Source organism: Marinobacter sp., assembly GCF_041595835.1.
In the GTDB taxonomy this organism is placed as follows: domain Bacteria; phylum Pseudomonadota; class Gammaproteobacteria; order Pseudomonadales; family Oleiphilaceae; genus Marinobacter.
Map to the genome: position 1 here is coordinate 230,687 of NZ_JBFHJO010000001.1, position 52,743 is coordinate 283,429.

Sequence of the window (52,743 nt, forward strand, 5' to 3'; positions counted from 1 at the left end):
CGATTTTGACTGGCAGAGTGGCATCGCTAGAGGCGAGTACCGCGACAAGGCGTTTGAAGTAGAGCTTGAGGAAGGAACCCTGGACCCTCTGGGTTACCAACTTCAACTCCATCAGGACCTGAAAGCCGGCAAGCGCGACATCACCTACCGGGTGCTCAACAAGGGCAATTACGACACCGACCACTTTGCGGTCATCGCTGAAGAAATTCTGAGCGACAAAGGTCGTACAATGAAAACCTTAAAAGCCGAAAAGGTCCGGGGTGAAGGTGCAAAACGCCAAACCCTGATGTGGTTTGACCCAGAGCTGGACTACCTTCTGGCGCGTTTGCTGCAGGTAGAGCCTGATGGCAGCGAATACGAGTTACGCCTAAGGGATGCCCTGGTTCAAGACTGAACCCTGGCTCTGTATTCTGCCCAGACTGATTTCACTTCATCGGCGATAATCCGAAGGCCTTCCGCTACCTGAGCGTCATCCTGTGAGTATGTTACCCGCAGGCACTCGTGGCGATGCTTCCACTCTTCGTCCGGCAATCCGGGGAAGAAATAGTGCCCAGACACCACCAGTACACCACGCTCTTTCAATCGCTGGTACAGCTCAAGACTTGAAACAGGAAGGTCAGGGAACCAAAGCCACAAGAACATTGCCCCTTCTGGCTTGTGGACATACCAACGGCAATTGTCATCGCCCATCGCCACCCGGAAAGCCTCAACAGCCCCCTCCATCTTCGCCTTATAGAATGGACAAATCACCTCTCGACTCAGAGACAGGATCTCACCAGAACGCACCAATGGCTCAGCCAGCATGGCACCAAAACTACCGGTAGCCAGATTCATAATGGCATTAATGCCAGATAATGCTTTGATAATCGGCGCAGAGGCAATCACTATGCCGGTGCGCGCTGCAGGCAATCCAAGCTTGGACAAGCTCAGGCACAGAACAATCTGCTCGTTCCAGGTCGGTTTTGCATCGACAAACAACAGGCTCGGGAACGGAGTACCATAAGCTCCATCGACAATCAGCGGAATATTATGCTGCCGAGCCAGATCCTCAAGGCGAGCCAACTCTTCATCGGTAATGACATTACCAGTTGGGTTAGTAGGCCGGGAAACACAGATCGCACCAGTTTCGCCGGTTACTTCTACTGCATCAAAATCTACACGATACTTGAATTCATGGGCATCGGTGAACGAGATATCTGGCTGTACAGCATGGAACAAGCCGGGTTCGATGCCGGCATCGGCATATCCGATATATTCCGGTGCCAGCGGTAGCAAAATATGTTTACGCTGACCATTACCGTAATCCCCACCAAACATATTGAACAGCATGAAGAAGGCAGCCTGACTACCATTGGTCAGGGCAATATTGTCAGGCGTCAGCCCCCAACCGTATTCTGCGTTAAGCAAATCCGCCAGCGAGGCAATAAACTGTTTTTCGCCCTGAGGGGGATCGTATATTCCCACCAGGCGGCGAACCTGCGCCTCATCTGACGCCATCTCCGCCAATATTTCTTGCACTCTCTGCTGGACCTGAGGAATGTGGCCGGGATTCCCTCCACCCATCATAATCATCCCCTCCCCGGATGCCATGGCATTACCCAAGTCATCCATCAAAGAGGTGATGCCAGCGTCGGCAGTAAACTTACGACCAAAAGCAGAGAGTTTCATGGCTCTTATCCGTTCAAAAGCGATTAAGCGAAGTTACGACAATTTTAGTGCGGACAAAGATGATCAGGTATCGAGAGAAATACCGAGATTGCTGACGCCGTCATTAGCGGCATCGTGACGCAACGCCTCAACGAAGTCTTCCCGGGGGGTGCGTTGGCGCTTGAGAGCGAGCACAGTATCCCGCTGAAATATTTTGTCTTCCTTAAGCAGGGGGTGATGCTCAAACAAACGAATCAGTTCGTCGTCATCCATCCCCTCACCTTCAGACATTTCCACAAAATCCATAACGGTTTTTGTGGCCAAATGAGAGGCCTCCGTTGCCCGATGCTTGCTGGGATTCAGACGGTTGAGCAACGCTTGTTCCAACAACTGGCAGAAATCGAACGCCGGATATACGCCGTAGGCATCATAATCCTCAACATTGGGACTTAAGATTTCAAGCTTACTGAGCAACTGAGGAATAGCCGCCTCACTGGTTTCCATCTGGAGCGTGCCCCAGGCCAGATCAAGCAATTGGCGCATTTTTCCGCCACTTTTCATGCCAACGGCATCAGCAAACAAGGCATAGTTTGGGAATGCACGCTCGGCCAAGGCCAACAGATAGGCGCATTCGCGCCAGCCCTGTAGCTGTGAGACGGCTTTTAAAAACTGGTTGGCGTTCATGTCCTGGGCAGGGTCACGCCTGTCTGGCCAAGGTATTTACCGCCACGGTCTTTGTAGCTGGTTTCGCAGATTTCATCTGACTCAAAGAACAGCATCTGGGCGACACCTTCGTTGGCATAGATTTTTGCTGGCAGGTTGGTGGTGTTGGAGAACTCCAAGGTAACCTGACCTTCCCACTCTGGCTCCAGTGGGGTTACGTTCACGATGATACCGCAGCGGGCGTAAGTACTTTTGCCAAGGCAGATAGTAAGTACGCTTCTTGGAATCCGGAAGTATTCAACAGTACGCGCAAGAGCGAAACTGTTCGGCGGTATGACGCAGACGTCGCTGGTGACGTTGACAAAACTGTTTTCGTCGAAGTTTTTCGGGTCAACAGTGGCGCTGTGTACATTAGTGAAAATTTTAAATTCGTTGCTGCAGCGTACATCGTAACCGTAGCTTGAAGTGCCGTATGAGATAACGCGGCCTTTTTCGTTTTCACGAACTTGCCCGGCTTCGAAGGGTTCGATCATGCCGTGCTCTTCAGACATCCGGCGGATCCACTTATCGGACTTAATGCTCATGTGAGAATTCTCGTTTCCAGCTGGGAAAAATTGGGGCGTAGTTTACCCCTTCCCTTGCGTTCTGTCGAAGGCTTGGCCTTTGTTGCCACCTGGCATTTTTTATCCAAGCGATCTCGGTTATGGGCATTTTTCTTCGACCCAAGGTTAACCCTATGGCCCGGAGACAGAAACACTGGCAATCGTACCACCCAGATTTCGTTCCCGTGTGGACAACTCTGCCCCGATTCTCCGTGCAATATCCCGATAGCGCCGCGCAACCTCAGAATCCGGCTCGGCAACCACCGTCGGAGAACCGCTGTCAGTTTGCTCACGGATAGTCATATGCAGAGGCAACTGGCCCAGCAAGACAGTGTCATACTCTTCCGCAATGCGCTCACCGCCGCCGCAGCCAAACAGGGGCTCCTCGTGACCGCAATTGCTGCAGATATGGACACTCATGTTTTCGACAACACCGATGACCGGGATATCCACTTTGCGAAACATTTCGATGCCTTTCTTACCGTCCAGCAAAGCAATGTCTTGCGGAGTGGTTACGATCACTGCGCCGGTTACCGGAACCTTCTGACCGAGCGTGAGCTGAATATCTCCTGTGCCCGGAGGCATGTCGACCACAAGATAATCCAGTTCGTCCCAGAGAGTTTGTTGCAGCAACTGCATAACAGCACCGCTGACCATAGGGCCACGCCAGGCCATAGGGGTTTTATCCGTGGTCACAAAAGCCATGGAATTGGCTTGCAAACCGTGCGCCTGGATGGGCACGAAATATTTATTTTCTCGCACATCCGGGCGCTGACCTTCAGGGACGCCAAGCATCATACCAATACTCGGACCATATATATCGGCGTCCAGAATACCGACTCTTGCACCTTCGGCCTGCAGAGCCAGAGCGAGATTGACAGCTGTGGTGGACTTACCTACGCCACCCTTGCCGGAAGCGACAGCAATAATGTTTTTCACGCCGGGAACAGGAGCAATTTCTTTATTGATTTTGCAGGCGTGAATTTTCTGGGCCACGTGGACTTCTGCGCTTTCTACGCCTTCAACAAATTCTATAGCGTTGGCGACAATTTGTTTAAGACCGCCTGCGATGCCTTTGGCAGGGTATGGAAGCTCGACCATCAATGTCACGTTCCCCTGCTCATCAGCACTCAGGGATTTCACGGCACTCAGCTCGTAAAGGTCTTTATTTAGGTATGGATCTCGGTATTCGCGGACGGCTGCTTCGAGCGACTGTTGGGGAATCTGGGTCATCGGGGTCTCCGGAATAAGCTAATCACCCTGAATGCAGGTGAAAATTGATGGCTTGGAAGGTATCATCTGTGGCCGTTTCTGACCATATGGGGTCTTCACCTGGAACAATCAATTCTGATTGCTACCAAAACCCCGTTTGTCTTTCCAACCCGTATCAACATAAGGTTCGGACATCACCATGACGCAAGCGAGCAATCAACAGCGCGACATTCTGGTAACCAGCGCTCTGCCCTACGCCAACGGGCCCATTCATCTTGGGCACCTGCTGGAATACATTCAGACCGATATCTGGGCGCGCTACCAGAAAATGCGTGGCCAAAACTGCTATTACGTTTGCGCCGACGATGCCCACGGCACCGCTATCATGCTGCGGGCTGAGCGCGAAGGCATTACGCCAGAACAGTTGATTGACCGGATTCGCCAGGAACACCAGCAAGACTTCGCTGATTTCCATATCCGTTTCGACAACTATTACTCGACCCACTCAGAAGAAAACCAGTATTTTTCCGAGTATATTTATCGGCAGATTCAGTCGAACGGGAACATTTCCACACGCAAAATCACCCAGTTTTTCGATCCGGAAAAGGAAATGTTTCTGGCAGACCGTTTCATCAAGGGTACTTGTCCGAAATGTAAAGCTGAGGATCAGTACGGTGACAACTGTGAAGTCTGTGGAGCCACTTACACGCCGGCTGAACTTATCAATCCCCGATCTGCAGTTTCTGGTGCTACGCCGGTAGAGAAAGAATCCGAACATTATTTCTTTAAGCTTCCCGAGTTTCAGGATTTCCTGAGCAAGTGGACCCGCAGTGGTACTTTGCAGCCCCAGGTCGCTAACAAGCTGGCAGAGTGGCTGGATGCGGGTTTGCAGGAATGGGATATCAGCCGTGATGCGCCTTATTTCGGCTTTGAGATTCCGGATGCACCAGGCAAGTATTTCTACGTATGGCTGGACGCACCAATCGGTTATCTCGCCAGCTTCAAGAATCTGTGTAACCGCGAAAATATCGATTTCGAGCACTTCTGGAAAAAGGATTCCACGGCAGAGGTGTATCACTTCATCGGCAAGGACATCATCAATTTCCATGCGCTGTTCTGGCCGTCCATGCTACACGACGCTGGTTTCCGCACACCAACGGCGGTCTGGGCCCACGGTTTTGTGACGGTAAATGGCAAGAAGATGTCCAAGTCCCGAGGCACCTTCATCATGGCTCGCACCTATCTGGATCATCTGAATCCGGAATACCTGCGTTACTACTTCGCCGCAAAACTGACCGGTGGTGTAGATGATATGGACCTGAACCTGGAGGACTTTGCCGCCCGGGTGAACTCCGATCTGGTGGGCAAGGTGGTAAATATTGCAAGCCGCAGCGCTGGCTTTATCACCAAACGCTTTGACGGCAAGTTGGGCAAGGTCACCGAGCAGGAAAAACTGAAAGAGTTCATCGATGCCGGCGAGCAAATTGCAGAGTTCTATGAAACCCGTGAATTTGGCCGCGCTATGCGTCGGATCATGGAGTTGGCGGACATTGCCAACCAGTACGTAAACGATGAACAGCCCTGGGTAATTGCCAAACAGGAAGGGCAGGATGACAAACTGCAAGCTATTTGCACCAACGCCCTGAACATGTTCCGCCTGCTAATGACTTATCTGGCACCGGTACTACCGAAGACAGCCGATGCGACGCAATCGTTCCTGAATTTTCGTCTGGACTGGAACAACCGCGCGGCCCTGCTGGAAAATCACGGTATCGATAAGTTCAAACCGCTGATGAACCGGGTCGACATGGCTCAGATCGAGAAGATGGTAGATGCATCCAAAGAAGAAATGCCCGCCGCCACAGGTCAGTCAGCCCCGGCTACAGATCTGGAGCCCATTGCGGATGAAATCGAGTTCAACGACTTCGCCAGAGTGGATCTTCGGGTAGTCAAAATCGTAAAAGCCGAGCAGGTAGACGGTGCAGATAAACTACTTCGCCTCACCCTTGATGTAGGGCATGGCGAACGCAATGTGTTTGCTGGTATTAAGTCTGCTTACAAACCAGAAGATCTGGAAGGCCGTATGACAGTAATGGTCGCCAACCTGAAAGCCAGAAAAATGAAGTTCGGCATGTCCGAAGGTATGGTGCTGGCTGCCGGCCCAGGTGGCAAAGATATCTTTATCCTGTCCCCAGACTCCGGCGCTACGCCGGGCATGCGGGTGATGTGAGCAGCTACAGGCAGAGACACTCCAAATGACAGAGTATTTGCTGATATTGGTCAGCACCATTCTGGTAAACAACTTTGTGTTGGTTCAGTTCCTTGGACTGTGCCCCTTCATGGGGGTTTCCGGAAAACTGGAAACCGCCATGGGCATGTCTCTGGCCACCACCTTTGTACTGACCCTGGCATCGGTGTGCAGCTACCTTGCATACACCTACCTGCTAGAGCCTCTGGACCTGGCATTCTTACGCACCATCACCTTTATCCTGGTGATCGCCGTCGTGGTTCAGTTCACTGAAATGGTGGTACGTAAAACCAGCCCCTTGCTGTACCGGGTGCTTGGTATTTTCCTGCCGCTGATCACCACCAATTGCGCGGTGCTCGGTGTTGCTCTGCTTAACATCAACAAAAACAACAACTTCGTTGAGTCCGTACTGTATGGCTTTGGGGCCGCTGCCGGTTTCTCGCTGGTGCTTGTACTGTTTGCCGCAATGCGTGAACGGATTGCAGTGTCAGATGTGCCCGTAGCCTTCCGGGGTGCCTCAATTGGCCTGATCACCGCAGGTCTCATGGCCTTGGCATTCCTGGGCTTTACCGGCCTGGTAGCGGTCTGACGGAGCTTTAACTATGTGGACAAGTTTCCTGATTGCCGTAGTTGTCCTGCTTGTGCTCTCCCTTATTTTTGGTGGGCTACTTGGTTTTGCCTCAGAACGGTTCAAAGTTGAAGGCAATCCGTTGGTTGACCAGATTGATTCCCTGCTCCCGCAAACTCAATGCGGACAATGCGGGCACCCTGGCTGCCGCCCTTATGCAGAAGCCATTGCTAATGGTGAAGCCATCAACAAATGCCCCCCCGGTGGCGAAAGTACGATCAAAGCTCTGGCCGACCTGTTGGATGTTGAGCCCCAACCTCTGGACGCCGAACACGGGGCGGAACAAGCCAAACGTGTTGCCGTTATTCGGGAAGACGAATGCATTGGATGTACCAAGTGCATTCAGGCCTGCCCGGTTGATGCAATCCTCGGCGCCGCCAAACACATGCACACTGTGATCGAAAGCGAATGTACCGGCTGTGATCTCTGTGTTGAACCCTGCCCTGTCGACTGCATCGATATGATCACTATCGAACCGGATATCCGCTCCTGGAGCTGGACAGCTCCCTCCAAGCCAGAAATCATTACCACGGACCGCCAGGGAGCTAATACCTAATGAACTTGTGGGATTTTCCCGGCGGCATTCATCCGCCCGAGAATAAAATTCAATCCACCCGCCGCCCAATTCAGTCAGCAGGTATACCTGAGCAGCTGATTTTGCCCTTACAACAACATATTGGCGAACCTGCCGAAGTACTTGTTGAAGTTGGTGACCGGGTCTTGAAAGGCCAGAAAATTGCGGATGTAAAAGCCGGGCTGGGAGTTCCTGTGCATGCATCCACATCCGGTGTCATTGAAGCTATTGAGCAGCGGCCAGTTCCCCACCCGTCCGGAATGTCGGACTGGTGTGTGGTGTTAACGCCCGACGGCGAAGATCAATGGTGTGAGCTCAACCCTATCAGTGATTACCAAAAACTGGAGCGGGAAGCCGTTTTGGGTATGATCCGCGACGCAGGTATCGCGGGCATGGGTGGTGCAGGTTTCCCGACCACCATCAAACTACGCCCACCCAGAGATCGCAAAGTTGAAACTCTGATTCTGAACGGCGCTGAATGCGAGCCCTATATTACTGCCGATGACATGACCATGCGTGAGCATGCGGCCGAGGTTATCAATGGCATGAAAATCATGGCCTGGATTCTTCGCCCCTCCCGTTGCGTAATTGGTATCGAGGACAACAAGCCAGAAGCCATCGCAGCTATGCGCGATGCTGTTCAGAATACTCAGATTGAAATTGCCGTGATTCCGACCAAATATCCATCCGGCGGCGAAAAACAGTTGATTCAGATTCTTACCGGCCAGGAAGTTCCCAGCGGTGGTATTCCCGCCGACATTGGCGTGATGTGCCACAACGTCGGCACCTCTGTGGCCGTGTCCCGGGCAGTATGTGAAGGCAAGCCCCTGATATCCAGGGTCGTGACCATTACGGGGGAGGCAGTTCAGGAGCCGGGCAACTATGAAGCCCTGATCGGCACACCAGTCATTACCCTTTTGACAAAAGCTGGCCTTCAACAAAACAGATTAAACCGGATGGTGCTCGGTGGCCCGATGATGGGTTACACCCTCACTAACACTGCAATACCGGTAGTAAAAACCTCAAACTGCGTGATTGCTGCAACAGCAGAAGAGTTACCGGCACCCGCTCCGGAGCAACCCTGTATCCGGTGCAGCCAGTGTGCCGAAGTCTGCCCGATGGAATTGCTCCCTCAGCAGCTATTCTGGTACTCCAAGGCCGCAGAGTTTGAAAAGGCTGAGCACCTGAACCTGTTCGACTGCATTGAGTGTGGAGCATGCTCCTATGTGTGTCCCAGCTCGATTCCTCTGGTTCAGTATTACCGCTACGCAAAAGGCGAAATCCGCAATCAGCGCGCAGAGCAGTTGAAGTCAGACCGAGCCAGAGAACGTTTTGAAGCGCGGCAAGCTCGGCTTGAGCGTGAGCAACAAGAGAAAGAACTTCGTCGCAAGGAACGAGCAAAGGCAGCAGCTGAAGCCCAAGCCAGGAAGCAGGCTGAAGCCGAGCAAACGGTTGCACAAGGCGAAGCTGTGGATGAGCGAGCCGCCAAGGCTGCCTTGGTACAACAGGCGCTGGAACGTAAAAAAGCCAAAACTACGCCGACGGCTGCGGAATCAGCGCTGGCTGGCCAGGAAAAGCCAGACATCGAAGCTCTGGAAAAACAGCTGATGCAGGCCGAAGCAAAACTTAACACCATGCAGGGCATGCTCGAAGAAGCAAAAGCCCAGCAAGCTGACAACGTGGACAAACTGGAACGGGCTGTCGCCAAGAATCACGACCGGGTACAGCGGGCTCAGCAAGCCCTTGCCGACGCCCGCAAGCAGATGGCCACAGTATCCGAATCTTCGTCGTCCGAGTAACTCATTGCAGGCTGATAGTTCATGGCATTAATTCAACAATCTTCCCCCCATGCCCACAATGCCCGCCCCACATCGCGGCTGATGCTCTGGGTTATTCTGGCAGCCCTTCCCGGCTTGTTGGCTCAGACTCTGTTCTTCGGCTGGGGTAACCTGATTAATGTGATTTGGTGCGTCGCTCTGGCCATAGCCGCCGAGGCAACAGTCCTGAAGCTTCGCAACAAACCTGTCACCTTTTTCCTGAAAGACAATACCGCAGCCGTTACCGGTTTGCTACTGGGACTCTCCCTGCCCCAGTTTGCTCCCTGGTGGGTTTCTGCCGTTGCAGTGATCACCGCCATTGTAGTGGCCAAACAACTCTATGGCGGACTCGGCTCTAACCCTTTCAACCCCGCCATGGTGGGCTATGCTCTGGTACTGGTTTCCTTTCCAGTCGCCATGACTACCAACTGGGCCCAGGCAAGCACCCTCTGGGGCAGCGCTCCGGACTTCGGAGAAACCCTCTCCACCATCTTCTCTGCCAGCCAAACAGCCGTAGACGGCTGGACAATGGCCACACCTTTGGATGAATATAAGCACAAAATTGCCAACTACACCGCTGCCGAAGTACTCCAGCATCCGACCTTTGGTGAGCATGTAGCCCGGGGCTGGGAATGGGTAAGCCTAGCCTTTATGGCAGGAGGCCTGTTACTGATTGGCCTGAAAATTATCACCTGGCACATTCCCGTCGCGTTTCTTACTGCCATTGCCATCATGAGCCTTGCATTCGGCAGCAATGCAGACCAATACGCCCCGATTCAACTCCATCTTCTCGCGGGCGGCACAATGCTGGGTGCGTTTTTTATTGCCACAGACCCTGTTTCTGCCGCGACCAGCCATCTGGGCAAACTGATCTATGGTGCGGGCATCGGCATATTGATCTACCTGATCCGTAGCTGGGGAAATTACCCGGACGCGGTTGCCTTCAGCGTATTGCTGATGAACTTTGCGGTACCGTTCATTGACCACTACACGCCGCCAAGAGCCTACGGCCACCATAAGGCCAGGCGTGGTCTGCCCAGCAAGAATGGAGGTTAATGGATGAACGCAATGATGACTTCTATTCGTCGTAGTGCCATCGGTCTTGGCCTATTCGCCGTAATCACAGGCGGTACCATCGCACTGACCCAAGGCATCACCAAAGACCGCATTAAAGAACAGGCAGAGCGCGCTGAAGCCAGAGCTCTGTTCGATATCATCCCGGAAAGCCAGCACGACAACGACCTGCTAAAAGATGTGGTCACGCTTCCCGCCAGCGCTCGTCAGCCAGCTGCCGGCCCGGTGAAGGTCTGGGTTGCCCGGCGCAACAACCACCCCATCGGCATCATCATGCCGGCTGTAGCCCCGGATGGGTACTCCGGTGAGATTCGATTGCTGGTTGGTATTGATATGGAAGGTGAAGTGCTGGGTGTTCGCGTAACCAGCCACCGGGAAACACCAGGGTTAGGCGACCGCATCGAAACCCGGAAATCAGACTGGGTATACGACTTCAATGGCCGTTCTCTGAACAATCCAAGACCAAACCTGTGGAATGTGAAAAAAAATGGCGGGGTGTTTGATCAATTTACGGGTGCCACAATTACACCGAGAGCCGTGGTTAAGGCTGTCCAGAAATCACTGATTTATTTTCGCCAACATCGCCAGGAAATTCGCGAACGCCTGAACGAACCACCAACACCCAACTCCAAGAATCAACGCCCGGAAGCGATAGCCGGTGAACTCAAACCTGCGGAGCATTCCTGATCATGGCTACCAAGACTTCGTCTGAAATCATTAAAGATGGCCTATGGACCAATAACCCTGCTTTAGTTCAGGTACTTGGCCTTTGTCCCCTTCTAGCTGTAACCAGCACCGTAGTAAACGCCATAGGCCTTGGCATAGCCACTCTGCTGGTATTGGTTGGCTCTAACCTGTCAGTGTCGCTTATCCGGAACTTTGTCAGCGAGTCAGTGCGGCTGCCAGCCTTCGTAATGATTATTGCGTCATTCGTAACCTGCGCTGAGCTACTGATGCAAGCCTTTACCTATGAGCTTTATCAGATTCTCGGGATTTTCATCCCGTTAATCGTCACTAACTGCACCATTTTAGGCCGTGCGGACGCCTTTGCCTCCAAGAATCCGCCTCTACCCGCCGCACTGGACGGCGCAATGATGGGTCTGGGCTTCTTGCTGGTATTGATCGTTCTCGGGGGCATGCGCGAGCTTCTTGGTCAGGGCACACTATTTGCCGACATGCATCTACTGCTCGGACCGATAGCGTCTGACTGGGTGATTCGCCCATTCGAACACTACCCTGATATGCTGTTCATGGTCCTCCCCCCTGGAGCGTTCGTAGGCCTTGGCCTGCTGATCGCCCTGAAAAACGGTATTGATCAGCGCCTGAAAGAACGCAAATTGGCAGCCGGACCAGCTCAAGTCGAAACAGGCAACAAGCGGGTTCGGGTAACCGGCAGCATTTCCTGAACGACATGCCTGACTCTACTCCGGGAATCGCATGAACAAAGAAAAACGTATCGAAATTTTCACACGGCTCAAAAATGAGAACCCTAACCCGACAACAGAGTTAAATTTCAGCTCGCCTTTCGAGCTCCTGATTGCCGTGATCTTGTCTGCGCAGGCAACGGATGTTGGCGTTAATAAGGCGACTGACAAACTCTACCCTGTTGCCAATACCCCTGAAGCCATTTACGCGCTTGGGGTAGACGGTTTAAAGGAATACATAAAGACCATTGGCCTGTTTAATACGAAAGCCGAAAACGTCATAAAAACCTGCAAGATACTGATCGAAAAGCACGACAGTAAAGTGCCAGACAACAGAGAAGCCCTAGAAGCTCTGCCCGGCGTCGGTCGTAAAACTGCCAACGTGGTTCTGAATACAGCGTTTCGCCAGCCAGCTATGGCTGTAGACACACATATTTTTCGGGTATCAAACCGCACCGGCATCGCGCCCGGGAAAACCGTTTTAGAAGTTGAAAAACGTCTGATGCGGTTAGTGCCAAAAGAGTTTTTGATGGACGCTCACCATTGGCTTATTCTTCATGGGCGGTATACTTGTGTTGCCCGGAAGCCAAAATGTGGTTCCTGCATCATTGAAGATCTCTGTGAGTTCAAACACAAGCAGGACTACCAATAAGACCTGACGTTTTCTGCATCCACAAAAAAACCGGCAATAGCCGGTTTTTTTGTGGATTAAGCTAAGTGGTAATCAACCATTACCAAGCATTTTTGCCTTCAGATCTTTCTGGGCAGGCTTATCAGATAACCAGATGCCAAACAGGGCTTTCTTAAATTCGAAGTTACCAACGGTGTCTTTCTGCTCACCGTTTTTCATAACCTGAATACCATTGCCCGGCACGTAGACCAGCTCAAAAATATCACCTTCTTTAATCTCTTCCTGGAAAACCGCCATAAACTGGTCAACATCCGACTGAATAGCTGACAGGTCACCACCGGTAGCAGCCTTAAAGCCATCCAACGTTGCTTCAGTCATGCGCTCACTGGTAATCATTCCGGAAGTAATGTGAAGCGTAATGGCCTGAGGCTCGTCAGCGTTAATAACGGCTTGCCCGTCACTTACCTTGTCTTGCACATAAAGGCCGCCAACATAAAGATCCATAAACCATTTGGACCGAGTTCCAGCACCATTGAGCTGAAGTTCCTGCCCTACAACAGAATAAGTATCAGGAACATCAACACCGCCCACTTCCAGCGCGTGAACCGGTGCAGCCAGAGCACCTGTCAGAAGCAGAGAAGCAAAACCTGCAGTAAGAGCCTTCTTCATAATCCTTTCCTTTCGATCATTATTATTGAATATGTCATTCGTCTCCGGGCCAACATGCAATTCTCACCACGGAAGTACATTCTAACAACGAAGCCCTGCTCGCAATCACCACCTGGTTCTCATTTGATGCCTCATTAAATAAAAAAAAGCCGGTCATATTGCTATGACCGGCGTGTCATCCAAATACGTCAATTCAGCCTAGTTAAACAATAAATTACTCGACAGGCCTTCTTTCTCAAGAATCTCACGCAGTCGTCGAAGAGCTTCAACCTGAATCTGACGCACCCGTTCCCGCGTCAGGCCAATCTCCTGCCCGACTTCTTCCAGAGTGCTGACAGGATATCCCCGCAAACCGAACCGCCGGGACAAAACTTCTTGCTGCTTGTCACTTAACTGATCAATCCAGTTCTCCAGACAAGAGCACATATTATTATCTTGCAACACATCCGCAGGGTCCGAGGCGCCCTCATCTGCAACTGTGTCCAACAATGATTTATCGCTACCAACACCAATGGGCGTATCCATTGATGCCACCCGCTCATTAAGACCCAGCATGCGCTTAATGTCTTTAACAGGCTTATCTACCAGGCGAGCAATATCCTCCGCGGTAGGCTCATGATCAAGCTTTTGTGTCAGTTCACGAGCCGCCCGCAAATACAGGTTAAGCTCTTTCACTACATGGATAGGAAGGCGAATCGTGCGGGTCTGATTCATGATAGCCCGCTCAATCGTCTGTCGGATCCACCAGGTTGCATAGGTAGAAAAACGGAAGCCCCGCTCAGGATCGAACTTTTCTACTGCGCGAATAAGGCCCAGGTTACCTTCTTCAATCAAATCAAGAAGAGTCAGGCCACGGTTCACGTAGCGTCGGGCGATCTTAACCACCAATCGAAGGTTACTTTCAATCATTCGTTTTCGGCCAGACTCTTCGCCTTTACGGGCCAGCCGTGCAAAGTAGACTTCTTCTTCTGGAGTTAGTAACGGTGAGAAACCAATTTCATTAAGATACAGCTGAGTTGCATCCAGCTGTTTCTGACTGGACAGATACTTCCCCTTGTAGGAGAAATCATCTGCTTTACCTGGCGACCGCCTGGCAGCAGCCCCCCCTTCCGGCTTATCTTCAGCTAAAACCGGCTCGTCAATTTCTTCAACTTCTGCTACGCGATCAATAATGACATCTTCTTGCTCTACTGACATTTTGTATCCCGCCTCTCAATAATCCCGTTTGCGCCCGATACTTCTTATTATTGCGGGCTTCATTGATACTGATTTTGTTCAGGACATTTGCGTGTTGGCTGGCAACTCCGTTGCCATTATTTTTCTTGTACTTTTCGATATTCCCTCAAAACGTTCGGATAATCTGGTCAGCGCCTCGGCAAGTACCTGGATGGATCAACCGGATTGCCATTTTTTCTGATTTCAAAATGCAACATCGGTTTATCTGTACCACTACTACCAAGTTCAGCAATTACCTGCCCGGCTTTTATTCCATCTCCTTCTTGTACCAAAATTTTTCGATTATGGGCATATGCACTGAGATAGTGCTCATCATGATTCACTATAATCAGGTTACCGTAACCAAGTAACCCATTTCCTGCGTAAACCACACTCCCATCTGCAGCGGCTCTAACAGCATCCCCGGGTTGCCCAACAATATCAATGCCTTTATTGACTTTTCCCGATGTAGAATATTTAGCAATTACAGTGCCACTATGTGGCCATCGCCATTTAATGTTGGCCACCGTCTGACTTCCTGTTTTTCGTACCGGCTTGGCAGCGGTCGCTTTGGGCACAGACTGAGGAGGCGAAACTTTAACTGAAGAAGCTCTCTGAGCCCCTGTGTTTGTTGCTGGCTTATTCCGAGCAACCGAGGAGGAACTCGCAGTGCTCCGAACTCGCCCTTTCTTGTCTAGCCTCAATACCTGATCAACACGAATATTCCAGGGCGGTTTTAATCCGTTCGCATCACCAAGCTCCCTATAGTCACGGCCATACCGCCAGGCAATGCCGTAAAGAGTCTCACCCTTTTTGACCACGTGAGTTCCCCAATAGACCGGTGGGTTATAACGATCGTCCTGGTAGATTGCACTGGTATTACAGCCGGAGAGAAACAACGAAGAGAGAAGAAAAAAGAGCGGTGATAGCAATGCGGGCAGGTGGAAACAGCGATGCTTCCAGTCATCAACCAGAGGCAGGCCTCTGGCAGGTATCGCTGAAATGATGTGCCCGTTAAATAGAATCACGAATAATTAATTGCCTGATTATAATAAATCCATCTAAGAAACTGGACGTGCTGCATGCACATTCTTATGTTTCAGGGCTAACCTTTTAATATATTGCACGTTTTATCGGCGATTCCAAGTTACTGCTTGCACAAATTTGTTACCTTCAGGAACATAGATTTTGTGTACCAGGTAACACTTTTCATATGACCAACTACTCAACCCTATGTTTTTGACCGTTTTCGCCCAACGATCTCAAGCCCAACAACCAGTATCAATCCCACCATGGCCATCAAAATGGCTAATCCGATCAATGGCTCCTGGCCGTATAGGGCGGCCCAAGCGTCCGGAGTTACCGGCAACTGACTCAAAGGCACCTGTTCACCGTGGCTATTAATACGCCAAGTCAATGTTTCCTGCCAAGGCCACACTTTTACTAAGGCACCAATCATAAAGCCAGTCAGCAAGGCCAGGACCGTATCGTGAAAATACTTGAAAGCCAGCGTGATCAACCGGGCAACAGACAGCAATCCCATCAGGCAACCCACCATAAAGATGCCGAGGTTTACAATTTCACCACCCTTAATGGCTGACAATACGGGGGTATACATTCCAATAATGAGCAACAAAAAGCTTCCGGAAATACCAGGCAGAATCATGGCGCAAATGGCCAGAGCCCCAGCTCCCAGAAAAGCCAGGCCAGAAGGCTCAAGCTCACTGGCTGGTAACGTTGTTACCCACCACGCAAACAAGGCACCGGAAACAAGCGGAACCAACAAGCCTGGGACATAGCGCTGCACCTGTTGTCCAACGTGCCAGACCGACGCAACAATCAAACCAAAAAAGAAGCTCCAGATAAGAATGGGATGCTGGTCCAGAAGCCAGGTAATCAATGAAGCGAGGCTGGCAATACTGGTCAAAATGCCAGCCAAAAGTGTGAGCAAAAACGTACCATCAACCGACCGCCAGAACCCGGTAAAGTCACCGTGAACAAGCTGCCGGAAAAAAGCCACAGGGGCAGCACTAATGGCTTGCAGAAGCCGAAAGTAAATACCTGTAATAAAGGCAATGGTTCCACCAGACACGCCAGGAACGATATCCGCTGCCCCCATTGCCATACCTCTAAAAAAGATAGCCAAGGGATGATGCGTTCGCCCTTCGCCGCTATTCTCGCCCTGAGACATCAACGAACCACCCCGCCAAGCAGCGGTACAAAACGCACCGGTTCAAGTTCACGGCGTTCAAAACTATCGCCCCGGCGAATAATTTCTACTAGCACCTGGTCACGCTCACCAACAGGCGCTATCAGCACGCCGCCATCCGCCAGCTGGCCTAACAGTTCTTTGGGAACCTCTGTCGGGGCAGCTGTAACAATAATCCCGTCAAACGGCCCACGCTCTGGCCACCCCATACCGCCATCTGCGTGCTTAAGCATGACATTTCGAACATTCAGTTGACGCAGTCTTTCCCTTGCCCGCTCCTGCAGGGGCCGGATTCGCTCTACACTGTAGATTTCTTTAAACAGTTGAGAAAGAACCGCGGTCTGGTAACCCGACCCTGTCCCGAGTTCCAGTACCTTTTCTGGCTGGTGGGCCAGCAGAAGCTCTGTCATCCGGGCAACAATGTACGGCTGAGATAGTGTCTGGTTGTATCCGATTGGCAGCGCTGTATCTTCATAGGCCCGATGCGACAAAGCCTCGTCCAGAAAAATATGCCTTGGTATCTGCCCAATAACGTCCAGCACCCGGTCTGACACAATGCCTGCGTCACGCAAACGCTGAACAAGGCGCATACGTGTGCGCCGGGAGGTCATACCAATACCTTCAATCATGTTTCCCGGCCTCTCCCTCTGCCAGGCCACCAAGCCAATCACGTAAACCTGGCAGCGCGGCGTGACGAGTCATGTCGGTGTGCACCGGAGTAATCGATACATACTTTTCACTAACAGCGTGGAAATCGGTTCCCGGCCCGGCATCACCTCCACGTCCTGCGGCACCGATCCAATATCGCTTCTTGCCTCTCGGGCACGTAACGGGGACAACGCCCTCCGCACACTCTCTGTGGCCAAGACGAGTTATGCGGAATCCTGCCAACTCATCCCACGGCACATCAGGTACATTAACGTTAAGAATGGTTCGAGGGCCTAACGTCAAAGTACACTTATTCTGTAGCAGAACCCGCACAACTTTCGCTGCAGTTTCATAGTGGAAGTGCCCCTCATTCACCAGCGAAACGGCAATGGCAGGCATACCAAGATGACGACCTTCTGTCGCTGCCGCCACAGTCCCGGAATAAATAACATCGTCGCCCAGATTGGCATGTGTATTTATACCGGAAATGACACGATCAAACGGCTTGCTGAACAAACCATTAACAGCCAGATGGACACAATCTGTCGGCGTACCATCCACTGAGCGAAATTCGTTAGGATGTCGTTCAACGGTCAAAGGACGCTTCAATGTCAGTGAGTTACTGGCACCACTGTGGTCGCGATCTGGAGCAACCACCCGAAGCTCCCCAAAACCCTGTAACCCTTCATACAGTGCAATCAGGCCAGGTGAATGAACCCCATCATCATTAGACAGTAGAATACGCAAAGTGATCTCCAGCTAGCTCGCTTAATACTTATTATCACGGCTGAGGCTCATGTCCTGCAGCTCGAAAATATCCCCCAGCACGGTGGTTGCGTACTGACCCGGCGGCAGCCAAAACTGCAGTCGTAAAGTGTTTTCGTCCAACCACTCCCACTGCAGTCGTTCGGGCCGGGTGACCAGCGATCGACGCTCAGGCTTCATGCGGGTACTCAAAAACAGCTTTTCAAACTCCGGGTATTTGGCAACCACAGATCTTTCAAAGGTTTCCTGATACTCACTGGCACTTGTCCCCCCATCACCCCAGAGTGGGCCGGTTGGAACGCCCTCATCACCGGGTTCCCCGGGCAAACAACGAAACCAACTCCCGGAAGCGACTCTTTCCGCCAGCACTTCATTAAACAACCAGGAACGTGCCGCTGAAAAGTACAATACGTTTTTCGAGCCACTTCCGCCACGGCGGCCGCCTTTTTTCCGATTCAATTTCGTAGGATCAAGGGCAACAGCGCGCTCAAGATTACCTCCGGCAAGACCAAACCGCTGAGGCCCAAAATAATTCGGAGCTCCCCGATCAGCCAAAAGTGCCAGCGCTTGCTCAAGCGCCGGCCCATCTCCGGTTACTTCATGCAGCACCAAATCGAAGCCATTTTTCAGGTGTTCGCCTCGGCGGAGTTTGCGCGTATGGCGACGATGTGCCAATACTCGCCAGCGTTGAGATATAGATGCTAAAAGCTTTGCGTCTTCAGCCTCGCGACCGGGGCGGTATAAACTGAACCATTGCACAGTCACAGCATGACGATCCTTCAGCCCGCAAAATCCCACCTCAAATACTTTTGTGTCCGCCAACGTCGCCAACTCACGGGCAACGTACTCAGTGTTATCCCCCTTTTTCTCAAGACGAACGCACAAATGCTCTCCCGCCCCTGAGTCCTGGAATTCTGAATCTTCAAATTCTGGCCAAAGCTGCTCAGTAACCCGGAAATCTTCAGAGGCAGCTTTCAACAAGGCCTTACCCGGACGTGAACCCGACGACGTTGGCCAGTCCAGCCGCCATTGCTTATGAAGCGCACCTGACTGATTCACGAGCTCACCGCCTCAAGCAAACAAACCGCCTGACAAGCGATGCCCTCTCCTCGTCCAGTAAAGCCCAGTTTTTCACTGGTCGTTGCTTTAACACTTACACACCCGGGCGGAACACCTAAATCTTCAGCGATATTCTGGCGCATAGACTCTATATGGGGAGCCATTTTGGGAGCCTGGGCAATAATCGTGGTATCCACATTCACCACGGCAAACCCCTCGCCCAGAACTCGTTGCATCACCATCCGAAGCAACTCCCTACTATCCGCACCGGCCCACTGTTCACTGGTATCCGGGAACAGATGACCGATATCGCCCAACGCAACTGCGCCTAGCAAGGCATCCGCCAGCGCATGCAAAAGGACATCGCCATCAGAATGAGCTTTCAGGCCATGGCTGTAGGGAATCTTAACCCCACCTAAAATGACAAAATCGCCTTCACAAAAAGCATGGACATCAAAGCCCTGGCCAATACGCATGCTCATCTCCGAATCAAAACAGGAATGTACAAGAAAGAGGGAACGCCCTACTGCTGACTCAGAATAAACTCGGCCAACCCAAGATCCGACGGAACCGTAATTTTCAGATTATCCGCCCGGCCTTCCACCAAAAGAGGCATATTACCGGAAAACTCCATAGCAGAGGACTCATCCGTCACCGTATGACCATTTTCCAGGCAGGATTCCAAAGCTTGCCTCAGTGCTCCGAACCGAAACATTTGGGGCGTCAAAGCCCGCCAAAGGTAACGTCGATCCACCGTTTGCTCAACAGCCGGCTGCCGCCCCTTACTCGCCGACTTCAAAGTATCCGCCACCGGTGCAGCAAGAAGCCCTCCCACAGGGTGTTCAAAAAGGACATCAATCAAGTTGGAAAGGTCATGAGGATGCAAGCATGGCCTTGCCGCATCGTGCACCAACACCCAGTCGTTCTCATCGGCCTGCTCATCCAACGCATGCAAAGCCGAAAGAACCGAATCCGCCCGCTCCTTACCACCAGTACAGGTCTGAATGCGGCCGTCGCTTGAGGATTCACTGTCTGACCACCATTGATCCTGAGGGTGCAGCGGCACCATACAGCCTTCAAAGGGGCCGCTATCCAACAATCGGGACAGAGTAATATCGAGGATAAAACGGTCAGATATTTTCAGGTATTGCTTGGGACATTCGGCTTTCATTCGCTGACCGATACCAGCCGCAGGAACCACAAGCCATAGATTGGGATTTTTCATAGAAATATATAAACAAAGTCCGGAAAGTATCGGAGGCCAAGAATAGCCTGAGAGAAGTGCATATAAATGTGCTTACAGTGGCCCCTGAAACAATGGCACCCAATACCTGGTGCACCCAAGTTATTTTTCAACAACCAGGAAAAACGTCTCATCGTCACGGATAAGCCCCAAATTCATGCGGGCCCGCTCTTCTACCGCCCCCTGTTCATTACGCAGATTACGAACCTCCGCATAAAGCCGGTCATTTCGAGCTGACAATCCGGCATTTTCAGCCCGCTGAACGGCAATCGCTTCTTCTAAAGACCAGACTTGTGCAAAGCTCCCTTCCCCGACCCACAGGCGCACCTGCAGCAGGAGAATAAGCACAACAAGAATGGCCCAAAGCGTTTTCATGCCAAATTAGCTCAGAAAATAACCGGATTAAAAGTAAACGTCGGAAGTTAAGTATAGACGCTCGTGTAGATTAGCAACAAATCATCGCAAGTTGCTGGGCAAAAAGGCCATCGTTTCCGAATATTCATCCAGAACGCGATGGCCTTATCATTTTGTTACCTTATAGCCACAGCTAAAAGGTATGCCTTTCTGAGAAAACTCAGCCCTGACCTTTGATTTCGCTCAGACCACGGTAAGGTGCTTTCCCATCCAGAGCTTCCTCAATGCGGAGCAACTGATTGTATTTGGCAACCCGGTCAGAACGACACAAAGAACCTGTTTTGATCTGACCAGCACAAGTAGCCACAGCCAAGTCAGCAATAGTGGTATCTTCAGTTTCTCCGGAACGGTGAGAAATAACTGCCGTATAACCTGCGTCCTGAGCCATTTTGATCGCATCCAACGTTTCGGACAAGCTACCAATCTGGTTGAACTTGATAAGAATGGAGTTACCAACACCCTTCTCGATACCTTCTTTGAGAATCTTGGTGTTGGTCACAAACAGATCATCTCCCACCAGCTGAATTTTGCTACCCAGCTTGTCAGTCAGAATCTTCCAGCCATCCCAGTCACTTTCGTCCATACCGTCTTCGATAGAAACGATCGGATAACGCTCGCACAGACCCGCCAGATAATCAGCAAAGCCTTCGGAGTCAAAACTCTTGCCTTCACCAGCCAGTTGATACTGGCCGTCTTTGTAGAATTCAGAAGATGCACAGTCAAGGGCCAGAGTTACATCTTTACCCAACTCGTAACCGGCCTGTTCAACCGCTTCCTTGATAGCCGCCAGAGCCGCCTCGTTGGAAGGCAGGTTTGGAGCAAAGCCACCCTCGTCACCGACTGCAGTATTCAGACCTTGCGCTTTGAGTACCTTCTTCAGGCTGTGGAAAATCTCAGCACCAACACGCAAAGCTTCACCAAAACTTGTTACGGCAACAGGCTGAATCATGAACTCCTGAATATCGACATTGTTATCGGCATGTTCACCACCGTTCAGGATATTCATCATCGGAACCGGCATGGAGAACTTGCCAGACGTACCATTCACATCAGCGATGTGCTCGTAAAGTGGCTTGCCCAATGAAGTTGCCGCGGCTTTAGCTGCGGCCAGAGAAACCGCCAGAATAGCATTAGCACCAAGATTTGCTTTGTTTTCGGTGCCGTCCAGATCAATCATGATCTGATCCAGAACCCGCTGCTCTGCCGCATTCTTACCAATCAAAGCATCACGAATCTGGCCATTGATGGCCTCAACGGCTTTGCGAACACCCTTCCCAAGGTAACGGGAACCATCACCGTCACGCAGTTCCAGCGCTTCACGGGAACCAGTAGAAGCTCCGGATGGCGCACAGGCACGGCCCAAAGTTCCGTTTTCCAGAATCACGTCGGCTTCCACGGTAGGGTTACCGCGTGAATCCAGAACCTCACGAGCTTTGATATTGGCAATCTTGGTCATTCGGTTGTTTCTCCAGTCTTAACTTTTAATTTGGTGCCGGAGCAAACAACTGGAAGTCGCTTGCTCTCAAAGTTCGCAGTATGCCTTAGCGTGTTGTAACGCCGGGTATATGCGGTCTTTCAAATTGCCAACACCGCCAATCAGGCGGTGTCGATAGGTTTAAAACTTTTTACCAGATCATCTACAGCTTTAACCCGCTGAAGGAATGGCTCCAGCTGGCTCAGGCGCAGAGCACACGGGCCATCGCATTTGGCTTGATCAGGATCAGGATGGGCTTCAAGGAACAATCCCGCCAACCCTTGGGACATACCTGCCAGCGCCAAATCAGTAACCTGCGCACGACGACCACCGGCGGAATCAGCGCGGCCGCCAGGCATCTGTAATGAGTGCGTCACATCGAACATCACAGGAACGTTCATGGATTTCATGATGCCAAAACCAAGCATGTCGACTACAAGGTTGTTATAGCCAAAGCTGCTACCGCGTTCGCATAAAATAATGTTGTCGTTACCCGCTTCCTCGCACTTAGTGATGATGTGCTTCATCTCCTGAGGTGCGAGAAATTGAGCTTTCTTGATATTGATCACCGCACCGGTTTTTGCCATAGCAACCACCAGATCGGTTTGACGGCTCAAGAACGCGGGTAACTGTATGATGTCGCACACTTCAGCCGCAGGCGCTGCTTGGGCAGGCTCGTGGACATCAGAAATAATGGGCACACCAAACTTACTTTTGATGTCTGCCAGAATCTGCAGCCCTTTTTCAAGACCAGGACCACGAAAAGAATTCACGGAAGAGCGATTAGCTTTATCGAAGGAGGCTTTGAACACATACGGAATGCCCAGTTTATTGGTAGCGTCCACATAAGCTTCAGCTACCTCCATCGCCAGTTCGGGTGACTCCAGTACATTCATACCGCCGAACAACACGAAAGGCATATCGTTGGCTACTTTAATGCCTGCAACGTTAACCACGCTCTTCGCCATGATCAGGATCCCTTCTTATTCGCCAGAGCTGCCTCAACAAAGCCTTTAAACAGCGGATGGCCATCGCGAGGCGTTGATGTAAATTCAGGATGGAACTGACAAGCTACAAACCATGGATGATCCGGCGCTTCAACAACCTCAACCAACCGGCCATCAGCCGAACGACCAGAGATATGCAAGCCTGCTTCTTCCAGCTTCGGTAAGAAGTGATTGTTGACCTCATAACGGTGGCGATGACGCTCACGGATAGTTTTCTTGCCATAGCAAGCAGCAATGGTCGATCCGTCAGTCAATACACAATCCTGAGCACCCAGGCGCATAGTGCCGCCCAGATCTGATGCCTCGGTACGCTCTTCCGTGTTACCGCTGGCATCCAACCATTCAGTGATCAGACCCACCACTGGTGCTGATGTATGTTCACGGAATTCAGTGCTATGGGCGTCTTTCAGACCAGCCACATTTCGAGCGTACTCAATAACGGCTACCTGCATACCCAGACAAATACCCAAGTACGGAACCTTATTTTCACGGGCATACTGAACTGTGCGGATTTTACCTTCGACTCCACGCTCACCAAAACCACCCGGCACCAAAATGGCATCTGCGGATTCAAGTACTTTAGTACCGTCCCGTTCGATGTCTTCAGAATCGATATAATTAATATTGACCTTGGTGCGAGTTTTAATGCCAGCGTGCAGCAGAGATTCAATCAGAGATTTATAGGCTTCCAGAAGTTCCATATATTTGCCAACCATGGCAATGGTAACTTCTTGCTGTGGGTTCATCAGGGATTCCACAACTTCATCCCATTCACTCAGATCTGCTTCACGGGCGTCCAGATTGAAACGCTCGATAACCAGTTGATCCAGGCCAAACTCATGCAGCATACGCGGAATCGCATAGATAGACTTGGCATCCTGCATCGGGATAACCGCACGCTCTTCAACGTTGGTGAATAGGGCAATTTTACGACGAGAGCTGACATCCACTTCGTGCTCTGAACGGCATAACAGGATATCAGGCTGCAAACCAATGGAGCGCATTTCCTTCACGGAGTGCTGAGTCGGTTTGGTTTTGATCTCACCCGCAGTGGCGATGTACGGCACCAGAGTCAGGTGCATAAACAATGCACGCTGAGGGCCCACTTCAACCTTCAACTGGCGGCAAGCCTCAAGAAATGGCAGAGATTCAATATCGCCTACGGTTCCACCGACTTCAATCATGGCCACATCAGTACCAGCGGCACCTTCAACAACACGACGTTTAATCTCGTCAGTGATGTGAGGAATAACCTGAACGGTACCTCCCAGATAATCGCCGCGACGCTCTTTGCGAATAACTTCTTCATACACCCGGCCGGTGGTGAAGTTATTGCGCTTGCTCATGGGCGTACGAATAAACCGCTCGTAATGCCCCAGATCAAGATCAGTTTCAGCGCCGTCTTCGGTGACAAAAACCTCACCGTGCTGGAACGGGCTCATGGTGCCGGGGTCCACGTTGATGTACGGGTCCAGCTTGAGAATAGTGACCTTCAGGCCTCGTGCCTCTAGGATGGCTGCCAATGAGGCAGACGCAATACCTTTGCCCAATGAGGACACGACACCGCCGGTGACGAAAATATAACGCGTCATGCAGATTCCGTGATTATCTGGTTCGGTGAAGGGGGGAGATTGTTCATCTCAAGATGGGACGTCAGACTACCAGAAAGAGCGTCTCTACTCAATCAAATTCCTCTCCACAATCAGCCGCCAGCCGGTGGCAGGGGCGCTTCCTGAGTATTGTTCAGAACACCATAAATCACCAATGGCGATAAGCTCAGTAATTCCGGGCCATTGCCGGTAAACCAGCGGCAGCAATGCTCTTTCCCAGGGAGGCACGCCCTGCTCCTGAAGCCAGGTTTTCAATGCCCGGGAGTGCCCACTTGCGTTAAATCTGACCCTCTCGCCACCCTGCCTCGTAGATACCCGTATTGGCGGCGGGGGACTTTTCGAGGTAGCCACCTGAGACCGCGCTTCCAGCTTAAGCCGCCAACTTCCCCACGTTACAACCTGCCCGGGCACAAGATCAACTGACTGATCTGGAACACCCGTATCTGGCACTAAATACAGATGCTCCCGATAACGCCTGAGGCTGAAGCCATCCCCGCGAATTTCTGGCGCCCGATCTTTCCCGGCATAAAGCATGTCCGACAACGCCTGATCCCAGTCTGAGAGCGCCGGCAACACCCAACCCTGCTGATGAATCCACCAGCGCACTAAATTACGCCGCTCCAGCGGACTTAACTTCCGGAAGGATTCAAGTTTCAACCGGTTGGAGTCAGAGCAAGCCTGCCATTGCAGTTCTGCAAGGCGCTGATTCAAGATCTCACTATCACGGCAAGACTGGGCGCTGTGGGCAATTCGCCTGAGCAAACCCGGCCAGCGAGCTTTTAAGCCAGGCAAAACAGCATGACGAAGATAATTGCGATCAAACACCTGACTGGCGTTACTCGGGTCCTCAACCCACATCAGACTCGATGCACCGGCAACCTCTTCCAGGCGCTCACGACCAACCTCAAGCCAAGGGCGATACAACTGGCCACGGCCCAGGGAGCGACTACGCGGCATACCTGAAAGACCATTAACTCCGGACCCCCGCAGCAATCGGAACAGCACAGTTTCAGCCTGATCATCAGCGTGGTGAGCCATCAACAACAGTTCGTTTTCGCCAACCTGCTTCTTGAAAACCTGGTAGCGCGCACTTCTGGCAGCTTCTTCCAAACCACCCACACCGTTTTCCGCGACCGTCACCTCAACCCGCTCCACAACTATAGGTACACCTAGTTTCGCGCACACATCACGACAAAACTGCTCGGTCTGTTCATGATTAGGCTGCAACTGGTGATTAACATGTAAAGCGGTTATTTCAGAATGGCAGGATGCCGCCACATGCAGCAGCAGCGCGGAATCCAGGCCGCCACTAAAGGCGACCCAGAGTCGGGAGAATACAGGGAGAGTGCTGACAGGCCGAAGCAGGTCGCTCGGCCAGCCAGATTCCCGGACGGTGTTACCGCCCGCCTTCATACTTGGTCAAACGCTCATACCGACGCGAGACCAGCTCGTCCAGGGGCAGCCGACAGAGCTCAGCCAGACCGCTTTCCAGTCGCGCTTTCAGCGTTTCAGCCATTTTCTCAGGATTGCGGTGCGCTCCACCAAGAGGCTCCTCAATCACGTTATCAGCCACACCCAACTCTTTCAGTCGCCCAGCAGTTACCCCCATGGCTTCCGCAGCCTGGGATGCGTAGTCTGCGCTTTTCCAAAGAATCGACGCACAACCTTCCGGCGAGATCACCGCGTAGGTGGAATACTGCAGCATATTCAACTGATCACACACGCCAATAGCCAGGGCGCCACCGGAACCACCTTCGCCAATCACCGTAGAAATGATCGGCGTTTTCAGTCGTGACATAACAGCCAGATTGAAAGCGATGGCCTCACTCTGACCGCGCTCTTCAGCACCAATGCCCGGGTATGCGCCGGGGGTATCGATAAACGTCAGGATCGGCATCTTGAAACGCTCAGCCATTTCCATCAGGCGCAAGGCCTTACGGTAACCTTCCGGACGGGGCATGCCGAAGTTGCGCTTTACCTTGTCGCGCACTTCCCGACCTTTCTGGTGACCAACAACCATCACAGGCTTATTACCTAACCGGGCAGTACCTCCGATAATGGCTTGATCATCTGCGTAGCGCCGGTCGCCATGCAGCTCATCGAAATCATCAAAAATCATATCAATGTAATCCTGGGTATAGGGCCGGCGCGGATGCCGGGCCAGGCGTGCTACATCCCAGGCTTTGAGGTCAGAGAAAATACTTTCCGTCAGACTGATGCTTTTCTTTTTAAGACGACTGATCTCATCAGTAATATTGATGTCGGTGTCGTTACCCACCATGCGAAGCTCTTCAATTTTGGCTTCCAGGTCGGCGATCGGCTGTTCGAAATCCAGGTAATTAGGGTTCATGATGTTCCATCATTTGATTGCCAGGTGGGTGAAAACCCACCCAAACCAGAATTTGGGACAAAGATAGCAGCGCTTATCGCACAGCTAAAGCGGACATTGGTATTAATCATAGACCAGTTCCACAGACTGGTCGCCCACCAGATGCTTCAGTTCAAACAACAAGTTGTCATCGGGCTGCACCCGCCAGGACTCGCCCAGTTCAATACGAGTGCGAGCCTCGGCACTGCTGTACTCGATCCATACCGGGCTGCCATCATTACGGAACGGACGCAAAGTGTCATCCAGCTTATCCAGAAGCCCATTCTGCAGCTGATCCGCATGCAACGCCAACCGAATACCACGACTGAACTGCTGTCGTGCAGTGGCAACGTCCATTACCGAGCTTACCCGCATTTTCATCTGCCCCGAGTAATCATCGTGACTGACCTGCCCTTCTACGACAATTACCTGGTCAGATTGTAGCAATTCTTTGTTCTCAAAGAAGGCCTCAGAAAACAGCGTAGCTTCAATACGGGCACTTCGATCATCCAGCGTTATGAAACACATGGTTGAGCCAGTACGAGTTTTCATGGTGCGCTGTGCTACCACAAGGCCGGCAACACGTTGAGGCGATTTATTAGGCTTCAGATCTGAAATGGAAGAACGCACAAAACGGCGCACCTCTCTTTCATATTCATCGAAAGGGTGCCCCGTCAGATAGATTCCAAGCGTGTCTTTTTCACCTTTAAGCCGCTGCTTTTCTGGCCATTCACGCACATTCGCGACATCTTCATAAACGTCGCTGTTTTCTCCGCCTTCCAGCATTTCGCCAAACATGTCGACCATACCAACAGCGTCATTACGTGACTGCTGGCCGGCCTGCTGAATCGCTTTATCGATACTTGCCATCAATTGAGCACGAGTGGCCCCAAGCTTGTCCATAGCACCGGCACGAATGAGCGCTTCCATGGCCCGCTTGTTGACCTTTTTCAGGTCAACCCGCCGACAGAAATCAAAGAGATCTTTGAACGGACCGCCCTCTTTAGCGGCAGCCACTATACTTTCAATGGGGCCTTCACCCAGACCTTTGATAGCACCAAGGCCGTAAATAATCTGCCCTTCATCGTTAACGGTAAAAGTGTACTCAGACCGACTGACATCCGGAACCAGAAGGTCCAGCTTCATATTCCGACATTCTTCGACCAGCGTCACCACCTTATCGGTGTTCTGCATATCAGCCGTGAGTACCGCAGCCATAAACTCTGCGGGATAGTGAGCTTTCATCCAGAGCGTCTGATAAGACACCAACGCATAGGCTGCGGAGTGCGATTTGTTAAAGCCGTACCCAGCGAACTTTTCAACCAGGTCAAAAATATTTTCAGCCAGGTTTTTATCAATACCGTTGTTCTCACAGCCCTCAAGAAAAATCGCTTTCTGTTTAGCCATTTCTTCAGGCTTTTTCTTACCCATGGCCCGACGTAGCATGTCCGCACCACCCAGTGTGTATCCCGCCATAACCTGGGCAATCTGCATAACCTGCTCTTGGTACAGGATAACCCCGTATGTGGGCTCAAGTACTGGTTTCAGGCCGTCATACTGATAATCCGGATGAGGGTAAGACAACGGCTGCTTGCCATGCTTCCGGTCAATAAAGTCGTCGACCATGCCCGACTGGAGCGGCCCGGGTCGGAACAGTGCTACCAAAGCGATCATGTCTTCCAGAGAGTCCGGCTGCAGGCGCCGGATAAGGTCTTTCATACCCCGGGATTCAAGCTGGAACACCGCCGTGGTTTCAGCCTTTTTGAGCATCTCAAAAGAAGCTTTATCGTCCAACGGTATCGCTGCTATATCGAGCTCCGGCTCCCCGCGCTTTTGTCGGCGCGGGTTAATCATATTCAGAGCCCACTTGATGATGGTCAGGGTCCGCAGTCCCAGAAAGTCAAATTTCACCAATCCGGCTTCTTCCACATCACCCTTGTCAAACTGGGTAACCAGGCCGCCACCCTCATCATCACAGTACAACGGCGAAAAATCGGTAATCTTGGTGGGCGCGATAACCACGCCCCCTGCGTGCTTACCAGCATTCCGGCAGATACCTTCCAGCTTAAGAGCCATTTCCCAGATTTCCTGGGCTTCTTCATCTTGTTCAAGAAACTCCTTGAGCTGCGGCTCCTGCTCAATAGCCTTATTCAGAGTCATACCGACTTCGAATGGGATCAGCTTGGACAGTTTATCCGCCAGCCCATAGGATTTACCCTGCACCCGAGCCACGTCACGGACGACCGCCTTGGCGGCCATAGTACCGAAGGTAATGATCTGGGAGACTGCTTCCCGTCCGTATTTCTGAGCGGTGTACTCAATAACCCGGTCACGCCCCTCCATGCAAAAGTCAACGTCAAAGTCAGGCATGGATACCCGTTCCGGGTTGAGGAACCGCTCGAACAGCAAGTCGTATTCAAGAGGGTCCAAATCGGTAATCAGCAAGACATAGGCCACAAGAGAACCCGCACCGGACCCCCGACCCGGGCCAACGGGAACACCGTTATTTTTGGCCCACTTGATAAAGTCCATAACGATCAGAAAGTAGCCCGGGAACCCCATCTGAATGATGATATCCAACTCGAACTTCAGGCGTTTATCATACTCGGCGCGCTTTTTGTCGTAATCCGGATCATCCTTACTCAGGATGGTTTCCAAACGCATGTCTAACCCTTCTTCCGACACTTTCCGAAAGTAGTCATCCATGGTCATACCTTTGGGAATCGGATAATTCGGCAAAAAGTATTCACCCAGTCGCACATTCACAGAACAGCGGCGGGCAATCTCTACCGTGTTTTCTATCGCCTCAGGGATATCCGAGAAAAGTTCGATCATTTCCTCAGGGCTGCGCAGGTATTGTCGATCACTAAACCTGCGCTCGCGACGAGGGTCATCCAAGGCTCTGCTTTCGCCAATGCAGACCCGGGCTTCGTGAGCCTCAAAATCTTCTGCGGTCAAAAAGTGAACATCATTGGTCGCCACCACTGGCAACCCCATTTCAGCGGCCAGGTTAACACTCAGGTGCAAGCAATCTTCATCGCCCGCCCTGTCGGTGCGTTGCAGCTCAAAGTAATAACTATCGGGGTACAGACGCCTCCAGTATTCCGCACGCTCCCGGGCCAGCTCCGGTTTTCCTGCCAGCAAGGCCTTGCCGACATCGCCCATTTTTGCGCCCGATAAGACAATAAGGCCGGCCGATCGCGCTTCCAGCCATGCCTTACGAATGATCGGTTTGCCGTACTTCTGCCCTTTGGTATACCCCTGAGAAATAATTTCGGTGAGATGTAGGTATCCATCGTCGGTTCGGGCAAGCAACGTCAGGCGAAAAGGGTTCTCCGGTTCATCCGGATTTTCCAGCCAGATGTCGGCACCAATGATTGGCTTGATCCCTGCTCCCTTAGCGCCCTTATAAAACCGCACCAGAGAACACATATTAGATTGTTCAGTCAGGCCAACTGCGGGCATCCCCAGTTCGGCCACCCGACTGATCAGCGGCTTAACCCGAACAAGGCCATCCACCAATGAGTATTCCGAATGAACGCGCAGATGTACGAAAGTATTTGCCATGGTCAATTGCCGATCAGTGTACGGATATCATCTTCGGTTTGAGGACCAAAGCGTGTTTCAACAAGCTCACCGCTCGGGTCCACCAGAAAGGTAGCAGGAAGGGCTACTGGCATATTCCAGCCAAATTCCGAACCGGGGTCTTTGGCCAGCATCGTGTATTCGATGCCCATCCGCCGCCCTAACTCTTTCAGGGGCGCACCTCCAATGCGGTCATAATTCACACCCAGAACCGTGATTTCCGGCGCCTTATCAAGCAGGTTCAGCTCAGGAATCTCTTCCAGACAGGGCTTACACCATTCGGCCCAGTAATTCACCAGCACCCACTGGCCCCGGTAACTCTCCCAACTTACCCGGGTACCATCGGCATTTTCCAGCTCGACGCTATTGCAGCCAGACAGAGCCAGCGCCATGACCAGCAAAGAAAACGCTGACCGAAATGGGCGCCATGCAACTTGGGCAATTCGTGAAATGGACAAGTACCGAGGGTACTGCAAGGGATATCCTCCTGTTAGACTACGACTTCAAAATAAGCTGCAATCACCACTGTAAACCGGGCACGACCATGACAGAACCAATCCGCATTTTCCATAACCCACGGTGTTCAAAATCACGGCAGACCCTTGAGCTGCTTCAGCAAAAGGGTATCGAACCGGAGATTATACGCTACCTTGAGACACCTCCGACAGAGCAGGAGCTGTTACATATTCTTGATCTTTTAGCTTGCGAGCCCCGGGAACTCATGCGCACCAAGGAGCCGGAGTATAAAGAACAAAATCTGGCCAACCCGGAACTGACCCGGGAGCAGCTCGTAAAGGCTATGGTGAACACGCCGAAACTTATTGAGCGCCCTATCGTGCTGACAAACAACAAAGCCGCCATTGGCAGGCCACCAGAATCCGTTCTCGATATTGTTTAAGAGAATCACCCAGGAGCCAGGCATGAGCAATACCAGCCCTTATGTTCTCGTACTTTATTACAGCCGAAACGGTCAGACAGCTGAAATGGCCACTCAAATCGGCCGAGGTGTGGCACGGGTTGATGGCATGGAAGCAAAAATCCGCACCGTGCCTCCGATTTCTCCAGACACTGTCGCCAGCCTGCCCCCTGTACCAGAAACCGGCGCCCCTTATGCAACCAGTGAGGAGCTGGCAAACTGCGCAGGCCTGGCTCTGGGCAGCCCTACTCGTTTCGGCAACATGGCAGCACCACTGAAATACTTTCTGGATAGCACCGGCGACCTATGGCTCAATGGCAAACTTGCCGGAAAACCCGGTGGAGCCTTTACATCTACGGGCAGCTTGCATGGTGGCCAGGAAGCCACGCTACTCACCATGATGCTACCGTTATTACACCATGGCATGGTGCTGTGTGGGCTGCCCTACTCTGAAAGCGCACTGAGCGAAACGACAACTGGCGGAACACCTTACGGCCCTTCCCACTGGGCCGGTACCGGCGCGAAACTGCCTCTGAGCGCACATGAAAAAGCGCTGTGCCAGTCGTTTGGCGAACGAATATCTCGTCTGGCGCAGAAACTGGCCGACTGACGTTACCAACCGAATTCAATTATCCGGAACTCTCTATGCTCCACAATGACAAAGCCAAAACCACTGCACGCCTGACCAGCGGGCTCTATCTGGCTGTACTGGCAACACTGGTTCTGACCACGTTTTACCCAGCTCCGGTAGAAGGCGTTTCTATTGCTCTGATTCTGACGGTGAAACTTCTGCCCTTACTGGCTTTCGTCGTACCGGTATTCCGCGGACACAATCGAGGCTATATCTGGATGTCATTCGTACTCATTTTCTACTTCATGCAGGCGGTAGTTTCAGCGTGGCTCAGTGAAGGTGCTGTGGGGCCGATGGTTATGACAATTCTCACCGCCCTCCTCTTCACCATGGCCATGGTGCACCTGAAAGTAAACCGCCCGATCGCAAACTGAAGACCATACAACAAGAGGCAACACGGATGGCTGATCAAGCACAGGCAATGCCAGCGCCCCCACACCATCACACGCTCACCCTCAGAGATGTGTGCACCGCTTTGGTCGAAAGTGGGGAGATCAACCAACAGGATGCCGAAAAAGTTCTGACTGCGAACCTGGGCTCAGCCTCTGAAGCCGGGAAAACCGTTAAAAGACACCCGCTGGAACTTGTTGCTGTCGCCAGCCTTACCAGTCAGAAGGACGGGCGCACGCTCGATCTTGAGCGCCTGACACACTGGCTCGCAAAATGGGCGCAGCAGGATTACTACCACATTGACCCTCTCAAGATCGACACCCCGGCTATAGCTCGGGTCATGTCTTACGCCTTTGCCCAACGCCACGAAATCCTGGCGGTGGAAATCACTGCAAACGAAGTCGTTATCGCAAGCAGTGAGCCCTTCAAGGGGGAATGGGAAAGCAATCTCAGGCAAGCTGTTCAGAAAGATATTCGACGGGTCGTTGCGAACCCGGAGGCGATCCGCCGTTACACTGTGGAGTTCTATCAGCTCGCGGCTTCTGTCAGCAAAGCCGGGGGCGCTCAGGCTCCCGGTTCAGGCGGCAATCAGAACCTCGAGCAACTCTTGGATTTGGGTGCAGGTGAAAACCCGGATGCCAACGACCAGCATGTCGTCAAAATTGTGGACTGGCTGTTGCAATATGCATTTGACCAGCGGGCTTCGGACATTCACATAGAGCCTCGCCGTGCCACTACCCAGGTGCGCTTTCGCATCGATGGCGTACTACACAATGTCTACGAATTTCCGGAACAGGTAGGCACAGCAGTCACCAGCCGCCTGAAAATCCTGGGCCGTCTGAACGTGGCTGAAAAACGCCGCCCGCAAGATGGCCGAATAAAAACCCGCAAACCAGATAACAGTGAGGTCGAGCTACGTTTAGCCACCATGCCAACCGCCTTTGGCGAAAAAATGGTCATGCGGATTTTTGACCCGGAAGTTCTTCTTAAATCCTTTGAACAGCTAGGGTTCAGCAAAGAAGATCAAGACCGCTGGCAAACCATCACCTCACGCCCGCATGGCATTGTATTGGTCACAGGCCCAACAGGCTCGGGCAAAACCACCACACTGTATTCGACTTTGAAACAGCTGGCATCACCAGAGGTGAACATCTGCACCATCGAAGATCCCATCGAAATGGTGGAACCGGCGTTCAATCAGATGCAAGTTCAAACTAATATTGATCTTACTTTCGCCCACGGCGTACGTGCTTTGCTCAGGCAAGATCCTGACATCATCATGATTGGCGAAATACGGGATCTGGAAACCGCAGAAATGGCAGTTCAGGCGGCGCTGACCGGACACTTGGTGCTGTCCACCCTGCACACTAACGATGCACCCAGCGCGATTACCCGTTTAATGGAGCTGGGCATTCCTCCCTACCTGATCCGTGCAACGGTGCTCGGCGTAATGGCCCAACGGTTGACTCGCAATCTCTGCCCTCACTGCAAGGCGCCCGGTGCAGCCGATGAACAGGCCTGGCAAACCCTCACCCGGCCATGGAAAGCGCCGCTACCTCGCCAGTTCTATCATCCCGTAGGCTGCCTCGAGTGCAGGAACACTGGCTATATGGGGCGTGCCGGTGTCTATGAAATCATGACACTTTCCGACAAACTTACCCGGCAGATAAACGATCGCTGTGAGCTCGAAGGGCTAAGGCTGGACGCCTACAAGGAAGGCATGAAATCCCTCCGGCTCAGTGGCGCCCAGAAAGTAGCGGCTGGCCAGACTACGGTCGAGGAGATTCTGCGAGTAACACCGGAAAGTCAGAGATAATGAGGCTACAGGCCTGATTGAACCTCCTGGCGTTTACGCAGGAGTGCATCTACCTCCGCAAAATCCCGCGCAACAAAACGATCGGTGTTTGGCAGCTCACCGTCCCGAATCAGCCAAGCGGTTTTCAAGCCGGCTTGTTCGGCCGCTTCCAGTTCGGCTTCCACATCAGACAGGAATAAGACAGTCTCAGGCTCCACGCCCAGCTGAGCGAGAATATTACAGTAAGACTGGGCTTCTTTTTTTCCACCCACCCCGGTATCAAAATATCCGGAGAAAAACGGGGTAAAATCACCTTCGTTGCTATGGCCAAATATCAGCTTTTGAGCTTGCACAGAGCCAGAAGAATACACATACAGCCTCAACCCGCGATCATGCCAGCGCTGCAGGTAGTCAGCCGCATCCGGGTAGATATGTCCTTTTAGCTCACCGCTGTAGTACCCCTGCTCCCAAACCATGCCTTGCAGGGCTTTCAAAGAACCTTCCTTGCGGTCTTCAGCAATCCAGCCTTGCAACACATTAATCAGGCCCTCAACATCTTTACTGTCTACCCCACTTTTTTCTGCAACGACAGCCAACTGCTCCGCAACCACCCGCACTGTATGGTGATTCTCCCGAACAAACTCCGGCAGGTGTTTGCTGGCGTAGGGAAACAGCACGTCGTGCACGAACGAGATAGAACTGGTAGTGCCTTCAATATCAGTCAGAATGACGCGAATCATACGGCGACTCCTGCAAGCGATTCATACCGTGGCAATCGATTGGCAATGTCTTCACCAGTAAAATCGGCGACCCAACCATCAGGATTAGTGAATAGTCGAATACAGGTGAATTCCGGCTCGGCCCCCATATCGAACCAGTGCCGAGTTCCATCCGGTACGCTGATTAAATCGTTTTTCTCACACATAACCGCATAAACCTGATCACCAAAATGCAGATAGAACAGGCCTTGACCTCGCACGAAAAACCGAACTTCGTCTTCGCTGTGAGTATGCTCATCCAAAAACTTCTGCCGGAAAGCTTCCTTTTGCGGATGATCCGGTGTCAGGCTGACTACGTCAGCCGTCTGGAAACCGCACTCCTGTTTAAGCCGGCTAACCTCTTTGGCATAAACCTCCAGAATCGTTTCCTGATCCGCCTCTGCAGGTAGATTTCGCGTCGGCCACTGCTCAAAACGCACTCCCAGGCTCGCCAGCGTTTCGCGAATAACTCGCGGATCCGACGTTACCGTATGGGCCGTTTCCGGCTGGTTTTGATTAAAAATGCTCAGGGTGGTCATCGGCTGACTCTCATGGTTTCGAGTTCACATTCAAACAGAAATTCAAACGCTTCAACATGGCGAAGGCAATCGGCCATAGTTTTACCCCAAGTGTAGAGGCCATGGCCACGGATCAGGTAGCCGGGCTGTTCCGGATAATTCTGAAACCATTGCCGGGTTTGTTCTGCCAGCGAGGGAATATCCTGGGTATTTTCGAAAACAGGAATGCTCAGCCGGCCCTCGTGGCTTTCGACACCATCAAAGGCTTTCTGTAACTCATACCCCTCCACCTCAAAGGCCTGGCCGGGTGCCATCAAACGACTAAGCACCGTTGCGTTTACAGAATGGGTATGCAGCACAGCCCCGGCGTCAGGAAACACCTGATAAAGAACTGTATGCAGTAACGTTTCAGCAGAGGACTTACAGCTGCTCTGAATCGGGCGCCCCTCAAGGTCCACCACCATCACATCCCCATCAGTTAGCTGGCCCTTGTGACGGCCAGAGACAGTGATGGCCACATGATTGGCATCAATACGTGAGGAGTAGTTGCTGCTGGTTGCCGGAGACCAGCCACGGTCATACAGAAAACGCCCCGCGTCGATAATGGACTGGGCCTCAGTAGCGTATCGGGTTACATCAAACACTGGCGCGCTCCCGGTTGAAATTGGCCCTGCCGGGCTGAAATCGGCCGCCATTATAAGGCGGCCAACTGCTCCGGAGAACCTATTTATCAGGCTGTCAGCGGCAATCTCCGTTGCCGTTTTCCAGTCAGAGCAAACAAGGCATTGCCCAGAGCCGGAATGACCGGAGGAACACCCGGCTCCCCAACACCGGTGGGCTCAGACTCGCTGTCAACAATATCCACTACGACTTCAGGCACTTCATGTATGCGCAGCAAACGGTAATCGTGGAAGTTACTCTGCTGAACCTCGCCATTTTTAAAGGTAATTTCACCAAACAGCGCGGCACTCAAACCAAACAAAATGCCACCGGAAATCTGATCTTCCACAATCCGGGGGTTCACCACTTGACCGCAATCAACACTGCAGGTGACCTTGTAAACCTGGATTTCACCATTTTCGATACCTGCCTCAACCACTTGAGCGACATAAGTACCAAAACTCCGGAACAATGCAATGCCACGGGCCCGACCTTCAGCCAGGGGCCTTCCCCAGCCAGCTAACTCTGCGGCCCGATCCAACACCGCCTTATGCCTGGGCTCGGTAACCAGCAACTTTCTGCGGAACTGTAACGGATCTTCCCCGGCCTCATAGGCCAACTCATCCATAAAGGTTTCTACAGCAAAACCGTTGTGAGAGTATCCAACCGAACGCCACCAGGTAATAGGCACGCCTGGGTCAGTATGGGTATGGCGAACACTGACATTCGCCACCTGATAGGGGTAACCAACAGCCCCTTCAATTGCGGAAATGTCTTTCGGCGTCGCAATGCCCTCCACCATCAGGCCAACCTTGCCCAGAGTACTGTAGAGAAACTTTGGTGCCCATGGATACTGGGCCGGCGCGGCGTTACGCACATACCAGTCCAGGATCTGCGGACCGACAATTTGATGATCCCAACCCGTCAGTTCGCTGCCATTCAGACTGGCTCTCATTCTGTGCAGCATCGCAGGGCGCCAGAACCCGTGGCGCACATCTTCTTCCCGAGACCAGATCAGCTTAACCGGCACTTTCAGTTTATAGGCAACAATAGCCACTTCTTCGATATAGTCCTGAGTTAACCGACGACCAAAGCCGCCACCCAAAAAGGTGGTATGAACGGTAACATCCTCAGGAGAAAGGTCAGAGTGCCGGGCCGCCGCAATACGACCAAGATCCGGTGCCTGAGTTGGTGCCCAAACGTCCATTCCGTTGCCGTGATACCAAGCTGTTGCGTTCATCGGCTCCATAGCCGCGTGATCAAGATAAGGCTGTTCATAATCAGCCTCTACAACCCGGCTAGCGTTTTCAATGGCCTTGTCGATATCGCCATCGGAGCGTTCTTGTTCACCAGGATCTTCGCTTGCTGCCTGACGGTATCCATCAAACACCTGGCCATTGTTAATATTTAACGCACTGGAGAAATCCCAATTTATGTTTAAGGCATTCTGGGCTTTCCTCGCCCGCCAATAACTGTCAGCAGCGACAGCAACACCGCGGTCAGTTACAAACGCATCAAGTACGCCAGGAAGCGCCAGTATTTCATCCCGGTTGAAACCGGTTGCCTGGCCACCATAACGCGGACTTCGTGTCATCACCGCGTACACCATGCCTGGCAATTCCACATCAATGCCGTAAACCGCTTTGCCGGTAGCTTTAGCTTCCGCATCCAGTCGGCCACCCTGGCGACCGATGTACTTCCATTCAGAACGTGATTTCAGCGGAACCTTGCCCCGAATGACTTCTCTATCCGCCAGCTCCACCAGTTGGCCGTAACGCAACGAATCAATACCATTGGGATGAATGACATGCCCATCCTGAGTAACGCACGCTTCAGCAGACACGTCCCACACTCGCGCCGCCGCCATCACCAACAATTGGCGCGCTGAAGCACCGGCTACCCGAAGCGGCTTCCAACTGGAGGCAACACTGGTGCTCCCCCCCGTCAGCTGCAAACCAAATAAAGGGTTGCGGTATTCCGGTGCCACAGGAGCAAACTTCACTTTTATGCGAGCGGGATCTACATCCAGCTCTTCCGCGATCAGGGTCGTCATGCCGGTATACGTACCCTGCCCCATTTCAACCCGAGCCAAAGTGAAGAAAATTTCGTCTTTCTTTGTGAGCTCCAGCCAGACATCTGGTGTCCATTCACCGGTTTCCGGCTCATAGCCCGTCTGTATGGTCGCGCAACCGGGAAGAGACAGGGCAAGCATTAGGCTGCCAGATGCACCGGTACTGACTTTCATGAAATCACGGCGATTCATCGTCATCTCAGGCACCTCCCTGCGCTGGTTCAAAATGGCCCACGCCATCCACGACGGACTCCACCGCAGCAACAATACGAGAATAAGTGCCGCATCGGCACAAATTGCCGGTCATAGCCGCAATAATCTCTTCCCGGGAAGGTTTTGGCGTGTTCGCCAACAAATGAGCGGCTGTCATGATCTGACCAGACTGACAATAACCGCACTGAGGAACGCCCTCTTTAATCCAGGCTTTCTGCAGCGGGTGCAGTTCACCCTCACTGGATAACCCTTCAATGGTGGTGATTCTGGCGCCATCGACCAACTCAACCGGTGTAGAGCAGGATCGGGCGGGCTGGCCATCCACATGCACAGTACATGCGCCACACAGGCCTGCGCCGCAACCAAACTTGGTTCCCTTAAGACCCAGCTCATCCCGCAATACCCAAAGCAAAGGGGTATCCGGCTCTACATCCAGGCTATATTGCTGGCCATTTACTGTAAGACTAAGCGCCATTTTCTGCTCCCATATTATTGTTAGTACGGCCTTAAGCGTCTTTATCAGATGACGTCTTCGCCGTTTTTATCCACCCATATCTTGCGCTCACCGGAATTCATCTTTCCGTTCGTATCCCAGACTTCCCGGTTCTCTGTGGCCTCCTCGAGCTTACCATTATCATTCCAGATCACCCTGTCCTTACAGCCGGCCAAAGCCAGCAACGTCATCATGATCAGAACTGAAATAAAATGTTTCTTCATCATCGTCACCTTTCTGAACGAAGGGAGAACCTAAAGTTTGGGAACAAACCGTTATTGTCCGCCATAAACCTCTCTGTTTTGCTGCTTGTCTCTGTCACTCTTACGAACCATAACGTAAACGGCCCCTGTGCCACCATGACGTTTCTGGGCGGAATGAAAGGCCAGAACACCATCTAACTCAGGCAACCACTTCGCCAGATAACTTTTTAGCTGCGCAATACCATCCGGATTCCGCTCACCTTTGCCGTGCAAAATCATCACCGAACGCAATCCATAGCTCATACAATCGTTAATAAAAGCAAAAACTTCCCTCCGGGCTTCTTCTACTGTCATCCGATGCAAATCCAGCCTTGCTTCTATCGGATACTGCCCAAGCCGGAGTTTTCTGAACACGCCGTTCTGAACGCCTGGCCGCTGCCAGGCAAGAACATCGTGGGCAGTCAACGGTTCTACAATATCCGCGGTTAAAGGATTCAGGTCTCGAGCCTTCATCTCAACCGCCGCCAATTGCCGTACCAAATGCCCAGGAGTCAGCTCTGTGGGAGCTGCCACATCGGCACGATTGGGTTTGCGTATGCGCCGTACATCTTTCATCTCTTCGAGGAAGGCCAGGCGCTCATCTTTTGTGGTCATGGCACAAACTGTATCCGGGTTGACGAGTATCAGGACTCTACCACCGCGCCGGCATACCATAAAGAAAAGCAAATGATGCCGTTGCGACGAAAATCGTAAGGTACATACGCAGTCTGCTGGACTACACTTCCGGGAGACAACAATAATGATGGAGCATCACAAACACCTACCGGGCTCCCGAGCATAACGGACTTCTCTATGGCTGCTGAAAATCAGGACACCACACGCCCTCAGAATACTCGTGCAATTATGACATTTCTGAGGGAGCACGCGCCGTTTTCGAATATGGACGACCCGCATCTGGCCCATTTCGCCGAACATGCCACGCTGACGTTTTTCAGTGATGGAGAAGAGGTACTCTCACCCGATGATGGAGTTGTTAAACGCTTTTGGGTGGTGAAGCAAGGCCGAATCAGAGGTGAGCGATACAATGAAAAAGACGACCGCGCAGAAACCACCTTTGAAATCAGTAAGGGCGAATGTTTTCCTCTGGCTGCATTGATTGGGGAGCGGCCAACCCGAACGTTGCACAGGGCAGCAGGTGATACTTTTTGCCTGAGTATTGAGCAAAAACCTTTTATTACACTGTTTACTGAAAGCGAGCCCTTCAGGGACTTCTGCCTTCGCGGTATCAGCAGCTTGCTGGATCAGGTTAACCAGAGCATTCAGTCCACCGCCATGGCTTCTATTGGCTCCAGTGCCAGCCTGGATACACCACTGGAACGCTATGCGCTCAGAAATCCTATCGTGTGCACACCGGATCTCCCTGTCAGCAAAGCCGTCGCCAGAATGCATGAGAATAATGTTGGCAGCATTATTATTACCGACGATAACCGCCACCCCACCGGCATATTCACACTCCGGGATTTGCGAATGCTGATTGCTGAGGGAACTCAGTCTCTCGACACGCCCATTCAGCAAGTGATGACGCCAGATCCATGCCGTTTAACCGCCACTGCGGATGCTTTCGAAGCAGCCATGCTCATGGCTGAACATCATTTCGCTCACCTGTGCGTGGTAGATGATGATAATCGGCTGATCGGTGTCGTCTCTGAACGCGACCTGTTTTCCCTGCAGCGCGTGGATCTGGTACACCTCGCCCGAACGATCGGCACGGCTACCCACCTGAGCACATTGGTCAGCCTGCGCAGCGAAGTATCCCGACTGGTCGATACCATGCTCGCGCACGGAGCGGATTCCGGGCAAGTCGTTAAAATCATTACCACACTTAACGATGTTACCGTTCGCAGGGTACTGGAGCTTAACCTGAAGAAAAATGACCCGGGCATTCCATTCACCTGGCTCACATTCGGTAGCGAAGGTCGCCAGGAACAAACGCTCCTGACCGATCAGGACAACGGCATTCTGTTCGAAACACCCGAGGGAATGACGGCCGACCAAGTCCGAGAAAAACTACTACCTTTCGCCCGCAAAGTTAATGATGAATTAGCCGAATGCGGTTTTACTCTTTGCAAAGGCAACATCATGGCCAGCAACCCAAAACTATGTCTGAGCGACAAAGAATGGGATGAATGGTTTATACGCTTCATAGATGCGTCAACGCCTCAGAATCTGGTTTACTCCTCAATATTTTTGGACATGCGGGCTGTTTTCGGCCCCTACACGCCTCTTCACCGGTTACTCGAAACCGTACTGATACGCATCCAGAAGAACGCTCTGTTCCAGAAAATGCTGGCTGGTAATGCGCTGCAACGCAAGCCGCCACTGACCATGTTTCGCAACTTCCGGTACCTGAATGAAGACAAAAAACGTGTTCTGGATCTGAAACGACAGGGCCTGGCACCATTCGTAGAATCAATACGGGTGTTCGCTCTAGCCAATGGCGTGGAAGCGGCTAACACTCTGGAACGCATGGATGAACTGGTGAAAAAAGGGGTATTTGACTCCAAGGATGCCAGTGCCTGGAAAGAATCTTACAGCCTGATCCAGGCTATTCGGATGCGAGCCCACCAAGAAATGCAGGCCGCCAGCGAAGAACTAACAAACTACATAAACCCAGACGACCTGAACCCTCTTGACCGACGTATCCTGAGGGAATCATTCCGTCAGGCCCAAAGGCTCCAGCAAAAACTGGAGCTTGCATATCAACTTTAGGCCACCGGAATCAATATGTTCGAATACATCAAACAGTGGTTGTCCCAACGGCGCAGTGGCTCTGTCGGCGATTTAGATGCCGACAACCTGCCAATCCCCAAAGCGGTGGGAGACATGCTCCTGTCCAGTTGCCGGCTCATTGTTCTTGACCTGGAAACCACCGGCCTGAACACCTCGAAAGATGAAGTTATCGCCATAGGCGCAGTGGCTATTGAAGGGGGAGTGATTCACCTGAATGACCAGTTCGACCTGATTCTCCGCCGGCCCGAACTAGACATAAGTGAAACGGTTCTGATCCACGGCATCGGTCCCGAAGCCCTTACTCAGGGCCATGAAACCGAGGACGCCCTACTGCATTTACTGGACTGGATGAATGGCGACCCGATCCTCGCCTACCACTCAGCGTTTGACCAAAAGTTTCTTGAAAAGACATTAAAAGCACAACTTGGATACACCCTGCCCCACGTCTGGATGGATGTTGCGGAACTCCTGCCCGCCTTTTTCCCGAAAGCCGAGACCAACGGCAAAAGCCTTGACCATTGGGCTGACTATTTTGGCCTGGAAGTAAGTGAACGGCATCACGCTGCGGCAGATGCAATGGTGACAGCAGAACTGACACTGATCGCCTTGAATGTCGCACGAAGAAGCGGGATCAAAAACCTGAAAGATATTGCAGAAAAACTGCATTATCAACGCCGTTTACAGAAAATGCACCGCATTTAGCCATACCAGTTGAGGTTTGAAAAATCTGACGCTGGCTAAAGCAAATAGCTGAAATTACGACCATTTGCCAATATCCATAATTCCATTGACGAGTAAAGTCGGAGAAGCAACAAGTCGGAGAATTACTATATGAACAATAAATTCTCTATCCGCATTACCCCAAAAAATATGCAGCCAAACTCTACAACAACAATATTGGAGTGAGTGTATGTCCGATCACAGCTACGACGCTGAAAACTATTGGAAGGCAAATCTACGCCTTATCTTCGGGAGCCTTATAGTCTGGTTCCTGGTGTCTTATGGTGCAGCCATTATATTTCGCCCAATGCTCGCAGGCATTGAAGTGGGCGGCACGGATCTTGGCTTCTGGTTCGCCCAGCAAGGCTCCATTCTTACGTTCATTGTTCTGATTTTCTTCTATGCCTGGCGCATGAATAAAATCGATGAACAATTCGGCGTACACGAGGAGTAAGCACCTATGAGTCAATTCGCAATTAACTTGATGTTCGTTGGGGGCTCATTCCTCATTTACATCGGCATCGCTATTTGGGCGAAGGCCGGCAGCACCAAAGACTTCTACGTCGCCGGTGGTGGAGTACATCCCATCACCAATGGCATGGCAATTGGTGCAGACTGGATGTCAGCCGCATCCTTTATATCCATGGCGGGCCTGATTGCCGCTGGTGGTTATGCAAACTCAACCTACCTGATGGGCTGGACGGGCGGTTACGTTCTCCTCGCCATGCTTTTGGCCCCGTACCTGCGAAAGTTTGGTAAATTTACCGTGCCCGAGTTCATTGGCGACCGCTACTACAGCGCGAACGCGCGTCTGGTAGCAGTAGTCTGCCTGATTGTCGCTTCGGTAACTTACGTTATTGGCCAAATGGCCGGTGCCGGTGTCGCCTTCTCTCGCTTCCTTGAAGTTGACGCAACCACCGGATTAATCATCGCCGCGATAGTTGTCTTCATCTACGCCGTATTGGGCGGAATGAAGGGTATCACCTACACTCAGGTAGCACAGTACTGCGTGCTTATTGTTGCCTACACCATTCCCGCGGTGTTCATTTCCCTGCAATTGACAGGCAACCCTATCCCGGGTCTTGGCATGTTCTCGACTCACGCTGAGTCTGGCTTGCCACTGCTGACCAAATTGAATCAGGTCATCACCGATCTGGGCTTCAACCAGTACACCGCTGACGTAGACAATAAACTGAACATGATTTTGTTCACCTTGTCTCTAATGATCGGTACTGCAGGTCTGCCTCACGTTATCATTCGCTTCTTCACCGTACCCAAAGTGTCTGATGCTCGCTGGTCCGGAGGTTGGGCACTGGTATTCATCGCACTGCTGTACCTGACAGCTCCAGCCGTTGCCTCCATGGCTCGCCTGAACCTGATGACCACCATCTACCCTGAAGGCACCCAATCGCAGCCGCTCGAGTACGAAGCACGCCCCGAATGGATCAAAACCTGGGAGTTGACTGGCCTGATCTCTTACGAGGACAAAAACGGCGACGGTCGCATCCAGATATATAACGACAAAAACGCTGACTTTGTCGCAACCACTGCAACAGAACGTGGTTGGAAAGGCAGCGAAATGGTTGTTAATAACGACATTCTGGTACTGGCTAACCCTGAAATCGCCAACCTACCAAGCTGGGTGATTGGCTTGATTGCTGCGGGTGGTTTGGCTGCGGCATTGTCCACGGCAGCAGGGTTGTTGCTGGCAATTTCCTCAGCCATAAGTCATGACCTGATCAAAGGTCGACTGAACCCCGGCATCAGCGACAAAGGTGAACTGCTTGCAGCTCGTATTTCCATGAGTGTCGCCATCGTGGTTGCAACCTGGCTTGGTGCAAACCCCCCGGGCTTTGCTGCTCAAGTGGTGGCGTTAGCCTTTGGTATCGCGGCAGCATCCCTCTTCCCCGCCCTGATGATGGGTATTTTCTCCAAACGGGTAAATAACGTAGGCGCAATCTGCGGAATGCTAGCAGGTCTTACGTTCACCCTGGCATACATCTTCGTCTACAAAGGCTGGCTATTCATCCCTGGCACCAACAACCTTCCGGATACTGCGGAATACTGGATTATGGGTATCTCCCCACTTTCTATCGGTGCCATTGGTGCTGTAGTGAACTTTGCGGTAGCCTTCTCGGTATCGAAAGTGACTGCTGAGCCGCCCATCGAGATCCAGGAACTGGTTGAAAGCGTCCGCTACCCTCGTGGTGCCGGTACAGCTCACGACCATTAAACTGAGAAATAACCTGATACATTCATCTACAATGACAGGTTAATATCGAGCGGGCTTCCTCATCGAGGGAGCCCGTTCTTTTTTAAGGATACCGTTTTATGTTCTGGAATTTTGTTGCCACAATCTTGTGTGGACTGGGCGCTGCCGGTATTGCCTTGGGCATCAGGGCTGCCACAGCCCAAAAAGCCCCAAGATGGATTATTCCCGTCTTTGCGGGCGCAGGCATGCTGGGCTACCTGATTTATGGAGAATACACGTGGTACGACCATAAGCAGTCCTTGCTGCCGGATGAAGCCGTGGTTGTAGACACTGAATATGAAGGGCTGTTTTTCCGGCCATGGACATTCGTCTTCCCATACGTCACCGCCTTCTCAACAGTAGATGTAAATAGCATCTCCCGGGATACCGTGGACTCAAATATTGTGCGTTTTACGCTTTATCGTTTTGAACAAACCGTGACCGACTCTGTATCTCACCGAGTACACTTGATCAACTGCCAAAGTCATGAACTGGTGCCACTAGCCTCCGATGGCAGCCCTAGGGTGGATAACATCAAATTACTGGCCGGCAACGACCCACTGCTCAACGTCGTTTGCGGCACCTGATAGCTCAGACCGGATAAAAACAACACATGATTAGCGCCTGGCTGCTTGTTTTAATCTCGATCACTTATATCTCACTGCTGTTCCTGATAGCCTGGGCCGGAGACAGACATCCCGGCCTCTATCGCCACAGGCTGGCACGCACGCACATCTACGGCCTCTCACTGGCAGTATATTTCACCTCGTGGACGTTCTACGGCGCAGTTGGCAGGGCTACTCAAGAGGGGCTTGGCTTCGCGCCTATCTATATAGGCCCCCTCGTGGTGTTTCTTTTTTTTGCGCCACTTCTCCGCCGCATTATCAACATCAGCAAGCGCAATAACAGCACATCCATTGCGGACTTCATTGCTTCCCGGTACGGCAAGTCACAACTGCTGGCAGCCATGGTTGCCATTGTGGCCCTGATAGGCAGCGTGCCCTACATAGCGCTTCAGCTAAAAGCTATTGCATTAGGGTTCAATGTGCTTTCCGGAAATGGCGCCCACTACCTGGAACTGAGTAGCGCTGCGTGGAACGACTCCGCTTGGTATATCACCCTAACCCTGGCGGTATTTACTGTGCTGTTCGGCACCCGGCATCTTGAATCAACAGAACATCACCGGGGGATGATTCAAGCCATTGCTTTTGAATCGTTAATCAAATTGATTGCCTTTGTCGCCGTTGGGCTCTTTGTTGGCTACGGGCTGTACAACGGATTTGGCGATCTCTTCCGGCAAGCAGCTGATGCAGATCTCATCGGCGTCTTAACCACAAGCTCTCTTGATGCACCCGCACTCATAGCCCAAACACTCGTCGCCATGCTCGCGATCATCTGCCTACCCAGACAGTTTCACGTCATGGTGGTGGAAAACGCTGACCACAGGGATTTCGAAGTCGCCCGCTGGGCAATGCCCATCTACCTGATCATTGCCAGTGCTTTTGTTATCCCTATCGCTGCGGCTGGCCTGCTGTATGCCGATAGCCTTGGCAACAACCCCGACATTGTTATCCTGCAACTCCCGATTATTGCCGGCCAACAGTGGCTTGCCGTATTCGCTTTTCTTGGGGGCGGTTCGGCTGCTGCTGCGATGGTTATTGTTTGTTCAGTTGCCATTTCAACCATGGTCAGCAACGAAATCATCATGCCGGGGCTACTGCGTTTTTTCCGGCCAAGAATGAACCGGCGAGCAGACTTGAGCTACGTGTTACTGACCATACGCCGAGTGGCTATTTTTGTCGTTCTCTTAACATCCTATGGCTTTTATCGAATGGCTGGTGAAAACTACAGTTTAACCGCCTTTGGACTATTGTCCTTCGCTGCTGCAGCCCAATTCGGCCCAGCGCTTGTTGGAGGTATCATCTGGCGTAACGGCAATGCAAATGGTGCAATCTGGGGTCTTGGGTTAGGCTTTCTGGTGTGGTGCTACACATTGCTCTTGCCGGCGCTGGCATCAACCGGCTGGATAAGTGACTCCCTGATCAATCAAGGGCTTTTCGGTTGGAACTGGACTCGACCCACGGCACTGTTCGGATCAGAGCTGGATCAGATCACTCACGGCATCCTCTGGAGCCTCGGCATTAACACCTCCGTCTACGTGTTGCTTTCGCTTATAACACGTCAGCGCATCCGGGAAAAAATCCAGCTTGCAGCATTTTTCCAGGATTCCAACCCTCGCCATGATAACGCTCAACACCAAAACTGGCAGGGCGAAGTTCTGACGTCCGACCTTCAGGCCCTGACAGATCGATTCATGGGAGAAGACCGCTCAGAAAGCGCTTTCCGCAACTATGAGCGGCGGAATGCTATTCGACTGTATCCACACCGCCCGGCCTCAACTCACCTCATGAAATACATCGAGCGCCAACTAGCTTCTGTGATAGGCGCCTCCACCGCCCGCGTCGTGCTTGAGTCCACTCTGACAGGCCGGGACATGCAGATTGAAGACGTTGTCAGCATCGTCGACGAAGCCTCTCAGGCAATGACCTTCAGCCGGGAGCTTCTGCAATCTGCTATAGAAAATATCAGCCTTGGGGTCTCCGTTGTTAATCATCAACAACAACTGGTGGTCTGGAACCAGCGTTACCTTGAGCTATTCAACTACCCCAAAGGCTATGTCAGAGTCGGCAGACCGGTAGAGGACCTGATGCGCTACAACCTCATGAACGCCAACCTGTCTGCCCGCCGCATTGACGAAATCATCGAAGACCGCGGCAGCAGTATGCGCAAAGGCAAACCTATGTCCTATGAGCGGCAACGCCCTGATGGCACCGTAGTCCGCATTGACGGCAGTCCTATTCCCGGGGGCGGCTATGTCACTACCTTCCAGGACATCACCCCCATGAGACGGACTGAGCAGGCTCTGAAGGAAACCAACATCTACCTGGAGCAACGTGTTCGCGAAAGAACCCAGGAATTACAAGTTATCAACGAGCAAATGCTCAAAGCGAAGTCTGTTGCCGAACAGGCAAACCACAGTAAAACACGATTTCTTGCCGCCGCAAGTCACGACCTTCTGCAACCTCTGAACGCTGCCCGGCTGTTCACCTCAGCGTTATCCGGGAAGGTGATCGCAGGTGATACCAAAGAACTCGTTGAGCATATCGACAGTTCACTGAGTGCTGCCGAAGAAATTATTAGCACCTTGCTGGATATATCCAAACTTGATGCCGGCGCACTGGAACCCGATATCGGCGTTTTCCCAGTCAATGACCTGCTAAGCCATCTGGCAACAGAGTTTTCAGCGATTGCCAAAGATCAGAACCTGGCGCTGCATGTGGTGCCCAGCTCCGCCTGGGTTCGTTCCGATGTAAAACTGCTGCGAAGAGTCGTTCAGAACTTCCTGTCCAATGCTATGCGTTATACCGATAGCGGCAAAATCCTGATGGGATGCCGGCGCCTAAAGGGTTACCTCCGTATTGAAATATGGGATACCGGCCCAGGCATGACAGAAGAACAGCTAACGCACATTTTTGAGGAGTTCCGGCGTTTCCAGCATGGCCAAGACAAAAAAGGCTTGGGTCTTGGTCTTGCTATTGTGGATAGAATCAGTGGCATGCTGAACCACCCCGTCTCGGTGCAGTCGATTCAAGGTAAAGGCAGTGTATTTTCGATTACCGTACCGTTGGCCCCTGCAAACTTAACACGCGCAGAGGCGAACAAAACAACCAGCGCATCAAGGCGAGTCTCCAGCCTTGGAGGCCTACGCGTGCTATGTATAGACAACGATGCAGCCATTCTTCAAGGTATGGTTGCGTTACTCGGCAACTGGAAATGCGATGTCACTGCCGCTAAAAGCCTGGAAGAGGCGCTCAATAAACTGGAGGGTAGAAGCCCGGATATTATCCTCGCGGATTACCAGTTAGATGATAACCGCAACGGCTTGGATGCCATGGATAGCATACGGGCGGAACTGGGTAACGAGATACCCGGCATGCTTATTACTGGCTACATGGCACCGGAAGTTCGAGAGGATGCCATCAAGCGTGGATATCAGATACTCTATAAACCCGTTAAACCAGCGGCCCTGAGGGCACTGGTGAACAAGCTACTGAAACAAAAACGGTCATGACCCACCCCTCTCAAAAAGACCCGCTAAACCAGTTTGGCAAGCTACGCTTCCTGATTGTGGATGATTTTGAAAACTTCAGATTATCCATGCGCCAAATGCTCAGAAGCTATGGCGCCAACAAGATAGAAGTCACAGGTAATGCCACGACCGCCATTAAGTATTGCACCTATAATCACGTAGATGTCGTTCTGTGCGACCTTAATCTTGGTGAAGGTAAAAATGGCCAACACGTTATCGAAGAGCTTCGTCACAAAAAACTGCTCAAACGATCCTCACTATTCCTGATGGTAACGGCAGAAACCTCCAAAGAGATGGTGATGGGAGCCCGAGAGCACCAACCTGATGCTTACCTCACCAAGCCCATCAACAGGGCGATGCTCGAAAAACGGCTTGGAAGCCTGATCAACCAGCGCAACACTCTGTTGCCCATAACCAAAGAAATCGATAAAGAAAACTACCCTGAAGCCATTTCACAATGCCTGCAGGCGTTGCCTAAACAGCCTCGCTATAAAACCTGGTTAATGAAAACCTTAGGCGAGCTTTACTATATTGTTGGCGACATGGCTCATGCCCAGAAAATCTACGATGACGTATTAAGTCAACGACAGTTATCCTGGGCCAACCTCGGTCGCTGTAAGGTGTTACTGGCCAATCACAATTTCGAACAGGCTGTAGCGGAGCTGAAGGCTCTGATTTCACGCCACCCTGACTACATCGAAGCTTATGACCTGCTGGCCGAAGCCCTGGAAAAACAAGGCCGAACAGTTCCAGCCCAAAAAGTGGTGGAAAGCGCCACAAAACGCTCCCCCAACGCCTTACTTCGACAAAAACACCTGGCAGAGCTTGCGGGTGTGAATCAGGATATTGCCACGGCTTCTCATGCGTGGCGCCAAACCGTGTCTCTAGGAACATACTCCATTCACGACAGCGCAGATCATTACCTTTGCTTAGCCCGAAGCCTGTCAGATCTCTGCGAAGGAAACCAGGAAGAGTCCGGTAGCCAGCAGGCAGAGGAAGCGCTAGCTGTGCTTACAAAAATGGAGAGACGGTTCCCTGATGACGAATTCCTATCACTGAAAAGCAGGATAGTGCAATCACGACTGTATTCCGGCCAACAACGCCAACGTGAGTCCGACCAAATTCTGGCAAGCATCGAAAGTGACATCGAGGCTATAGAAGACTTACCTGCAGAGATTACTCTCGATTATGCAAAAACTCTGTTTCGCGTTGGCAGAGGGCAGGAAGCGAAAGCCCTATTGACCCAACTCGCCACTGAACACAATGACGATACCGATATTCTCCAGAAAATTGAAAATCTTCTGGATGAGCCCGTTGGCTTTCGACAGAAACTTGAGGCCCGCAGCTTAAACCGTGATGGCATCAATGCTTTCGAAAATGACAACCTGGAGATGGCCGTCAGCGCTTTCGAGAAAGCCCTGGCAATTGTTCCTGATCACGCTGCACTGAACCTGAACCTCATCCAAGTCCTGATCAAACAGTATGAGCAGCAACCCGACAACCCATCACTTATAAAGACGTGCCAACAACGTCTGAGACGATTAAAGCACCTACCCGAACAGCATCGACAATACCGACGATACCAAATGATCAACCAAAAGATTCAAGGACTTAGCGAATGACAGACCCTTCAATCGATTTTTCCATGGTACTCGCCTCTTCCGTACACGACATGAAGAACTCCCTAGGAATGCTGTTAAATACGTTGGATGAACTGCGGGTTGAAAATGAGGGGGCATTCGCAAACTCCAAGAAATTTAATCAGCTCCAATACGAAGCTGAACGAATGCATAACGACCTGGTTCAGCTATTAGGCATTTACAGGCTGGGTGAAGAGAACCTGTCGGCTCACATAGATGAACACTTCATCCCCGATTTCCTCACAACACACCTTGCTCGCCACATCCCCCTGCTTGAGGGCCTGGGCATTGAGTTCTCTGTAGAGGCAGAAGAAATAAACGGATTCTTCGATGAAGACCTCCTGACCGGAGTCCTCAACAATACTATCAACAACGCAATTCGCTATACGAAAAGCAAAATACGGTTAACTGGAAGAGAACAAGACGGTTATCTAGTCATTGGCGTCGAAGATGATGGCGCTGGTTATCCGGAAAGCATGCGCCACAATGTGGCAAATACACCCAGCACTCTGGACTTCAAAAATGGAAGTACGAGCTTAGGGCTCTATTTCGCGTCGTCAGTAGCGAAACTTCACACTGAAGGTGATCGAACAGGTTCAATATCACTTCACAACGGGGGCTATTTGAACGGAGGTGTCTTTGAAATCTGGTTACCCTGACAGATAGGTTTCTGATACATGACCACAATATCCCATCAAAATTCAAAGGGCGTCCCAATTCCAGAAGCCTAAATTTCATTATACTGTCTATTTTCTAAGCACCGCCTATAGTTCTCCTTATAATCAATCTATTGGCACCAGTTACCGCCTAGAAGGAGGCAATGGAAATGGCGCGAGGGCATGCACTTATCGTAGAAGATTCGTCGACAGCGCGAATCATCCTTGCGCGCCTTCTCGAACGGGCTGATATTTCGAGCAAAGGCGTTGCAACGGCAGAAGAGGCCTTCCCTGCCTTACAGGCTGAAGCGTTTGACCTGATATTCCTTGACCACATTCTGCCGGGCATGAATGGCTTCCAAGCTCTAGAGAAACTGAAACAACAACCAACCACCCGCGATATACCGGTCTTCATGTATACCTCTCAGAATGCCGAGAAATATATCCAGGAAGCTCGAGAGCTTGGTGCCGCAGGCGTTATTCGCAAGCAGGTAGACCGGGACCAGCTTCTGAGAACTCTCGATATCATTCTTTCGGATGTACCTGAGCCCGAACAAAGCGAAGCCCTTCGTGTCGCAGTGGAAGATGGAGGTTACCCAATACCCGAGAGTGCGGAACAAAACGCTCGCAGGCTAACGGGCAGAATGTCCACGCTGGAGGTAGCCTATGAAGAACTGGAACAGGAATTACGCGAGTTACGAAACACTTTGGAGCAAGCCGATAATGGCTACGAACATAGTAAGCGCCAAACAAAAATCCGAATGAGACTTCTCGCGGGCGCTAATCTCATTTTTGCCATAGCATTAATCTGGCTCGTTACATGGCAGGATGGCAGGCTAGACACCCACATAGAGCGTACCAATGAACAGTTTTCGCTAATGCGGAGTGTTGTCGGCGGCGTTATCGAACTGATCAGCAGGTAGGCCCAGAGCCCCTTCACCATTCCATGTTATCCTCGGCTATAAATGAAAAAACCCCCGACAGCGAAGCTATCGGGGGTTTTCAGTATTAAGAGTCTGACGATGACCTACTCTCACATGGGCAATGCCACACTACCATCGGCGCAGGCTTGTTTCACTTCTGAGTTCGAGATGGGATCAGG

General features: G+C 51.8%; 50 protein-coding genes and 1 rRNA gene (1 of these 51 running past the window's edge). 22 read left to right on the plus strand and 29 right to left on the minus strand.

The window, feature by feature from the left end; translation table 11 throughout:
• On the plus strand, positions 1-394 hold the 3' portion of the coding sequence (locus ABYA77_RS01060) for a DUF3108 domain-containing protein (protein ID WP_372964069.1). Its footprint begins 347 nt before the window's first position; only the last 394 of its 741 coding nucleotides appear in the window; its start codon lies beyond the left edge, outside the window; its stop codon occupies positions 392-394.
• Here ABYA77_RS01060 and ABYA77_RS01065 read toward each other — a convergent pair.
• The 4 genes from ABYA77_RS01065 to apbC all read right to left on the minus strand — a co-directional run bounded on the left by ABYA77_RS01065 (position 385) and on the right by apbC (position 4,145).
• Positions 385-1,668 carry a valine--pyruvate transaminase gene (locus ABYA77_RS01065; protein WP_372964070.1) on the minus strand — a complete coding sequence of 428 codons (1,284 nt, stop codon included), beginning with the start codon at positions 1,666-1,668 and terminating at the stop codon, positions 385-387. The genes ABYA77_RS01060 and ABYA77_RS01065 overlap by 10 nt on opposite strands.
• Positions 1,669-1,731: 63 nt before the next feature.
• The gene (locus ABYA77_RS01070) at positions 1,732-2,331 is read right to left on the minus strand and encodes a YjaG family protein (RefSeq protein ID WP_372964071.1); all 600 of its coding nucleotides are present in this window, start codon (positions 2,329-2,331) and stop codon (positions 1,732-1,734) included.
• A complete protein-coding gene (gene dcd / locus ABYA77_RS01075; protein ID WP_372964072.1) occupies positions 2,328-2,894 on the minus strand; it encodes a dCTP deaminase in 567 nt (188 codons plus the stop codon). The genes ABYA77_RS01070 and dcd overlap by 4 nt, the downstream gene beginning before the upstream one ends.
• Positions 2,895-3,044: 150 nt before the next feature.
• On the minus strand, positions 3,045-4,145 hold the full coding sequence (gene apbC, locus ABYA77_RS01080) for an iron-sulfur cluster carrier protein ApbC (RefSeq protein ID WP_372964073.1): 1,101 nt from the start codon (positions 4,143-4,145) through the stop codon (positions 3,045-3,047).
• A gap of 178 nt (positions 4,146-4,323) precedes the next feature.
• On the opposite strand from apbC, the gene metG reads away from it, so the two are divergent.
• From metG to nth, 8 genes are read left to right on the plus strand one after another with little or no spacing between them, the layout of a single operon-like run.
• Positions 4,324-6,354, plus strand: coding sequence for a methionine--tRNA ligase (gene metG, locus ABYA77_RS01085; protein WP_372964074.1), 2,031 nt, complete (start codon positions 4,324-4,326; stop codon positions 6,352-6,354).
• Between the two features lie 25 nt (positions 6,355-6,379).
• Positions 6,380-6,961, plus strand: a complete 582-nt coding sequence (gene rsxA, locus ABYA77_RS01090; RefSeq protein ID WP_058090326.1) for an electron transport complex subunit RsxA — start codon at positions 6,380-6,382, stop codon at positions 6,959-6,961.
• A 13-nt stretch (positions 6,962-6,974) separates the two neighbouring features.
• A complete protein-coding gene (gene rsxB, locus ABYA77_RS01095) occupies positions 6,975-7,556 on the plus strand; it encodes an electron transport complex subunit RsxB (protein ID WP_372964075.1) in 582 nt (193 codons plus the stop codon).
• Positions 7,556-9,373, plus strand: a complete 1,818-nt coding sequence (gene rsxC, locus ABYA77_RS01100; protein WP_372964076.1) for an electron transport complex subunit RsxC — start codon at positions 7,556-7,558, stop codon at positions 9,371-9,373. The genes rsxB and rsxC overlap by 1 nt, the downstream gene beginning before the upstream one ends.
• 21 nt (positions 9,374-9,394) lie before the next feature.
• The gene (gene rsxD / locus ABYA77_RS01105; RefSeq protein ID WP_372964077.1) at positions 9,395-10,447 is read left to right on the plus strand and encodes an electron transport complex subunit RsxD; all 1,053 of its coding nucleotides are present in this window, start codon (positions 9,395-9,397) and stop codon (positions 10,445-10,447) included.
• Positions 10,448-10,450: 3 nt separating this feature from the next.
• Complete coding sequence (rsxG, locus tag ABYA77_RS01110; protein WP_372964078.1) at positions 10,451-11,152, plus strand: electron transport complex subunit RsxG; 702 nt, start codon at positions 10,451-10,453, stop codon at positions 11,150-11,152.
• Positions 11,153-11,154: 2 nt separating this feature from the next.
• Positions 11,155-11,871: an electron transport complex subunit E gene (locus tag ABYA77_RS01115; RefSeq protein ID WP_372964079.1), complete on the plus strand. Its 717-nt coding sequence runs from the start codon at positions 11,155-11,157 to the stop codon at positions 11,869-11,871.
• A gap of 31 nt (positions 11,872-11,902) precedes the next feature.
• Positions 11,903-12,541 carry an endonuclease III gene (gene nth / locus ABYA77_RS01120; protein WP_372964080.1) on the plus strand — a complete coding sequence of 213 codons (639 nt, stop codon included), beginning with the start codon at positions 11,903-11,905 and terminating at the stop codon, positions 12,539-12,541.
• A gap of 72 nt (positions 12,542-12,613) precedes the next feature.
• Here the strand turns inward: nth and ABYA77_RS01125 are convergent, their stop codons facing one another.
• The 17 genes from ABYA77_RS01125 to ABYA77_RS01205 form a co-directional block, all read right to left on the minus strand.
• Positions 12,614-13,189, minus strand: a complete 576-nt coding sequence (locus ABYA77_RS01125) for a chalcone isomerase family protein (RefSeq protein WP_372964081.1) — start codon at positions 13,187-13,189, stop codon at positions 12,614-12,616.
• Positions 13,190-13,387: 198 nt separating this feature from the next.
• Positions 13,388-14,386: an RNA polymerase sigma factor RpoS gene (gene rpoS, locus ABYA77_RS01130; protein WP_372964082.1), complete on the minus strand. Its 999-nt coding sequence runs from the start codon at positions 14,384-14,386 to the stop codon at positions 13,388-13,390.
• A gap of 167 nt (positions 14,387-14,553) precedes the next feature.
• Positions 14,554-15,345 (minus strand): peptidoglycan DD-metalloendopeptidase family protein, encoded by a 792-nt coding sequence (locus ABYA77_RS01135; RefSeq protein ID WP_372964127.1) that lies wholly within the window; start codon positions 15,343-15,345, stop codon positions 14,554-14,556.
• A gap of 290 nt (positions 15,346-15,635) precedes the next feature.
• The gene (locus ABYA77_RS01140) at positions 15,636-16,595 is read right to left on the minus strand and encodes a DUF368 domain-containing protein (protein WP_372964083.1); all 960 of its coding nucleotides are present in this window, start codon (positions 16,593-16,595) and stop codon (positions 15,636-15,638) included.
• Positions 16,595-17,242, minus strand: coding sequence for a protein-L-isoaspartate(D-aspartate) O-methyltransferase (locus ABYA77_RS01145; protein WP_372964084.1), 648 nt, complete (start codon positions 17,240-17,242; stop codon positions 16,595-16,597). Before ABYA77_RS01145 ends, ABYA77_RS01140 begins: the two co-directional genes overlap by 1 nt.
• A complete protein-coding gene (surE, locus tag ABYA77_RS01150; RefSeq protein WP_372964085.1) occupies positions 17,235-18,008 on the minus strand; it encodes a 5'/3'-nucleotidase SurE in 774 nt (257 codons plus the stop codon). The genes ABYA77_RS01145 and surE overlap by 8 nt, the downstream gene beginning before the upstream one ends.
• Positions 18,009-18,029: 21 nt before the next feature.
• Positions 18,030-19,085: a tRNA pseudouridine(13) synthase TruD gene (gene truD, locus ABYA77_RS01155; protein ID WP_372964086.1), complete on the minus strand. Its 1,056-nt coding sequence runs from the start codon at positions 19,083-19,085 to the stop codon at positions 18,030-18,032.
• Positions 19,082-19,561 (minus strand): 2-C-methyl-D-erythritol 2,4-cyclodiphosphate synthase, encoded by a 480-nt coding sequence (gene ispF, locus ABYA77_RS01160; protein ID WP_372964087.1) that lies wholly within the window; start codon positions 19,559-19,561, stop codon positions 19,082-19,084. The genes truD and ispF overlap by 4 nt, the downstream gene beginning before the upstream one ends.
• A 47-nt stretch (positions 19,562-19,608) precedes the next feature.
• On the minus strand, positions 19,609-20,310 hold the full coding sequence (ispD, locus tag ABYA77_RS01165) for a 2-C-methyl-D-erythritol 4-phosphate cytidylyltransferase (protein WP_372964088.1): 702 nt from the start codon (positions 20,308-20,310) through the stop codon (positions 19,609-19,611).
• A 120-nt stretch (positions 20,311-20,430) separates the two neighbouring features.
• The gene (locus tag ABYA77_RS01170) at positions 20,431-20,703 is read right to left on the minus strand and encodes a septum formation initiator family protein (RefSeq protein ID WP_372964089.1); all 273 of its coding nucleotides are present in this window, start codon (positions 20,701-20,703) and stop codon (positions 20,431-20,433) included.
• A gap of 199 nt (positions 20,704-20,902) precedes the next feature.
• Entirely contained in the window at positions 20,903-22,198 is a 1,296-nt protein-coding gene (eno, locus tag ABYA77_RS01175) for a phosphopyruvate hydratase (protein WP_372964090.1), read from the minus strand.
• Positions 22,199-22,338: 140 nt separating this feature from the next.
• The gene (kdsA, locus tag ABYA77_RS01180; protein WP_372964091.1) at positions 22,339-23,184 is read right to left on the minus strand and encodes a 3-deoxy-8-phosphooctulonate synthase; all 846 of its coding nucleotides are present in this window, start codon (positions 23,182-23,184) and stop codon (positions 22,339-22,341) included.
• Positions 23,185-23,186: 2 nt separating this feature from the next.
• Positions 23,187-24,815 (minus strand): CTP synthase, encoded by a 1,629-nt coding sequence (locus ABYA77_RS01185; protein WP_372964092.1) that lies wholly within the window; start codon positions 24,813-24,815, stop codon positions 23,187-23,189.
• A gap of 84 nt (positions 24,816-24,899) precedes the next feature.
• Positions 24,900-26,246: a tRNA lysidine(34) synthetase TilS gene (gene tilS / locus ABYA77_RS01190; RefSeq protein ID WP_372964093.1), complete on the minus strand. Its 1,347-nt coding sequence runs from the start codon at positions 26,244-26,246 to the stop codon at positions 24,900-24,902.
• Positions 26,230-27,183: an acetyl-CoA carboxylase carboxyl transferase subunit alpha gene (gene accA / locus ABYA77_RS01195; protein ID WP_372964094.1), complete on the minus strand. Its 954-nt coding sequence runs from the start codon at positions 27,181-27,183 to the stop codon at positions 26,230-26,232. The genes tilS and accA overlap by 17 nt, the downstream gene beginning before the upstream one ends.
• A 102-nt stretch (positions 27,184-27,285) precedes the next feature.
• The gene (dnaE, locus tag ABYA77_RS01200) at positions 27,286-30,768 is read right to left on the minus strand and encodes a DNA polymerase III subunit alpha (protein ID WP_372964095.1); all 3,483 of its coding nucleotides are present in this window, start codon (positions 30,766-30,768) and stop codon (positions 27,286-27,288) included.
• 2 nt (positions 30,769-30,770) lie between these two features.
• Complete coding sequence (locus tag ABYA77_RS01205; protein WP_372964096.1) at positions 30,771-31,262, minus strand: TlpA family protein disulfide reductase; 492 nt, start codon at positions 31,260-31,262, stop codon at positions 30,771-30,773.
• 68 nt (positions 31,263-31,330) lie between these two features.
• Here ABYA77_RS01205 and arsC point away from each other — a divergent pair, with 68 nt between their 5' ends.
• From arsC to ABYA77_RS01225, 4 genes are read left to right on the plus strand one after another with little or no spacing between them, the layout of a single operon-like run.
• Entirely contained in the window at positions 31,331-31,684 is a 354-nt protein-coding gene (arsC, locus tag ABYA77_RS01210; RefSeq protein ID WP_372964097.1) for an arsenate reductase (glutaredoxin), read from the plus strand.
• Positions 31,685-31,706: 22 nt separating this feature from the next.
• Positions 31,707-32,312, plus strand: coding sequence for an NAD(P)H:quinone oxidoreductase (wrbA, locus tag ABYA77_RS01215; protein ID WP_372964098.1), 606 nt, complete (start codon positions 31,707-31,709; stop codon positions 32,310-32,312).
• A 35-nt stretch (positions 32,313-32,347) separates the two neighbouring features.
• The gene (locus ABYA77_RS01220) at positions 32,348-32,707 is read left to right on the plus strand and encodes a DUF2069 domain-containing protein (protein WP_372964099.1); all 360 of its coding nucleotides are present in this window, start codon (positions 32,348-32,350) and stop codon (positions 32,705-32,707) included.
• A gap of 26 nt (positions 32,708-32,733) precedes the next feature.
• Positions 32,734-34,539 carry a GspE/PulE family protein gene (locus tag ABYA77_RS01225; RefSeq protein WP_372964100.1) on the plus strand — a complete coding sequence of 602 codons (1,806 nt, stop codon included), beginning with the start codon at positions 32,734-32,736 and terminating at the stop codon, positions 34,537-34,539.
• A 5-nt stretch (positions 34,540-34,544) separates the two neighbouring features.
• On the opposite strand, the gene mtnC is transcribed toward ABYA77_RS01225, so the two are convergent.
• The 7 genes from mtnC to smrA form a co-directional block, all read right to left on the minus strand.
• Entirely contained in the window at positions 34,545-35,258 is a 714-nt protein-coding gene (gene mtnC / locus ABYA77_RS01230; RefSeq protein WP_372964101.1) for an acireductone synthase, read from the minus strand.
• Entirely contained in the window at positions 35,255-35,815 is a 561-nt protein-coding gene (locus ABYA77_RS01235; protein WP_372964102.1) for an acireductone dioxygenase, read from the minus strand. Before ABYA77_RS01235 ends, mtnC begins: the two co-directional genes overlap by 4 nt.
• Positions 35,812-36,438 (minus strand): methylthioribulose 1-phosphate dehydratase, encoded by a 627-nt coding sequence (locus ABYA77_RS01240; protein ID WP_372964103.1) that lies wholly within the window; start codon positions 36,436-36,438, stop codon positions 35,812-35,814. Before ABYA77_RS01240 ends, ABYA77_RS01235 begins: the two co-directional genes overlap by 4 nt.
• An 86-nt stretch (positions 36,439-36,524) precedes the next feature.
• The gene (locus ABYA77_RS01245) at positions 36,525-38,723 is read right to left on the minus strand and encodes a molybdopterin cofactor-binding domain-containing protein (RefSeq protein ID WP_372964104.1); all 2,199 of its coding nucleotides are present in this window, start codon (positions 38,721-38,723) and stop codon (positions 36,525-36,527) included.
• Position 38,724: 1 nt separating this feature from the next.
• A complete protein-coding gene (locus tag ABYA77_RS01250; protein WP_372964105.1) occupies positions 38,725-39,213 on the minus strand; it encodes a (2Fe-2S)-binding protein in 489 nt (162 codons plus the stop codon).
• A 44-nt stretch (positions 39,214-39,257) separates the two neighbouring features.
• Positions 39,258-39,458, minus strand: coding sequence for a hypothetical protein (locus ABYA77_RS01255; protein ID WP_372964106.1), 201 nt, complete (start codon positions 39,456-39,458; stop codon positions 39,258-39,260).
• 48 nt (positions 39,459-39,506) lie between these two features.
• Positions 39,507-40,088: a DNA endonuclease SmrA gene (gene smrA, locus ABYA77_RS01260; protein WP_372964107.1), complete on the minus strand. Its 582-nt coding sequence runs from the start codon at positions 40,086-40,088 to the stop codon at positions 39,507-39,509.
• Positions 40,089-40,286: 198 nt separating this feature from the next.
• Between smrA and ABYA77_RS01265 the strand changes: the two genes are divergently transcribed.
• The 9 genes from ABYA77_RS01265 to ABYA77_RS01305 all read left to right on the plus strand — a co-directional run bounded on the left by ABYA77_RS01265 (position 40,287) and on the right by ABYA77_RS01305 (position 52,564).
• The gene (locus ABYA77_RS01265) at positions 40,287-42,203 is read left to right on the plus strand and encodes a putative nucleotidyltransferase substrate binding domain-containing protein (protein ID WP_372964108.1); all 1,917 of its coding nucleotides are present in this window, start codon (positions 40,287-40,289) and stop codon (positions 42,201-42,203) included.
• Between the two features lie 15 nt (positions 42,204-42,218).
• Positions 42,219-42,926 (plus strand): PolC-type DNA polymerase III, encoded by a 708-nt coding sequence (locus ABYA77_RS01270; RefSeq protein ID WP_372964109.1) that lies wholly within the window; start codon positions 42,219-42,221, stop codon positions 42,924-42,926.
• Between the two features lie 208 nt (positions 42,927-43,134).
• A complete protein-coding gene (locus tag ABYA77_RS01275; RefSeq protein ID WP_372964110.1) occupies positions 43,135-43,398 on the plus strand; it encodes a DUF4212 domain-containing protein in 264 nt (87 codons plus the stop codon).
• 6 nt (positions 43,399-43,404) lie between these two features.
• Positions 43,405-45,177: a sodium:solute symporter family protein gene (locus tag ABYA77_RS01280; RefSeq protein ID WP_372964111.1), complete on the plus strand. Its 1,773-nt coding sequence runs from the start codon at positions 43,405-43,407 to the stop codon at positions 45,175-45,177.
• Between the two features lie 98 nt (positions 45,178-45,275).
• Positions 45,276-45,782 carry a hypothetical protein gene (locus ABYA77_RS01285; protein ID WP_372964112.1) on the plus strand — a complete coding sequence of 169 codons (507 nt, stop codon included), beginning with the start codon at positions 45,276-45,278 and terminating at the stop codon, positions 45,780-45,782.
• A gap of 26 nt (positions 45,783-45,808) precedes the next feature.
• Positions 45,809-49,327: a NahK/ErcS family hybrid sensor histidine kinase/response regulator gene (locus ABYA77_RS01290; RefSeq protein ID WP_372964113.1), complete on the plus strand. Its 3,519-nt coding sequence runs from the start codon at positions 45,809-45,811 to the stop codon at positions 49,325-49,327.
• Positions 49,324-50,967 (plus strand): tetratricopeptide repeat protein, encoded by a 1,644-nt coding sequence (locus ABYA77_RS01295; RefSeq protein WP_372964114.1) that lies wholly within the window; start codon positions 49,324-49,326, stop codon positions 50,965-50,967. The genes ABYA77_RS01290 and ABYA77_RS01295 overlap by 4 nt, the downstream gene beginning before the upstream one ends.
• Complete coding sequence (locus ABYA77_RS01300) at positions 50,964-51,644, plus strand: sensor histidine kinase (RefSeq protein WP_372964115.1); 681 nt, start codon at positions 50,964-50,966, stop codon at positions 51,642-51,644. Before ABYA77_RS01295 ends, ABYA77_RS01300 begins: the two co-directional genes overlap by 4 nt.
• 167 nt (positions 51,645-51,811) lie before the next feature.
• A complete protein-coding gene (locus ABYA77_RS01305) occupies positions 51,812-52,564 on the plus strand; it encodes a response regulator (RefSeq protein WP_372964116.1) in 753 nt (250 codons plus the stop codon).
• A 91-nt stretch (positions 52,565-52,655) separates the two neighbouring features.
• Here the strand turns inward: ABYA77_RS01305 and rrf are convergent.
• Positions 52,656-52,743: ribosomal RNA gene (gene rrf / locus ABYA77_RS01310) — 5S ribosomal RNA — on the minus strand; the annotation flags it as partial.

What these genes read in the sequence shown, in the direction of transcription:
- rsxG (WP_372964078.1), top strand. Translation starts at nt 10,451, where the DNA reads ATGAACGCAATGATGACTTCTATTCGTCGTAGTGCCATCGGTCTTGGC.
- rsxC (WP_372964076.1), top strand. Translation starts at nt 7,556, where the DNA reads ATGAACTTGTGGGATTTTCCCGGCGGCATTCATCCGCCCGAGAATAAA.
- ispF (WP_372964087.1), bottom strand. Translation starts at nt 19,561, where the DNA reads ATGCGTATTGGCCAGGGCTTTGATGTCCATGCTTTTTGTGAAGGCGAT.
- ABYA77_RS01295 (WP_372964114.1), top strand. Translation starts at nt 49,324, where the DNA reads ATGACCCACCCCTCTCAAAAAGACCCGCTAAACCAGTTTGGCAAGCTA.
- wrbA (WP_372964098.1), top strand. Translation starts at nt 31,707, where the DNA reads ATGAGCAATACCAGCCCTTATGTTCTCGTACTTTATTACAGCCGAAAC.
- smrA (WP_372964107.1), bottom strand. Translation starts at nt 40,088, where the DNA reads ATGACCACAAAAGATGAGCGCCTGGCCTTCCTCGAAGAGATGAAAGAT.
- ABYA77_RS01145 (WP_372964084.1), bottom strand. Translation starts at nt 17,242, where the DNA reads ATGATTGAAGGTATTGGTATGACCTCCCGGCGCACACGTATGCGCCTT.
- ABYA77_RS01065 (WP_372964070.1), bottom strand. Translation starts at nt 1,668, where the DNA reads ATGAAACTCTCTGCTTTTGGTCGTAAGTTTACTGCCGACGCTGGCATC.
- ABYA77_RS01275 (WP_372964110.1), top strand. Translation starts at nt 43,135, where the DNA reads ATGTCCGATCACAGCTACGACGCTGAAAACTATTGGAAGGCAAATCTA.
- rsxA (WP_058090326.1), top strand. Translation starts at nt 6,380, where the DNA reads ATGACAGAGTATTTGCTGATATTGGTCAGCACCATTCTGGTAAACAAC.
- ABYA77_RS01305 (WP_372964116.1), top strand. Translation starts at nt 51,812, where the DNA reads ATGGCGCGAGGGCATGCACTTATCGTAGAAGATTCGTCGACAGCGCGA.
- ABYA77_RS01280 (WP_372964111.1), top strand. Translation starts at nt 43,405, where the DNA reads ATGAGTCAATTCGCAATTAACTTGATGTTCGTTGGGGGCTCATTCCTC.
- nth (WP_372964080.1), top strand. Translation starts at nt 11,903, where the DNA reads ATGAACAAAGAAAAACGTATCGAAATTTTCACACGGCTCAAAAATGAG.
- metG (WP_372964074.1), top strand. Translation starts at nt 4,324, where the DNA reads ATGACGCAAGCGAGCAATCAACAGCGCGACATTCTGGTAACCAGCGCT.
- rsxD (WP_372964077.1), top strand. Translation starts at nt 9,395, where the DNA reads ATGGCATTAATTCAACAATCTTCCCCCCATGCCCACAATGCCCGCCCC.
- ispD (WP_372964088.1), bottom strand. Translation starts at nt 20,310, where the DNA reads ATGAAAAATCCCAATCTATGGCTTGTGGTTCCTGCGGCTGGTATCGGT.
- ABYA77_RS01070 (WP_372964071.1), bottom strand. Translation starts at nt 2,331, where the DNA reads ATGAACGCCAACCAGTTTTTAAAAGCCGTCTCACAGCTACAGGGCTGG.
- apbC (WP_372964073.1), bottom strand. Translation starts at nt 4,145, where the DNA reads ATGACCCAGATTCCCCAACAGTCGCTCGAAGCAGCCGTCCGCGAATAC.
- ABYA77_RS01250 (WP_372964105.1), bottom strand. Translation starts at nt 39,213, where the DNA reads ATGGCGCTTAGTCTTACAGTAAATGGCCAGCAATATAGCCTGGATGTA.
- ABYA77_RS01245 (WP_372964104.1), bottom strand. Translation starts at nt 38,723, where the DNA reads ATGACGATGAATCGCCGTGATTTCATGAAAGTCAGTACCGGTGCATCT.
- mtnC (WP_372964101.1), bottom strand. Translation starts at nt 35,258, where the DNA reads ATGATTCGCGTCATTCTGACTGATATTGAAGGCACTACCAGTTCTATC.
- arsC (WP_372964097.1), top strand. Translation starts at nt 31,331, where the DNA reads ATGACAGAACCAATCCGCATTTTCCATAACCCACGGTGTTCAAAATCA.
- ABYA77_RS01140 (WP_372964083.1), bottom strand. Translation starts at nt 16,595, where the DNA reads ATGTCTCAGGGCGAGAATAGCGGCGAAGGGCGAACGCATCATCCCTTG.
- kdsA (WP_372964091.1), bottom strand. Translation starts at nt 23,184, where the DNA reads ATGGCGAAGAGCGTGGTTAACGTTGCAGGCATTAAAGTAGCCAACGAT.
- ABYA77_RS01125 (WP_372964081.1), bottom strand. Translation starts at nt 13,189, where the DNA reads ATGAAGAAGGCTCTTACTGCAGGTTTTGCTTCTCTGCTTCTGACAGGT.
- ABYA77_RS01185 (WP_372964092.1), bottom strand. Translation starts at nt 24,815, where the DNA reads ATGACGCGTTATATTTTCGTCACCGGCGGTGTCGTGTCCTCATTGGGC.
- ABYA77_RS01115 (WP_372964079.1), top strand. Translation starts at nt 11,155, where the DNA reads ATGGCTACCAAGACTTCGTCTGAAATCATTAAAGATGGCCTATGGACC.
- rpoS (WP_372964082.1), bottom strand. Translation starts at nt 14,386, where the DNA reads ATGTCAGTAGAGCAAGAAGATGTCATTATTGATCGCGTAGCAGAAGTT.
- tilS (WP_372964093.1), bottom strand. Translation starts at nt 26,246, where the DNA reads ATGAAGGCGGGCGGTAACACCGTCCGGGAATCTGGCTGGCCGAGCGAC.
- eno (WP_372964090.1), bottom strand. Translation starts at nt 22,198, where the DNA reads ATGACCAAGATTGCCAATATCAAAGCTCGTGAGGTTCTGGATTCACGC.
- ABYA77_RS01265 (WP_372964108.1), top strand. Translation starts at nt 40,287, where the DNA reads ATGGCTGCTGAAAATCAGGACACCACACGCCCTCAGAATACTCGTGCA.
- ABYA77_RS01290 (WP_372964113.1), top strand. Translation starts at nt 45,809, where the DNA reads ATGATTAGCGCCTGGCTGCTTGTTTTAATCTCGATCACTTATATCTCA.
- ABYA77_RS01235 (WP_372964102.1), bottom strand. Translation starts at nt 35,815, where the DNA reads ATGACCACCCTGAGCATTTTTAATCAAAACCAGCCGGAAACGGCCCAT.
- ABYA77_RS01285 (WP_372964112.1), top strand. Translation starts at nt 45,276, where the DNA reads ATGTTCTGGAATTTTGTTGCCACAATCTTGTGTGGACTGGGCGCTGCC.
- ABYA77_RS01270 (WP_372964109.1), top strand. Translation starts at nt 42,219, where the DNA reads ATGTTCGAATACATCAAACAGTGGTTGTCCCAACGGCGCAGTGGCTCT.
- ABYA77_RS01255 (WP_372964106.1), bottom strand. Translation starts at nt 39,458, where the DNA reads ATGATGAAGAAACATTTTATTTCAGTTCTGATCATGATGACGTTGCTG.
- dcd (WP_372964072.1), bottom strand. Translation starts at nt 2,894, where the DNA reads ATGAGCATTAAGTCCGATAAGTGGATCCGCCGGATGTCTGAAGAGCAC.
- ABYA77_RS01225 (WP_372964100.1), top strand. Translation starts at nt 32,734, where the DNA reads ATGGCTGATCAAGCACAGGCAATGCCAGCGCCCCCACACCATCACACG.
- rsxB (WP_372964075.1), top strand. Translation starts at nt 6,975, where the DNA reads ATGTGGACAAGTTTCCTGATTGCCGTAGTTGTCCTGCTTGTGCTCTCC.
- ABYA77_RS01170 (WP_372964089.1), bottom strand. Translation starts at nt 20,703, where the DNA reads ATGAAAACGCTTTGGGCCATTCTTGTTGTGCTTATTCTCCTGCTGCAG.
- ABYA77_RS01220 (WP_372964099.1), top strand. Translation starts at nt 32,348, where the DNA reads ATGCTCCACAATGACAAAGCCAAAACCACTGCACGCCTGACCAGCGGG.
- accA (WP_372964094.1), bottom strand. Translation starts at nt 27,183, where the DNA reads ATGAACCCTAATTACCTGGATTTCGAACAGCCGATCGCCGACCTGGAA.
- dnaE (WP_372964095.1), bottom strand. Translation starts at nt 30,768, where the DNA reads ATGGCAAATACTTTCGTACATCTGCGCGTTCATTCGGAATACTCATTG.
- ABYA77_RS01300 (WP_372964115.1), top strand. Translation starts at nt 50,964, where the DNA reads ATGACAGACCCTTCAATCGATTTTTCCATGGTACTCGCCTCTTCCGTA.